The sequence below is a fragment of the Chromohalobacter sp. 48-RD10 genome (assembly GCF_029889785.1).
Classification (GTDB): Bacteria; Pseudomonadota; Gammaproteobacteria; order Pseudomonadales; family Halomonadaceae; genus Chromohalobacter.
In genome coordinates this window covers 56799-113618 of record NZ_JARANX010000005.1, presented here as the reverse complement: position 1 = coordinate 113618, position 56820 = coordinate 56799, and the positions used below count along the sequence as shown (strand labels likewise).

52 protein-coding genes and 3 tRNA genes (2 of these 55 running past the window's edge) are annotated in these 56820 nt (G+C 61.8%); 28 read left to right on the top strand and 27 right to left on the bottom strand.

Annotated features, from left to right (window positions below; genetic code table 11):
- Window positions 1-203: the end of a carboxylating nicotinate-nucleotide diphosphorylase gene (gene nadC / locus OP496_RS07880; protein WP_280563001.1), read on the top strand. The gene continues 652 nt to the left of window position 1, outside the view; the window shows 203 of its 855 coding nt (coding positions 653-855); the start codon falls outside the window, past its left edge; the stop codon is at window positions 201-203.
- Window positions 204-238: 35 nt separating this feature from the next.
- Here the strand turns inward: nadC and nadA are convergent, their stop codons facing one another.
- From nadA to OP496_RS07820, 12 genes are all read right to left on the bottom strand, one after another.
- Complete coding sequence (gene nadA / locus OP496_RS07875; protein ID WP_280563000.1) at window positions 239-1270, bottom strand: quinolinate synthase NadA; 1032 nt, start codon at window positions 1268-1270, stop codon at window positions 239-241.
- A 204-nt stretch (window positions 1271-1474) separates the two neighbouring features.
- Window positions 1475-1549, bottom strand: a tRNA-Lys gene (locus OP496_RS07870).
- Window positions 1550-1583: 34 nt separating this feature from the next.
- A tRNA-Lys gene (locus OP496_RS07865) sits at window positions 1584-1658 on the bottom strand.
- Window positions 1659-1713: 55 nt separating this feature from the next.
- Window positions 1714-1788 (bottom strand) — tRNA-Lys (locus OP496_RS07860).
- A 68-nt stretch (window positions 1789-1856) separates the two neighbouring features.
- Window positions 1857-2717 carry a 23S rRNA pseudouridine(2605) synthase RluB gene (rluB, locus tag OP496_RS07855; protein ID WP_280562998.1) on the bottom strand — a complete coding sequence of 287 codons (861 nt, stop codon included), beginning with the start codon at window positions 2715-2717 and terminating at the stop codon, window positions 1857-1859.
- The gene (gene scpB / locus OP496_RS07850; protein ID WP_280562997.1) at window positions 2714-3634 is read right to left on the bottom strand and encodes an SMC-Scp complex subunit ScpB; all 921 of its coding nucleotides are present in this window, start codon (window positions 3632-3634) and stop codon (window positions 2714-2716) included. Before scpB ends, rluB begins: the two co-directional genes overlap by 4 nt.
- A complete protein-coding gene (locus tag OP496_RS07845) occupies window positions 3634-4506 on the bottom strand; it encodes a ScpA family protein (RefSeq protein ID WP_280563133.1) in 873 nt (290 codons plus the stop codon). The genes scpB and OP496_RS07845 overlap by 1 nt, the downstream gene beginning before the upstream one ends.
- A gap of 153 nt (window positions 4507-4659) precedes the next feature.
- Window positions 4660-5769, bottom strand: coding sequence for a pyrroloquinoline quinone biosynthesis protein PqqE (gene pqqE, locus OP496_RS07840; protein ID WP_280562996.1), 1110 nt, complete (start codon window positions 5767-5769; stop codon window positions 4660-4662).
- Window positions 5769-6050: a pyrroloquinoline quinone biosynthesis peptide chaperone PqqD gene (pqqD, locus tag OP496_RS07835; RefSeq protein ID WP_280562995.1), complete on the bottom strand. Its 282-nt coding sequence runs from the start codon at window positions 6048-6050 to the stop codon at window positions 5769-5771. Before pqqD ends, pqqE begins: the two co-directional genes overlap by 1 nt.
- Before the next feature lie 18 nt (window positions 6051-6068).
- The gene (gene pqqC, locus OP496_RS07830; protein WP_280562994.1) at window positions 6069-6830 is read right to left on the bottom strand and encodes a pyrroloquinoline-quinone synthase PqqC; all 762 of its coding nucleotides are present in this window, start codon (window positions 6828-6830) and stop codon (window positions 6069-6071) included.
- Window positions 6830-7729, bottom strand: a complete 900-nt coding sequence (gene pqqB, locus OP496_RS07825; RefSeq protein ID WP_280562993.1) for a pyrroloquinoline quinone biosynthesis protein PqqB — start codon at window positions 7727-7729, stop codon at window positions 6830-6832. The genes pqqC and pqqB overlap by 1 nt, the downstream gene beginning before the upstream one ends.
- 180 nt (window positions 7730-7909) lie before the next feature.
- The gene (locus OP496_RS07820) at window positions 7910-9799 is read right to left on the bottom strand and encodes a DEAD/DEAH box helicase (RefSeq protein ID WP_280562992.1); all 1890 of its coding nucleotides are present in this window, start codon (window positions 9797-9799) and stop codon (window positions 7910-7912) included.
- A gap of 167 nt (window positions 9800-9966) precedes the next feature.
- On the opposite strand from OP496_RS07820, the gene OP496_RS07815 reads away from it, so the two are divergent.
- Complete coding sequence (locus OP496_RS07815) at window positions 9967-10176, top strand: transposase (RefSeq protein ID WP_247619524.1); 210 nt, start codon at window positions 9967-9969, stop codon at window positions 10174-10176.
- A gap of 48 nt (window positions 10177-10224) precedes the next feature.
- Entirely contained in the window at window positions 10225-10542 is a 318-nt protein-coding gene (locus tag OP496_RS07810; RefSeq protein ID WP_280562991.1) for a putative quinol monooxygenase, read from the top strand.
- Window positions 10543-10627: 85 nt separating this feature from the next.
- Here OP496_RS07810 and OP496_RS07805 read toward each other — a convergent pair whose 3' ends face one another.
- The 7 genes from OP496_RS07805 to purL all read right to left on the bottom strand — a co-directional run bounded on the left by OP496_RS07805 (window position 10628) and on the right by purL (window position 21144).
- Window positions 10628-11683, bottom strand: a complete 1056-nt coding sequence (locus tag OP496_RS07805; RefSeq protein WP_280562989.1) for a tartrate dehydrogenase — start codon at window positions 11681-11683, stop codon at window positions 10628-10630.
- Window positions 11684-11716: 33 nt separating this feature from the next.
- Window positions 11717-12880 (bottom strand): mandelate racemase/muconate lactonizing enzyme family protein, encoded by a 1164-nt coding sequence (locus OP496_RS07800; RefSeq protein WP_280562987.1) that lies wholly within the window; start codon window positions 12878-12880, stop codon window positions 11717-11719.
- A gap of 40 nt (window positions 12881-12920) precedes the next feature.
- A complete protein-coding gene (locus OP496_RS07795) occupies window positions 12921-13376 on the bottom strand; it encodes a tripartite tricarboxylate transporter TctB family protein (RefSeq protein ID WP_280562986.1) in 456 nt (151 codons plus the stop codon).
- Window positions 13373-14914: a tripartite tricarboxylate transporter permease gene (locus tag OP496_RS07790; RefSeq protein WP_280562984.1), complete on the bottom strand. Its 1542-nt coding sequence runs from the start codon at window positions 14912-14914 to the stop codon at window positions 13373-13375. The genes OP496_RS07795 and OP496_RS07790 overlap by 4 nt, the downstream gene beginning before the upstream one ends.
- A gap of 103 nt (window positions 14915-15017) precedes the next feature.
- Entirely contained in the window at window positions 15018-15977 is a 960-nt protein-coding gene (locus tag OP496_RS07785) for a tripartite tricarboxylate transporter substrate binding protein (protein WP_280562983.1), read from the bottom strand.
- A 320-nt stretch (window positions 15978-16297) separates the two neighbouring features.
- Window positions 16298-17044: a FadR/GntR family transcriptional regulator gene (locus tag OP496_RS07780; protein ID WP_280562982.1), complete on the bottom strand. Its 747-nt coding sequence runs from the start codon at window positions 17042-17044 to the stop codon at window positions 16298-16300.
- A 110-nt stretch (window positions 17045-17154) separates the two neighbouring features.
- Window positions 17155-21144: a phosphoribosylformylglycinamidine synthase gene (gene purL, locus OP496_RS07775; protein WP_280562981.1), complete on the bottom strand. Its 3990-nt coding sequence runs from the start codon at window positions 21142-21144 to the stop codon at window positions 17155-17157.
- A gap of 190 nt (window positions 21145-21334) precedes the next feature.
- Between purL and mltF the strand changes: the two genes are divergently transcribed.
- Entirely contained in the window at window positions 21335-22792 is a 1458-nt protein-coding gene (gene mltF / locus OP496_RS07770; protein WP_280562980.1) for a membrane-bound lytic murein transglycosylase MltF, read from the top strand.
- Between the two features lie 21 nt (window positions 22793-22813).
- Here mltF and tadA read toward each other — a convergent pair whose 3' ends face one another.
- Window positions 22814-23269, bottom strand: a complete 456-nt coding sequence (gene tadA, locus OP496_RS07765) for a tRNA adenosine(34) deaminase TadA (RefSeq protein ID WP_280562979.1) — start codon at window positions 23267-23269, stop codon at window positions 22814-22816.
- Between the two features lie 72 nt (window positions 23270-23341).
- On the opposite strand from tadA, the gene OP496_RS07760 reads away from it, so the two are divergent.
- Window positions 23342-24148, top strand: coding sequence for an acyl-CoA thioesterase II (locus OP496_RS07760; RefSeq protein WP_280562978.1), 807 nt, complete (start codon window positions 23342-23344; stop codon window positions 24146-24148).
- Between the two features lie 128 nt (window positions 24149-24276).
- On the opposite strand, the gene OP496_RS07755 is transcribed toward OP496_RS07760, so the two are convergent.
- Complete coding sequence (locus OP496_RS07755) at window positions 24277-25332, bottom strand: NAD(P)-dependent alcohol dehydrogenase (RefSeq protein ID WP_280562976.1); 1056 nt, start codon at window positions 25330-25332, stop codon at window positions 24277-24279.
- 229 nt (window positions 25333-25561) lie between these two features.
- Here OP496_RS07755 and OP496_RS07750 point away from each other — a divergent pair, with 229 nt between their 5' ends.
- On the top strand, window positions 25562-26491 hold the full coding sequence (locus OP496_RS07750) for an AraC family transcriptional regulator (protein ID WP_280562975.1): 930 nt from the start codon (window positions 25562-25564) through the stop codon (window positions 26489-26491).
- A gap of 18 nt (window positions 26492-26509) precedes the next feature.
- Here OP496_RS07750 and OP496_RS07745 read toward each other — a convergent pair whose 3' ends face one another.
- Both OP496_RS07745 and OP496_RS07740 read right to left on the bottom strand, forming a co-directional pair.
- Complete coding sequence (locus OP496_RS07745) at window positions 26510-27247, bottom strand: sulfite exporter TauE/SafE family protein (RefSeq protein WP_280562974.1); 738 nt, start codon at window positions 27245-27247, stop codon at window positions 26510-26512.
- A 55-nt stretch (window positions 27248-27302) separates the two neighbouring features.
- On the bottom strand, window positions 27303-28088 hold the full coding sequence (locus tag OP496_RS07740) for a DeoR/GlpR family DNA-binding transcription regulator (protein WP_280562973.1): 786 nt from the start codon (window positions 28086-28088) through the stop codon (window positions 27303-27305).
- Between the two features lie 244 nt (window positions 28089-28332).
- On the opposite strand from OP496_RS07740, the gene deoC reads away from it, so the two are divergent.
- The 5 genes from deoC (at window position 28333) to cdd (ending at window position 32915) form a co-directional block, all read left to right on the top strand.
- Window positions 28333-29106 (top strand): deoxyribose-phosphate aldolase, encoded by a 774-nt coding sequence (gene deoC / locus OP496_RS07735; RefSeq protein ID WP_280562971.1) that lies wholly within the window; start codon window positions 28333-28335, stop codon window positions 29104-29106.
- 94 nt (window positions 29107-29200) lie between these two features.
- Window positions 29201-30535 carry a thymidine phosphorylase gene (gene deoA / locus OP496_RS07730; RefSeq protein WP_280562970.1) on the top strand — a complete coding sequence of 445 codons (1335 nt, stop codon included), beginning with the start codon at window positions 29201-29203 and terminating at the stop codon, window positions 30533-30535.
- Window positions 30532-31755: a phosphopentomutase gene (locus OP496_RS07725; protein ID WP_280562968.1), complete on the top strand. Its 1224-nt coding sequence runs from the start codon at window positions 30532-30534 to the stop codon at window positions 31753-31755. Before deoA ends, OP496_RS07725 begins: the two co-directional genes overlap by 4 nt.
- Before the next feature lies 1 nt (window position 31756).
- Entirely contained in the window at window positions 31757-32488 is a 732-nt protein-coding gene (deoD, locus tag OP496_RS07720) for a purine-nucleoside phosphorylase (RefSeq protein WP_280562967.1), read from the top strand.
- Window positions 32481-32915, top strand: coding sequence for a cytidine deaminase (cdd, locus tag OP496_RS07715; protein ID WP_280562966.1), 435 nt, complete (start codon window positions 32481-32483; stop codon window positions 32913-32915). The genes deoD and cdd overlap by 8 nt, the downstream gene beginning before the upstream one ends.
- Window positions 32916-32972: 57 nt before the next feature.
- On the opposite strand, the gene OP496_RS07710 is transcribed toward cdd, so the two are convergent.
- On the bottom strand, window positions 32973-33968 hold the full coding sequence (locus OP496_RS07710; RefSeq protein ID WP_280562964.1) for a TRAP transporter substrate-binding protein: 996 nt from the start codon (window positions 33966-33968) through the stop codon (window positions 32973-32975).
- Between the two features lie 157 nt (window positions 33969-34125).
- On the opposite strand from OP496_RS07710, the gene OP496_RS07705 reads away from it, so the two are divergent.
- From OP496_RS07705 to OP496_RS07690, 4 genes are all read left to right on the top strand, one after another.
- Window positions 34126-34656 (top strand): TRAP transporter small permease, encoded by a 531-nt coding sequence (locus OP496_RS07705; RefSeq protein ID WP_280562963.1) that lies wholly within the window; start codon window positions 34126-34128, stop codon window positions 34654-34656.
- The gene (locus OP496_RS07700) at window positions 34647-35945 is read left to right on the top strand and encodes a TRAP transporter large permease (protein WP_280562962.1); all 1299 of its coding nucleotides are present in this window, start codon (window positions 34647-34649) and stop codon (window positions 35943-35945) included. Before OP496_RS07705 ends, OP496_RS07700 begins: the two co-directional genes overlap by 10 nt.
- Window positions 35946-35968: 23 nt before the next feature.
- Window positions 35969-38344, top strand: a complete 2376-nt coding sequence (locus OP496_RS07695) for a glycoside hydrolase family 31 protein (protein ID WP_280562961.1) — start codon at window positions 35969-35971, stop codon at window positions 38342-38344.
- A 961-nt stretch (window positions 38345-39305) separates the two neighbouring features.
- Window positions 39306-40901, top strand: coding sequence for a SulP family inorganic anion transporter (locus OP496_RS07690; RefSeq protein ID WP_280562960.1), 1596 nt, complete (start codon window positions 39306-39308; stop codon window positions 40899-40901).
- A 165-nt stretch (window positions 40902-41066) separates the two neighbouring features.
- Here OP496_RS07690 and OP496_RS07685 read toward each other — a convergent pair whose 3' ends face one another.
- Window positions 41067-41996, bottom strand: a complete 930-nt coding sequence (locus tag OP496_RS07685) for a LysR family transcriptional regulator (protein WP_280562958.1) — start codon at window positions 41994-41996, stop codon at window positions 41067-41069.
- Between the two features lie 85 nt (window positions 41997-42081).
- Here OP496_RS07685 and OP496_RS07680 point away from each other — a divergent pair, with 85 nt between their 5' ends.
- Both OP496_RS07680 and OP496_RS07675 read left to right on the top strand, forming a co-directional pair.
- Window positions 42082-42510, top strand: a complete 429-nt coding sequence (locus tag OP496_RS07680; protein WP_280562956.1) for a DMT family transporter — start codon at window positions 42082-42084, stop codon at window positions 42508-42510.
- 10 nt (window positions 42511-42520) lie between these two features.
- Complete coding sequence (locus tag OP496_RS07675; RefSeq protein WP_280562955.1) at window positions 42521-43006, top strand: DMT family transporter; 486 nt, start codon at window positions 42521-42523, stop codon at window positions 43004-43006.
- A gap of 3 nt (window positions 43007-43009) precedes the next feature.
- Here OP496_RS07675 and OP496_RS07670 read toward each other — a convergent pair whose 3' ends face one another.
- On the bottom strand, window positions 43010-43216 hold the full coding sequence (locus OP496_RS07670) for a DUF3820 family protein (RefSeq protein WP_280562954.1): 207 nt from the start codon (window positions 43214-43216) through the stop codon (window positions 43010-43012).
- A 203-nt stretch (window positions 43217-43419) separates the two neighbouring features.
- Here OP496_RS07670 and OP496_RS07665 point away from each other — a divergent pair, with 203 nt between their 5' ends.
- The 4 genes from OP496_RS07665 to OP496_RS07650 all read left to right on the top strand — a co-directional run bounded on the left by OP496_RS07665 (window position 43420) and on the right by OP496_RS07650 (window position 49469).
- Window positions 43420-44970 (top strand): BCCT family transporter, encoded by a 1551-nt coding sequence (locus OP496_RS07665; RefSeq protein WP_280562952.1) that lies wholly within the window; start codon window positions 43420-43422, stop codon window positions 44968-44970.
- Window positions 44967-47015, top strand: coding sequence for a CocE/NonD family hydrolase (locus OP496_RS07660; RefSeq protein WP_280562951.1), 2049 nt, complete (start codon window positions 44967-44969; stop codon window positions 47013-47015). Before OP496_RS07665 ends, OP496_RS07660 begins: the two co-directional genes overlap by 4 nt.
- A gap of 56 nt (window positions 47016-47071) precedes the next feature.
- Complete coding sequence (locus OP496_RS07655; protein WP_280562949.1) at window positions 47072-47983, top strand: LysR substrate-binding domain-containing protein; 912 nt, start codon at window positions 47072-47074, stop codon at window positions 47981-47983.
- Window positions 47984-48092: 109 nt separating this feature from the next.
- Window positions 48093-49469 carry a DEAD/DEAH box helicase gene (locus OP496_RS07650; RefSeq protein WP_280562947.1) on the top strand — a complete coding sequence of 459 codons (1377 nt, stop codon included), beginning with the start codon at window positions 48093-48095 and terminating at the stop codon, window positions 49467-49469.
- Between the two features lie 59 nt (window positions 49470-49528).
- On the opposite strand, the gene OP496_RS07645 is transcribed toward OP496_RS07650, so the two are convergent.
- Window positions 49529-50212 (bottom strand): FCD domain-containing protein, encoded by a 684-nt coding sequence (locus OP496_RS07645; protein ID WP_280562946.1) that lies wholly within the window; start codon window positions 50210-50212, stop codon window positions 49529-49531.
- A gap of 221 nt (window positions 50213-50433) precedes the next feature.
- On the opposite strand from OP496_RS07645, the gene OP496_RS07640 reads away from it, so the two are divergent.
- From OP496_RS07640 to OP496_RS07610, 7 genes are all read left to right on the top strand, one after another.
- Window positions 50434-52068 carry a gamma-glutamyltransferase family protein gene (locus tag OP496_RS07640; protein WP_280562945.1) on the top strand — a complete coding sequence of 545 codons (1635 nt, stop codon included), beginning with the start codon at window positions 50434-50436 and terminating at the stop codon, window positions 52066-52068.
- 2 nt (window positions 52069-52070) lie between these two features.
- On the top strand, window positions 52071-52637 hold the full coding sequence (locus OP496_RS07635; RefSeq protein ID WP_280562944.1) for a chromate transporter: 567 nt from the start codon (window positions 52071-52073) through the stop codon (window positions 52635-52637).
- Window positions 52634-53164 (top strand): chromate transporter, encoded by a 531-nt coding sequence (locus OP496_RS07630; RefSeq protein ID WP_280562942.1) that lies wholly within the window; start codon window positions 52634-52636, stop codon window positions 53162-53164. The genes OP496_RS07635 and OP496_RS07630 overlap by 4 nt, the downstream gene beginning before the upstream one ends.
- A gap of 120 nt (window positions 53165-53284) precedes the next feature.
- Window positions 53285-54304 (top strand): tripartite tricarboxylate transporter substrate binding protein, encoded by a 1020-nt coding sequence (locus OP496_RS07625; RefSeq protein ID WP_280562941.1) that lies wholly within the window; start codon window positions 53285-53287, stop codon window positions 54302-54304.
- The gene (locus OP496_RS07620) at window positions 54301-54846 is read left to right on the top strand and encodes a tripartite tricarboxylate transporter TctB family protein (RefSeq protein WP_280562940.1); all 546 of its coding nucleotides are present in this window, start codon (window positions 54301-54303) and stop codon (window positions 54844-54846) included. The genes OP496_RS07625 and OP496_RS07620 overlap by 4 nt, the downstream gene beginning before the upstream one ends.
- A gap of 50 nt (window positions 54847-54896) precedes the next feature.
- A complete protein-coding gene (locus tag OP496_RS07615) occupies window positions 54897-56399 on the top strand; it encodes a tripartite tricarboxylate transporter permease (RefSeq protein WP_280562938.1) in 1503 nt (500 codons plus the stop codon).
- 57 nt (window positions 56400-56456) lie between these two features.
- Window positions 56457-56820, top strand: the beginning of a protein-coding gene (locus OP496_RS07610; protein WP_280562937.1) for a transporter substrate-binding domain-containing protein. The gene runs 494 nt beyond the window's last position; only the first 364 of its 858 coding nucleotides appear in the window; the start codon lies at window positions 56457-56459; the stop codon falls past the right edge of the window.

Here is a 56820-nt window from a genome sequence, read left to right as displayed (position 1 = left end):
ACAACTTCGATCTCGAGACGCTGCGCGAGGCAGTCGCACGTACGGCTGGACGCAGCCGCCTGGAAGCCTCCGGCAATGTCAGCGAGGCCACCCTGCGTGATATCGCCGAAACCGGGGTCGACTGCATCTCCATCGGCGCGCTGACCAAGGACGTCAAAGCCGTCGACCTATCGATGCGCGTCGTGCGTACCGAAATGCTTTGACGGTCCTCATACGGCCGTTGATTGACCTGGCGGGCTCAGCGACCGAACGTCAGCATCCGCTCCAGGGGCTTGAGGGCCCGCTGGCGCAGCCCCGCCTCGATGTGAATCTCGCCACCGCCTTCACTAAGAGCGCGTTCGAGGCGATCCAGGTCATTCATCGCCATCCACGGGCAGTGCGCGCAACTCTGGCAGGTCGCGCCGTTGCCCGCCGTAGGCGCCTCGAAAAGCGTTTTGTCCGGGACCGCCTGCTGCATCTTGTAGAAGATGCCGCGGTCGGTGGCCACGATCAGGCGCTGTTGGTCGAGTTCGCGTGCAGCCTTGATCAGCTGCGAGGTCGAGCCCACTACGTCGGCCAGCTCGATCACCCCCATCGGCGACTCCGGATGCACCAGCAAGGCGGCGTCGGGGTAAACCTTCTTGAGATCCCGCACACCCTGGGCCTTGAACTCCTCGTGCACGATGCAGGCGCCATCCCAAAGCAGCATGTCGGCGCCGGTACGCTCGCGGATATAACGTCCCAGGTGCTTGTCCGGCGCCCACAGGATCTTTTCGCCGCAGGCCTGGAGATGCTCGATGACCTCGACCGCGATCGACGAGGTCACTACCCAATCCGCGCGCGCCTTGACCGCCGCCGAGGTATTGGCATAGACCACGACCGTACGGTCGGGATGCGCATCGCAGAACGCCGCGAACTCATCCGCCGGACAGCCGTCATCCAGCGAGCAGGTCGCTTCCAGCGTGGGCATCAGCACTGTTTTCTCGGGGGACAGGATCTTGGCGGTCTCACCCATGAAGCGGACGCCCGCCACCACCAGGGTCGTGGCCGAGTGCCGAGCGCCGAAGCGCGCCATCTCCAAGGAATCGGCCACACAGCCGCCGCTTTCCTCGGCCAACTGCTGAATGGCATCGTCGGTGTAGTAATGCGCCACCAGGGTGGCATTACGCTCGCGCAGCAAACGCTTTATCGTGTCGGTCTGCGCACGTGCCTGTGCACTCGGCGCGACCGGAGAATACGCCCGGACCAACGGCGACGCCGCTTCGGGCGCTTTCGGTGTCATGATCGTCATCGTGTCTACCACTGTGACTGGCAGGGGCTCCCCCTGCATAACGAGAAGCGTCGCGCCGCGATCTCTTCGCGGACACAGCGCACCCGACTTCATGATACTGCCCGTCGATGCCGGCTTGCCAGCCTTGTGCTCGCACGCATGTCATCATCGTCGCAGGCGCCCAGAACGCAAAAACCCCGCCTCATGCGAGGCGGGGTTGAATGCTGGTGGGTCGTGTAGGATTCGAACCTACGACCAATTGGTTAAAAGCCAACTGCTCTACCACTGAGCTAACGACCCATAACTTGCCCGTTCAGACAGTTGTCGGCGGCAATGGTGGGTCGTGTAGGATTCGAACCTACGACCAATTGGTTAAAAGCCAACTGCTCTACCACTGAGCTAACGACCCGCCGCCGGGTCTTCGAAACGTACCTTGCACCACGCCATTCAAGGACGCTTGCCAATGGTGGGTCGTGTAGGATTCGAACCTACGACCAATTGGTTAAAAGCCAACTGCTCTACCACTGAGCTAACGACCCGTCTCGATAGGGCGCACATAGTACTGATAATACTCGACATTGACAAGATTTTTTTGCTGAAAAGCCGCTCACCGCGAGCGCCGCGAGCTCTTCGGCTTGCGCATGGCATTGACCGGGCGACGCTTGTTCTTGTCGCGGCTCCAGCGATTCTTCTCGTCGGGTGTCAACGCGGGTACCTTGCGCGCCGACAGACCTGCCAATTGCGCCAGGTCGTCTACTTCTTCCTGGGACAGCTCGACCCACTCCCCCGCCTTGGCGCGTTTATCGAGAAAGATATTGCCGTAACGAACGCGTTTAAGGCGGCTCACCGTGAGCTCTTGCGACTCCCAGAGACGCCGCACCTCGCGATTGCGCCCCTCGAGAATCACCACGTGGAACCACGTATTGATGCCTTCGCCGCCGAACTCCTGAACATCGGTGAAACGCGCCGGACCATCTTCAAGCATCACTCCCTCGGTCATGGCGGTCACGTTCTCCGGACGAACGCCGCCCATCACGCGTACCGCGTATTCACGCTCGACCTGCGTGGAGGGATGCATCAAGCGGTTCGCGAGTTCGCCGTCAGTGGTAAATAACAACAAACCGCTGGTATTGATATCCAGGCGACCGATGGCGATCCAACGCTCTCCCTTGAGGCGCGGCAAACGATCGAAGACAGTCCGCCGTCCTTCGGGATCGCGGCGCGTGCACAACTCGCCCTCAGGCTTGTTGTACATGATGACGCGCCGCGGCACTTCCTCGGCATCGCGCAGATTGACGGAGCGCTCGTCGAGGGTGACCCGGTCACGCGTCTCGATGCGATCGCCCAGTGTCGCGACCTGACCATTGACCTTGACGCGGCCATCGCTGATGGCGGTTTCCATCTCACGGCGCGAGCCGAAGCCCGCACGGGCCAGTACCTTCTGCAATTTTTCGGTAGGCGTGTTCATGAATCGAACGTTGTCTCGTCTGTTGAATGTTCCGCGTCCGCCGCGTCCAAAGCGTTGTCGTCACCCTCGGTAGACGACGCCCCGGCTTCCTCTTCCCGTCGGCGGGCGCGTTCAGCCAGGCGAGCTTCGAGCTCAGCGAAGCTCACTCCCGACCGCTCGGACGCCGTCCCGGCGTGCTGATCGTCGGCCGTCCCGGCCGTCGTCGTATCTGTCGTCTCTATCGCGTCTGACTCGGTCTCGGATGGCGACGTTGCCTGCGACGCCCCCTCTACCGGTGACGTATTCTCGACGTTATCGGCGTGACTGTCACGCGCCGATGGATGATCCGCCTCATCCTGACCCAGCGTTTCCTTATCGTGCCCGAGAGCCTCCTCAAAACGCGTCTCGAATTCCTTGAGTTCGTGCATCGGCGGCAAGGCATCGAGGGTCTTGAGGCCGAAGTCGTCGAGAAAGGCACGCGTGGTGGCATAGACCGAGGGCCGCCCCGGCACGTCACGCTGTCCCACGACGCGGATCCATCCCCGCTCGGTCAAGGTACGCATGATCGAACTGCTCACCGAGACCCCGCGTACCTCCTCGATATCGCCACGGGTGACGGGTTGACGATAGGCGATCAGCGCCAAGGTCTCCAGCAGCGCACGCGAATAGCGTTGCGGCTTTTCATCCCACAGTCGCGATATCCACGGAGAAAAATGGGCACGAATACGCACTTGAAACCCAGATGCGGTCTCGATGAGTTCCAGAGCGCTATGCTCGAGGCGTTCGCCCAGGCGCGCCAAGGCATCGCGCAGCTCACCGCGCGATGGGCGCTCACGCTCGTAGAACAGACTCTCCAGGCGTTCGGCGGTCAGCGGTGCGCCAGCGGCCAGCAACGCCGCTTCGCAGACTTCGTCGAGAGACGTCGGCGCCTCGTTCATCAGGGGTCCTCTTCGGCATCGGCGAAGGCGCTTTCTCCGCCATCGCCATCATCCGTCGCAGCGGTGTCGTCAACCGCCTCGGCCACTAGCCGGGCTCGCACATGAATCGGCGACAGCGGCGCGTTCTGCGCGATCTCGATCATCGCCTCCTTGGCCAGCTCGAGAATCGCCATGAAGGTCACCACCACGCCCGCACGCCCTTCCTCAAGCGTGAACAACGCCTCAAACGGGGTATAACGTTGGCCGTCCAACTGCTCCATGACACGTAACATGCGCTCGCGGGTGGATAGCACCTCGCGGCTGATCTGGTGAGACTGCTGAAACTCGGCCCGCTTGAGCAATCCCGACAGGGCATGCAGAAGCTCATCCAGCTCGACCTTGGGATGAACCACTCGGGTCTCGAGCGTGGGCAGCGCAGCCTGCGCCGCTACCCAATCACGCCCTTCGCGCGGCAATTCACCCAGCCCCTCGGCGGCCAGCTTCAACTGCTCGTACTCCTGCAGGCGGCGGATAAGCTCGGCGCGCGGATCTTCGGCATCCTCGTCCTCGCCCTTGGGCGGACGCGGCAACAACGTGCGCGACTTGATCTCCGCCAGCATCGCCGCCATCAGCAAATACTCGCCGGCCAGATCGATCTCCAACGCACGCATCAGCTCGACGTATTCGATGTACTGATGCGTGATGGCCGCTACGTCGATGCCCAGGATGTCGAGGTTCTGACGCCGAATCAGGTACAGCAATAAATCCAGCGGCCCTTCGAAGGTTTCGAGAAAGACGCGCAACGCCTCGGGCGGAATGTAGAGATCTTCCGGCAGCTCGGTGATGGGCTGATCGTGCAGGCGCGCCAACACCGCTGCTTGGGACGCGGCCAAGGTGGTATCGGCACTGACAGGCTCGGCGGTATCACTCACGCGTAACGCTCTCCTCGACTGCGCCTCACGGCGCGACCTTCGACAAACACGCAGTGTAGCAAGGCCACCGGGAGGCGAACACGCCCGCGGCACGCAAGACGTGCCAGTGGACCGTCAGGCGCCCTGGGTCGTTCGCGCAAAGCGCCGATAGGTAAAGTCGGCATCCCCTGCGGCATCGAGCACCGCCAAGGTCTGGACCTCGTCGTGATAAGGCGATTTTTCGCACACTGGGTCCATCTGCGCCGCATCGCCGGTAAGCATCAGCGCCTGACAACGGCAGCCGCCCCAATCGATTTCCTTGCGCTCGCAGCTCTGGCACGTTTCGGGCATCCAGTCGGTACCGCGATAGGCGTTGAAGGCAGGGCTGTCGTACCAGATTTCTCTCAGCCCATGATCCGCAACATTCCAGAACTCCAGATGCGGGATCGTTTCCGCCGCATGGCACGGCAGCACTTTACCCGATGGCGTCACATTAAGTGACTGGCGTCCCCAGCCATTCATGCAGGGCTTAGGAAACCGCGCATGGTAATCCGGCACCACGGCGTCGATGACGAGACGTCCTTGCAGGCGCTCACGCGCCGCCTCGACGCGTTCGACGGCCGCCATGACCTGCTCGCGACTTGGCATCAAAGCCGCGCGATTGACGAGCGCCCAGCCATAATACTGGGCGTGGGCAATCTCAAGGCGTCGCGCGCCGAGCTCTAGCGCCAGCTCGACGAAGTCATCGATCTGATGCAGGTTGGCTCGATGAATCACCGCGTTAAGCGTCAACGGCAGCCCGATATCCGTCACCTCGGCGGCGAAGGCGCGCTTGCGTGCATGCGCGCCGGCCATGTTGGCGATATGATCCGTTACCTCAGGCGTGGCGCCTTGTACCGACAATTGCACGTGGTCCAGGCCCGCATCCGCCAGCGTCTCCAACCGGGCACGGTTGATGTTGACGCCCGCAGTAATCAAATTGGAATACAAGCCCGCGTCCGCGCAGGCCTGTACCAATTCAGGTAAGTCCGGGCGCAGGGCCGGCTCGCCTCCCGAAAGATGAACCTGCAATACGCCAAGTTCAGCCGCATCGGCAAAGACCCGCTGCCAGGTCGCGGTATCAAGCTCTTGGCGGCGGCGCTCCAGCGCCACCGGGTTGGAGCAATACGGACACTGCAGCGGACAGCGATGTGTCAACTCCGCCAGCATGCCCATGGGCGGCTGGGGAACCTCGGGCGACGCCATTACATAACCTCCAGCACACGCTTTTCGACCAGCCCCGCGAACATGCTCGTCACGTCCTCGGCAATACGCTCGCGCGGCGCTTGATAAGTGTCGCACAGCCTATCGATGATCGTGCCGACACTACGCTCGCCGTCCACTTCGCTGACCACCGTTTGCGCGATACCATCGAGCTGGAAGACGCGCTCAGGGGCCAACAGTACCCAACCGCCCCGCTGTTTGTCTTCTCGTAGCCTGACACCACGCGGCAGGCGCACGATATCGCTTTCCTGAATCGCTGTCATAACGTCTTCTTCATATCTCTATCGGTCACCGGCCGTGTCGCCCCATGCGCCGGGGGGCACATGACCGGGGGCAACATAGGCATGATGAAGGGCATCCAATTGGGTCCACAGCACATTGCACTTGAAGATCAACGCATCGAGCACCGCCTGCTGCTGGTCGAGTCGCCGCGCGTGGCGCTTGACGTAATCGAGCGCCATATCAGCATCCCGCGGGGCCTGGCTCAGGCGCGGCTCGAAATAGGCCAGGGTCTCGGCGGAGACAAAATCGTAGTGCTCGAGCATGCCGCTGACGCGCTGACCGATCACCTTCGGGGAAAACAACTCGGTCAGTGAAGACGCGATGGCTTCCAACACGCTGCGCTCGCGCACGAAATGGAGGTAGGCATCCACCGCGAAACGCGTGGCCGGCAATATGTGCCGCGTCGAGACGACCATGTCGCGGTCGAGGCCTAGCCCATCGGTGAGCATCAACCAGCGGGCGATACCGCCTTCACCTTCGGCTTCGCCATCATGATCCACCAGACGCGAGCGCCATTCGCGGCGCAGCGCCGGATCGTCAAGGCGCGCGATCAGCGATGCATCCTTGTGCGGGATCATGGCTTGGTAGTAATAGCGATTGAGCGCCCAGGCCTGCACCTGACGGCGATCAAGCTCGCCGTTCTGCAACATCAACTGAAAGGGATGCCGGTGGTGGTAACGCTGCTCACCAATGCTGCGCAGACGAGCTTCCAGGGCCTCTGCGCTCAATGGTTCTCGCAGCGGCGCGTCGATATCGTTCATCAGCACTCCAGTTCCATGCCGTCATGGGCGATTTCCCATCCCATCCGCGCCGCTTCCCGGCGCTCGGGTGAGTCATCGATCAATACCGGATTGGTATTGTTAATATGCAGGAAGACACGCCGGCCAAGCGAGGTCGACGACAATGTCGCCATACTACCCGTTTCGCCGGACATCGCCATGTGCCCCATGCGCTGCCCTGTCTTGTGGCCGACCCCAGCGCGGATCATCTCGTCGTCACGCCACAAGGTGCCATCGAACAGCAGTACATCGGCCCCTTCGAGACGCGCCGCCAACGCGGGCGTCATCGCCGCGCAGCCGGGAATGTAATACGTACGACGACCTGCGGCGCGAAACTCGATGCCCACGGTCGCTTCGCCCTCGGCGCCAATGTCTACCTGATCACCTTCCAGGTACAACGCCGTCTTGCCCGGCACCGCAAACATGCGTGCCTCCAGCCCTTCGGCAAGCATCAGAGGCTGCTCCAACGCCACCGACACACGCTCGACGTAATCCGGATTGAGCACATTGAAAATCGGACTGTCACGCAACACGGCCTGGATTTCCGCCGTGGCATACAACCGGTAGGGAGAGCTTTCACGCAGACTCAACAAGCCGCCGACATGATCCACATCGGCATTGGTCAGCAGGATCGACGCAATGGGCGTGTGGCGACTTCCCTGTTGGGGAAAGAGCGCCGGCGTCCGGCGTATCTGTGTCAGCACCTCGGGCGCGCAATTGATCAAGGCCCACGAGCGACCATCGGCACTGACGGCAATGGAGGATTGTGTTCGCGATGTGACGCGTGGATCGCCCGACCACGCCAACCGACATACTTCACAGCGGCAATTCCATTGGGGCAGACCGCCACCGGCGGCCGCCCCGAGTACACGAATATACAAAGCCGCCTCAGAATTCGGCGGGCATGTAATCGTTGATTTCCAGCGCGATGCAGATCTCTTTGACTGTCGGAGTGGTCCAAGTCATGTCATTTCTCCACTAGTGAGTTTGCCCTTTCATCATAACCCCTTGATAGCACTATCGCATTAGCAACTACCAAGAATGCGTATATTGAGGGCGCATCATCCATCGGCCTTGCGATAGCGTCCTTTATAGTCGAAGAGCTTGTCGCGGATCTGCCAGTAACGACCGACCTTGCGTCCCACGACGAAGTCCGGAGCCTTGAGCCGCTGCTCGTCGGCGATGACCTCATCCGCCGAGCGTGGCTGCCAGTCGCTGCCCGGCGCGCGCAGGTGGTAACGCAAGAACGCCAGCGTGAAGGCGCGACGCTGCTCGGGTGTCTCCAGTGCGAACCATTCGTCGAGCGTAGCGCCGTCCTCATCGTGATAGGTCACCTTCAAGCGCGGCATCCCCCGCCCGTTGAGCACCGCTTGCAGCTGCATGCCCGACACGCGCAGCACCTTGGCTTCCTTGAGTCGCAGGGCTGCCTTGAGCTTATCATCGGGATCGACCATGCGCTCGCCGCATTGATGGCAAGCCCGCGCGGCGATGTCGTTTTCCGCGCCGCACTGATCGCATACCTTGAAGCGAAAGCGAAACGCGCATTGCTCCATCACCGATGCGTCAGGGTTCGGTTCTGAGTCATTCGCGCGGGGTCGGGCGCGATGATTTGAGTCGTTCGCGTGGTGGCGGGCGCGATGAGAAAAAACCAGACCTTGGCAGCGGCGGCCGTGATGCTCGATGACCAGATCGCCATCGCGCTTGCCCCAGAACAGGTTGGCATGACCACACTCAGGGCATTCCACCTGGACCGGTTCAGCGTCTGAATCCGGGCGCGGTTCGCCGACTTCCGGCGCGTATAGATCCCAGGGGTTGCCAGCGTAATCGAGGATCAGACAGTCTTCCTTGCCAGGGGACAAGCGCAACCCACGCCCGACGATCTGCTGATACAGACTGACGGATTCCGTGGGCCGCAGGATGGCGATCAAATCCACGTGTGGCGCGTCGAATCCGGTCGTGAGCACCGCCACGTTGACGAGATACTTAATTTCGCGCGCCTTGAAGGACGCAAGCAAGCGCTCGCGTTCCTTCGTGGGCGTCGAGCCGACGATCAACGCCGCCTGCTCGGCCGGTAGGTAACCGACGATTTCCTCGGCATGAGCCACAGTGGCCGCGAAGATCATCACGCCACACCGCTCGCGCGCCTGCTCGACAACCTCGGCGATGATACCCGGCGTCGCCCGATGCCCCTGAACGACGCGATTCAACTCGGCTTCCTCGAAGCCGCCATCGCGTCCTGGTACCAGGCGCGAGAAATCGTAACGGGTCTGCCGACCATCCTCGGCATAGAGCGCCGCATCCACGCGCTTGGGCGCGACCAGGTAGCCCTGCTTGACCATCAGCCGCAGCGGCTGCTCAAACACACAATCCTGAAAGAAACTCTCGGCGTCACCACGCACCATGCCATGATGATGGCGGTGATAGATGAAGCCTTGCCCTAGGCGATACGGCGTCGCGGTCAGCCCCAGCACCTTGAGACGCGGATTGTGCTTGCGCAGATGCGCGATCACGCGATGATAGCTCGACGACGCCTTGCTGTGGCGGGCATCGTCGCTGGCTGGCGGAGGAATGCGGTGGCATTCGTCGATGACCAGCAGGGTGAACGCGCCCCACTCGTCGTGCGCCTCGAAACGCGCCAGGCTATTGACCACGGACTGCACCGAGCCGAAGACCACCTGACGTTCGCTCTCTTTACGCCCTAAGCCAGCACTGAATAAATCCGCCTCCAGACCGTAAGCCAGGTACTTGGCATGGTTCTGCTCGACCAGCTCGCGCACGTGGGCCAGCACCAGTACCCGCCCTCGCGCCAGACGCGCCAGCTCGGCAATCACCAGTGACTTGCCACTACCGGTCGGCAGCACCACCACGGCCGGATCATCGCTCGCGCGAAAGTGCTCGACGACCCGGGACACGGCCTGTTGCTGGTAAGGACGAAGCGAGGGCGCGCTCATGGCAGACTTCCAATCGAATCAAAAGGCGCATCCTACCACCGGCGACAAGATCGGCCAGATGGCAAAACAGACCTTGATCTCGCTCCTCCGCGCCCCGACCTCATTAAAAAGGCGCGGATGACAACGATCACCCCGTATCGTATTAACGTTTCCAGCCAGGAGGCCCCATGCAAGCACCAAGCAGTCCCGATTGTCCTGAATGCGGTAGTCGCGCCAAGCGCTTCCCTCCCGGTCGCGAGGGCCAATATCATGTCTTTTGTAAAAAATGCGACCATGATTTCGGGCGTTATGACCGCCTCGTCGCCGACTACCGTCATCTTCTCGACGACCTGGAAGCCCATCTCGGAACCTCGGACAACGCGCCACGAGACATCTGAGACTGTTATCGGCACTCTTCACTGACATCCGTTATTCGGAGATCCTTCATGTCCTCGACTCAATCCCATTTCGTGGTGCTTGCCGAATTCCATCTCAAGGAAGGCCAGATCCCCGCGTTTCTCGCCTTGGCGCACAACGACGCCAACGAATCCCTGGCCAACGAGGAAGGCTGCCTGGCCTTCGACGTGCTCACGCCGGAAGGCAGCGACAATGTCGTCGTACTGCACGAAGTCTATCGCGACCGCGACGCCTTCGAACATCACATGCAGATGCCCCACTACGCGCCCTTCAAGGAAGGCAGCGCGCCGCTACTCGATGGCGAGCCAAACGTGCGCTTCTTCTATACGGCCATCCGTCCCGAATGAGCGATGATTTCAGTTGAGGCGTCACGCAAGACCGCAGCGCCGATGTTTACTCGGGCTGCGGTCTTGTCGCTATTTTGGCGGAGCATCAACTCAATTCATTCAATACCGCCTGGGTTATCTCATGTGTCGTTGAAGCACCACCCACATCCCGGGAATGGACACCGGAGCGCGTCAAGCGCTCGATAGCCGCCATCAGTCGCTCGGCGGCCGTGGTTTCTCCCAAGTGCTCGAGCATCATGACTGCCGTCCAAAAGGCGCCCACGGGGTTGGCGATGCCTTGGCCAGCGATATCGAAGGCCGAGCCGTGGATCGGCTCGAACATGGAGGGAAAGCGGCGCTCGGGATTCAGGTTCGCGGTCGGTGCAATGCCCAGGCTTCCCGTCAGCGCCGCCGCCAGGTCGGAAATGATATCGGCGTGCAGGTTGGTCGCCACCACGGTATCCAGCGTGTCCGGCTTGAGCACCATGCGCGTGGTCACGGCATCGACGAGCTCACGGTCGATCTTGACGTCGGGGTAATCCTCGGCCACCTCAAAGAACACCTCATCCCACAGCACCATACCGTGCCGCTGAGCATTGGATTTGGTCACCAGGGTCAACATCTTGCGCGGCCGACTTCGGGCCATCTCGAAGGCAAAGCGATGGATGCGCTCCACCCCCTTGCGCGAGAAGATCGACACCTCGGTGCCGATTTCTTCCGGCAGGCCGCGATGTACCCGTCCTCCATTACCGGAATACTCGCCTTCGCTGTTCTCGCGGATGATCACCCAGTCGATCTTGTCGGCGTCCTGCAACCGGCTACCGATCCCCGACAATAACCGAGCGGGACGCACGTTGGCATACTGATCGAATCCCTGGCAGATCGCTAGACGCAAATCCCACAACGAGACATGGTCCGGCACACGCTGACTGCCCACCGCGCCGAAATAGATGGCATCGAAAGTGGCCAGTTCTTCCAGGCCACCCTCGGGAATATAGCGGCCATGCTCCAGATAATAGTCGGAGCTCCACGGGAAATCGCTAAAGGCGAAGCTCAACTCGCCGCTTTTCTCCGCCAGGGCCTGCAGGACCTGCTTGCCCGCCTCGATGACCTCGACGCCGATGCCGTCTCCAGGAATCACGGCGATCTTGTGATGACGCATGGTGAATATCCTCTGCTGCAATTGACCCAAGACTTATAGATGGGTGTGGAAGACCTTCATCAACTCGGCCTTGTCCTCGAAACCAATGCCCGGCATGGCCGGCATGGCCACATAGCCGTTCTCGACCGGCGTGGAATCGGCGAAACCGCCGAAGGGCGCAAAGACTCGAGGATAGGATTCGTTGCCACCCAACTTGAGGCCGGCAGCGATATTGAGGGCAAACTGATGCCCTCCGTGGGGAATGCATTGACGAGTCGACCAGCCGCGAATATGCAACTCGTCCAGCATGCGCAGGTATTCCACTAGTCCATACGACAGCACCGGATCCATCTGCAGAATGTCGCGATCGGGACGCATCCCTCCATGGCGCAGCAGGTTGCGTACATCCTGATGAGAGAACAGGTTCTCCCCCGTCGCGGTCGGACCGGCATAGTGTTCGCATAGCTGGCGCTGCAGGGCGTAGTCGAGCGGGTCGCCGGCTTCCTCGTACCAGCGCACCCCATAGGGGGCCAAGCCATCGGCGAAGTCCAGCGTATTCTGCAGGTCGAAGCGGCCATTGGCATCCACCGCCAGACGCGACGCGTCCCCCACCACCTCGAGCGCCGCCTCGACACGTGCCAAATCCTCTTTCAGCGGCACACCGCCGATTTTCATTTTGGTGGCCACGTAGCCCATTTCCAGGTAATCGCGCATCTCCTCCTGAAGCCCCTGGATTTCCTTGCCAGGATGGTAATAACCGCCAGCAGCGTAGACTGAGACACCGCTATCCACCTCGCCGTCACCGAAGCGTTCGGCCAATAGCTGCGCCAGCGGCTTGTTCTCGACCTTGGCCACGATGTCCCAGATCGCCATGTCGATGATGCCCACCGCTACCGAGCGCTCGCCGTGACCGCCCGGTTTCTCGTTGGCCATAAGCGTCGCCCAGACCTTGAATGGATCGAGGTTGTGGCCACTGTCATCGAGCAATGACGCGGGGTCCGCCTCCTCCAGGCGGGGCAGGAAACGCTCTCTCAGCAAGCCACTCTGGGCATAGCGCCCGTTCGAATTGAAGCCATACCCCACGACCTGCCGGCCATCGACCTTGGTGTCGGTGTAGATTGCCAGGATGGACACATCCATCTTGGCGAATGAAATGTAGGCATTGGCGATATCGGACGCGATCGAGACCCGCGCTTCCTTGATGTCGGTGATTCGCATGTTCTCTCCTTGTCTTGAGGCCACCATTGTTCTTGAGCGATTACGACCAGATACCGGACGGTAGCCTGACGCTCAGGACTTCCGTAAAGGCCAGATAGAATGCCCCGATCAGCACCGCAACGATCGGTGCCCATTGGGCCAGGCGACGCACGGGGACCGGCCCCTCGATATGCGCCAGGTACCAGGTCAGGCCGAAGAAAACGATGGCCGTCGCCACCAAGAAGCCCAGCACACCAATCGCGTACCACCAGGCAAACAACACGAAGATCATGATCACCAGACGTCGTGGATCACCTTCGATTTCCACCTGACGCGCCGCCGGTTTGATAAACGCCTTGACGATCAGCGCCAGTGACAACGCGACCATGATCACCAGGATGGCGCGGGGAAAGATGATGCTCAGCCGGCCCATGCCCTCACGCGGAAACCACAGGATGGCGGCGAACAGTAAGCCAAAGAGTCCCGCGGCGAAATCGGTATTGAGACGCAGGGTCATGATGGCTTCTCCTCGTCCGGATCGACCTTGGCCATGCGCCCGCTACGCTCCAGCCAACCCGGCAACAAGGTGGTCGCGACACTCAACGCCACCAGACAGGCCAGCACGATCGATAGCGGGTTGGCGAACAGCCGCAGCCAGGGTACCGGATCGACAACGGCCGTCAGCATTGTCTGCACATAGCCTTTCTCGGCGATGACGCCCAAGATCATGCCCAAGACGATGGGCGCCGCCTGGATGCCGATCAGGCGCAGGAAATATCCCACCGAGCCCAACAGCAGCATGATGAAGACGTCGGTCATACTGTTGCGCAGCGCATAGGTCCCCAGGATAGTGACCATGGCGATGCTCGGCAGCAGGAAGTAGAACGGCGTCTTGACCACGACACGATGAATCAACCGACCACCCAGCAGGCCGACCGGCAGCAGGAACATGGACGCAAACCCCATCGAGAGGATGAAGCCATTGGTCAGCACCCCGGTTTCGGTGAACAGATCCAGCCCCGGGCGCAGGCCATGCATGAGCAGCACGCCAAGGATGATGGCATCCGGTGGCGCACCGGGAATGCCCAGAGTCAGCAACGGCACCATACTGCCGGCCACCATGACATTGTTGCTCGACTCCGAGGCGATCACGCCATCGACGTTGCCCTTACCGAACGACGACGGATCCTTGGAGAAACGGCGGGCCTCGTTATAGGCCACCAGGCTAGTGACGTTGCCCCCCGCGCCCGGAATGATGGCGATGAGCTGGCCGATGATGCAGGAACGGATTAGATTGACGGGCTTGCCGAAGATATGCCGACCCATGCGCATAATGGCCGAGCCCGCACCGCCCTGAAGCTTGCCGCTTTCCGGCAAGGCGCCTCGCCCCTGGGCCGCCATCGAGATCAGTTCGGGGATCACGAACAGGCCGATCAGAGCGACGATCAATTCGATTCCACCCTGTAGCGCCGGTATACCGAAGATGAAGCGGGTTTCGCCACCGATCGGCGAGACGCCGACGGTGCTCAACAGCATGCCAATACACCCCCCAAGCAACCCCTTGAGCAGCGACCCGCTCGATAGGCTGGCCACCAGGGTCAGGCCCAGCAGCGCCACCCAGAACATCTCGGCCGGTCCGAACACCACGGCAAGCCTCGCTAGGGGCGGCGCCAGCAAGAGCAGGAACGTCACCCCAATGATGCCGCCGACCACCGAGGCAATGGTCGCAGCAGCCAGGGCTTCGTAGGCACGCCCTTGTCGCGCCATGGGATAGCCGTCGAACGTCGTGGCGATGGACGACGGCGTTCCAGGAGTATTGATCAGAATGGCAGTAAAGGCGCCGCCATAGATGGCGCCCATATAAACTGCTCCCAGCGCTATCAGGCCTTGCAAGGGCGACATCGTGAAGGTGAACGGCAACAACACCGCCAACGCCATGGTCGCCGTCAACCCTGGCAAGGCGCCGATGAATAACCCCGCCGTCACCCCGCACAGAATGGTAACGAGCCCTTTGAGCGTCAGGATCGAGAATAAAGCTTCCAGTAACATGTCCATGAGCCAACTCCACTAAGTGCAGGATGGGTCGCTTCAGATGAACGGCCAGCACCCACTCCTGCGACCATGAGGATCGCAGAGGCGGGTGACGCATCACGTCGCTTTATTGGTTGGCTTTGGCTTCTTCGAGGATCGGCTGATAGGCCGTCTTGAGTTGCTGTATGACCTCATCCACTTCGCCATCGGTGATGTCGGTCATGACGAAGCCGAGTGGCTCCTGCTTTTCGGCGATGCGCTCATTGGTTTCGGCGAACGCCTCTTCCAGCGTATTGACGATCTCATCCGGCGTCCCTTTGGGGACTGCGACGCCGCGATAGGCACCGCCGACGATGTCGTAACCCAGTTCCTTGAAGGTCGGCACGTCCGGTAGCGCGGGCACCCGTTCTTCCGAGGCCACGGCCAAGACACGTGCGTTGTCCTGCATCTGCACACCAAGCATCGAATAGTTGAAGATGCCCGACACGTGCCCGCCCTGTATCGCCGCTGGCAACGGCCCCGTGCCGGTGAAAGGAATGTAAGTCACATCGATATCCGCTTCACGCTCCAGACGCAAGGCGCCCAGGTGGTTGGCACTGAACGTCCCACTTCCGCCCAGCGTTACCGCCTGGGGATTTTCCTTGGCGTACTGGACCAATTCATCGAGCGTCTCGAACTGGCTATCCTTGGGGACGATCAAGGCATTGGGCGTGGTATGGAAAAAGGTCACGATCTTCCAGTTATCAGTCTCGTAACCGGCATCCTCACGCATGATGGGCTGGGCGATGATGTGTGGAATATTGACGCCAATCATCTCGTAACCCGTGGGCTCGGCATTATTCTGGAACTCGCTCCAGCCGACGGCACCACCACCACCTGGGCGGTGATTGACGTTGACATCGACCCCCAGGATTTCTTCCAGGTGAGGCTCCTGGAAGCGTGCGGTGACGTCGGACTCACCACCCGGATCGAACGGAATCGTATAAGTAATGGGTTGTTCGGGATACTCGGCGAAGGCGACCCCGGGCATGCCCAAGGCAGCCATCAGGGTTAGCGAGCCTACCCAGCGTGTCGTGGCGAGTGTCATTGGCGTACTCCTTGGTCTTCTTGTGGTCTGACGACGTTCTCCGCTCGATTGTTCTTGTCACCGTCATGGCGGAGCGAATGAAACGTCATACGCATTTCGTGTCGGGGGAAATGCATACCGCACCTTTGAAGCTAGCCAACTTGTAAAATCTGTCCACTCACAAAAGGTAGACCTTAGTCGGGTAAAGCAGGTAAAACACGTCCCCACACAAAAAACCCAACTAAATATAATTTAAAAACAATATCTTACGTACAATACGCTCTTGTGAAAAAAGCAAGCGCACACCGGTCGAGTTGTTTTAAATGAACATGTGGATCTTGCTAACCCTCGAACACGCGAAGGCGTGAGTTACCGATGTGCTCGCGCATCCGCTGGCAGGCCAGCTCGGCATCGCCTGCTCTAATGGCCTCGAAGATTCGCACATGCTCTTCCTGAACTTCCGGCAAGTGCTGCCCAGGACGGCGTAGACCAAGATTGCGCGCCAGGTTCTGGCCGAAATTGATCTGTGCCTTGAGCGACAGGAGGGTATCGGTGAAAAATCGATTGTTGGTGGCATTGGCAACCGCGAGATGAAAGCCGAAGTCCGCATCCACCCCGAGTTCACCCACTTGGATACACATTTCCAAGCGCTGTAGCGCCTTCTCGATCTCCTTGAGCGCCGACGTCGAGGCATATTGAGTGGCTGCACGTGCCGACTCCCCCTCGAGCGCCGCTCGAAACTCGAAACAACGCTGCATGTCCGCCAGACTGTCCAGTGGGGCAAAATCCAGCATGGCACGGTCTGGGCGGCGCATGACGTAACTACCCGCCCCCCGCTGCGACCTCACCAAGCCGTCTTCCCTGAGCCGTGATAACGCCTGACGCACGATGGGCCGAGAGACTTGGTTCATTTCGGCCAGTTTGGCCTCGGAAGGTAGCCGATGACCTTCGTCGTACTCCCCCTGAAGAATACGCTCGACGATAACGCCATAGACCTTGTCACTGAGCCTCGCAGGACGCGCGCGCGAGTCCGCGACCTCCGTGTGATAAAAGCCTCCGCGCCGTTCGGAGTTAGAATCATGTGTCATTGACGGGGCCCATGGAGAAGACATACCCGCTCAACCTAACGCATTTCGAGGCGCCTGTGGATCATGCAAGGCCCCCACAGGCGCCATCGCTGATCACGCCTGCCCGAACATCAATCCATCCACGCGCGCGCATTGCGGAAAAGGCGCATCCAGGCGCCATCTTCCTGCCATTCGGCGGGACACCAGGAGTTGGTCACCGCTCGCGCTACGCGCTCGGGGTGCGGCATCATGATCGTCACGCGGCCATCCGGTGTGGTCAGCCCCGTGATGCCCGAGGAAGAGCCATTGGGATTGGCGGGATAGCGCGTCGTCACCTGGCCGTAGTTGTCCACATAGCGCATGGCGATCTGATCGCTGGTCTGCATGCCGCGCAAGTGGCCGCTGTCACGGAATTCGGCGCGCCCCTCGCCGTGCGCCACGGCGATCGGCAGCCGCGAGCCTTCCATCCCGGCGAGCAGGATCGAGGGACTCTTCTCGACCTGCACCATGCTCACGCGTGCCTCGAACTGCTCGGACTCGTTGCGTACGAAGCGCGGCCAGTCCTCGGCACCGGGAATCAGCGATTTAAGCTGTGAGAGCATCTGGCAACCGTTGCACACACCCAGCGAGAAGCTGTCCTCACGCTGGAAGAAGCCCTCGAAGGCATCACGAGCGCGGCTATTGAAGAGCACCGACTTGGCCCAGCCGCCGCCGGCACCGAGCACGTCACCGTATGAGAAACCGCCACAGGCGATCAGTCCTTTCATGGTTTCCAGATCGACGTGGCCCTCGAGGATGTCGCTCATATGCACGTCGATGGCCGCGAAGCCAGCGCGGTCGAAGGCCGCCGCCATCTCGACATGACCATTGACGCCCTGCTCGCGCAGAACCGCCACGCGTGGCTTCTCACCACGCCCGACATAGGGCGCGGTAATGTCCTCATCGACATCGAAGCTGGGCTGCGCCGAAAGGCCCGGATCACGCAGGTCGAGCAAGGCATCGAATTCGGACTTCGCGCAGTCCGGATTGTCACGCAGCGCTTGCATGCGATAGCTGGTCTCAGTCCAGGAACGCTGCGCGATGGCCCGCGTGGTTTCCAGAAGCGGCTCCTCGAAGAGCGTGACACGCACCTGATCGTCGTAGCGAGGCCGGGCGACCACGCCGCTGGTTTCGAGTCCTGCGGCAGCGAGCTGGGCGAGCACGAACTCGGTATCGCGGCGGTTGACCTGAATCACCGCACCTAGCTCTTCGGCGAACAAGGCATCAAAGGCTTCATAAGCGTCGTCGATCAACCAGTCGAGCTTGATTTCCAGCCCACCGCGTGCGGCGAAGGCCATCTCCAGCAACGTCACCAGCATGCCGCCGTCGCTGCGGTCGTGATAAGCGAGCAGCTTGCCATCGGCGTTGAGGCCCTGAATAACGGCGAAGAAGGCCTTGAGGTCCTCAGCGTCTTCGAGATCAGGACACACATCGCCGACCTGGCCATACACCTGCGCCAATGCCGATCCACCGAGACGATTCTGACCGCGCCCCAGGTCGATCAGGATCAGATCGCTTTCGTCCTGATCCAGGCGCAGCTGCGGGGTCAGGGTACGCCGGGCATCGGTGACCGGTGCGAAACCGGTGATATCGAGCGTCAGCGGCGCGGTAACGCTTTTCTCCTCATCATCGGATTGCCAGGCGGTACGCATGGACATCGAATCCTTGCCCACCGGAATGGCGATACCGAGCGCCGGACAGAGCTCCATGCCCACGGCATGCACGGCATCGAACAATGCCTGATTCTCACCGACATGCTCGGCGGCACTCATCCAGTTGGCGGAGAGCTTGACGTCGGAAAGCTTGGCAATCGGCGCTGCAGCCAGATTGGTGATAGCCTCGGCCACCGCCAGGCGGGCGCTGGCCGCCGGGTCGACCAGGGCCACCGGCGGACGCTCGCCGAGCGCCATGGCCTCGCCCGCATGCGTGTCGAAACTGGCCGTGGTCACCGCGCAGTCGGCCACCGGTACCTGCCAGGGGCCGACCATCTGATCACGCGCCACCATTCCCGTGATCGAGCGGTCGCCTATGGTGATCAAGAAGCTCTTGGAGGCTACCGTCGGCAGGCGTAGTACACGATCCAGCGCCTCGCGCAGGTCGAGATTGTCCAGCCCCAGCCCCGGCATGACCAGTGAATGGCGCTCGAAGGAGCGCGTCATCTTGGGCGGCTTACCGAACAGCACGCTCATCGGGAGGTCAACGGGACGCGTGTCGAAATGTCCATCACGGACGTCCAGATGGTGCGCCTCGGTGGCCTCGCCGACCACCGCATAAAGGCAGCGTTCACGCGCGCACAGCGCATCGAATGCCTCTAGATCGTCCGGCGCCACCGCCAACACATAGCGTTCCTGAGCTTCGCTGCACCAGATGGCCAACGGGCTCATGCCGGGCTCGGCATTGGGCACGTCACGCAACTCGAAGCGTCCGCCGCGACCGCCATCCTTGACCAATTCCGGCAAGGCGTTGGAAAGCCCGCCGGCGCCCACGTCGTGGATGAAACACAGCGGATTGTCATCGCCCAATGCCCAGCAGCGGTCGATGACCTCCTGGGCACGGCGTTCCATTTCCGGGTTGTCACGCTGCACGGAGGCGAAGTCGAGATCCTCACTAGAAGCCCCCGAGGCCATGCTCGACGCTGCGCCACCGCCAAGGCCGATCAGCATCGCCGGGCCACCCATCACGATCAGCTTGGCACCGACCGGAATCTCGCCCTTGGCGACATGGCCCTCGCGAATGTTGCCGTAACCGCCGGCCAGCATCACCGGCTTGTGGTAGCCGCGCCGTTCGATGCCGCCGGCCCCCACTGCGTCCTGCTCGAAAGTGCGGAAGAAGCCAGCCAGGTTGGGGCGGCCGAATTCGTTGTTGAACGAAGCGCCGCCGATGGGCGCTTTCAGCATGATTTCCAGCGCCGACTGAATGCGCGCAGGCTTGCCGTAATCGAAGGCTTCCCAGGGCTGCACGAACTCGGGAATACGCAGGTTGGAGACCGCAAACCCGGACATTCCCGCCTTGGGCTTGCCGCCGATACCCGTCGCACCTTCGTCACGAATCTCGCCGCCGGCACCGGTCGCTGCACCGGGATGCGGCGCGATGGCCGTCGGGTGGTTGTGAGTTTCCACCTTCATCAGGATGTGAATCGGCTCCTGATGAGCCGCGTAGCTGGCCCGCGTCGCTTCGGGCGCGTTGATGTTCGCCGTTCGCGCGGCTTCGGGCGCATTAAGCAGTCGCGCGGTTTCGGGCGCGTTAAGCAGCGGCGCGGCGAAGAAGCGTCCGGCTTCAGTGCCACGTATCACGGCGGCGTTATCGCTATAAGCGGAAAGGATCCCGTCGCTGGAGCACGCATGCGTGTTCTTGATCATCTTGAACAGCGAGTACGGCTGCGCTTCGCCGTCGACATGCCAATCGGCATTGAAGATCTTATGTCGGCAGTGCTCGGAATTGGCCTGCGCGAACATCATCAATTCGACATCAGTGGGATTGCGATCGAGCCCCTGGAAGGCATCGAGCAGGTAGTCGATCTCATCGTCGGCCAGCGCCAGTCCCAAGGCGTCATTGGCCTCCGCCAACGCGGCACGCCCACCGCTGAGCACATCAACACGCCCCAGCGGCGCCGGCTCGTGGCGCTCGAAGAGCTTGGCCGCGTCGCTCGCATTGGAAAGTACCGTTTCCGTCATCGGATCGTGAAGCGCCGCTACCAGGCTGGCGAAGGCCGCCTCGTCGAACGAACCTTTGAGCGTCACACGGTAGGCGATGCCGCGCTCGATCCGGCGAACTTGCGTCAAACCACAGTTGTGGGCGATATCGGTGGCCTTCGATGACCACGGCGATAGCGTGCCCAGGCGTGGCACGACCAACAACAGATGCCCTGCGTCATCGGCGTCTCCACCGTCACGGACGGGACCGTAGCTCAGCAGCTGCGCCAGCATCTCTTGCGCCGCGTCATCGAGCGCATCCTGGTGATCGACGAAATGAACGTAATCGGCATGCAGCGCCTCGACCTCGGGCACGGCATCACGCAACGCAGCTAGCAGCTTGGCATGACGGAAGGCGGAAAGGGCGGGCGCTCCTCGCAGTTCGAGCATGTCGAATGGGCCTCTGGGACAACAAGTAGACGATGCCGCGGGCGGCGGCCAATGAGCGATCATGATACTGGAAAAGGCCCCGACGGGCGAAGACACCTTCATGTCCTGGCCATTGCGTGGAATCGCTGCCAGGTGACACAAGGCGCAACGCCCGCTAAGGTGGCCTTTCTCATCGCTGACTCGAACTGGCATGCTCGATGCTCTCTTACGCTACATGCGGCCAGCCGCGGCCACACTCGTCGCCCTGCTGGCGCTGCTGATTCCCGACGGCCGGACGCTCCCCAATCGGGACGCCGCGTTGTCGGACGTTTTCTCGCGTGATTTCATCCAGGTATTCACCCGCAATACGCCGTCGACCTATTACGAAGGTCGCCACGGTCCGACGGGGTTCGAATACGAGTTGGCACGGCAATTCGCCGAGTCGCTGGACGTCAGCCTATCGATCGATAGCCAGGGCAGCATCGGCGAGGTACTCAATGCCGTGCGCGATGGTCGCGCCGACATCGGTGCCGCCACTCTGGCGCTCGACCCCGCCGAACCCGGAGTGAATTACACCCGCCCGATCATGTCGATGCAGCCCATCGTCATCTATCACCACGGCATTACCCCTCCCAAGGCACCGGGAGACCTCCTGGGGCTGGATATCGCCGCACTGCGTGGCTCGGGAACCGGCCATGCGCTTCGCGATCTGCAGGAATCTCTCCCCAAGTTGACGTGGCGAGAAACCGACGAGCTGGAAGTCACCGATCTCATCGAAATGGTCGAGAATGGCGAACTCGATGCCGCCGTCGTCTATGCCCATCAGTTCAAGCTCAATCGGTTGTTCTTTCCCGACGTCGAGAGCGGCTTTCCTCTGGGCGAGCCACAAAGTCTGGTGTGGGCGCTCCCCAAGCACAGCGGCGTGGCACTTTTGCAAGCCGCCAACCAGTTTATCGCGCGTCTTAGAGACCACGGTGACTTGGCGGACTTGATCACACGCTACTTCGGTCATGACAGCTACCTCGAATACGTGGGTGCGAGCCTTTTCATCCGTCATGCCCAAAATCGCCTACCCCGCTATGAAGACGCTTTCAAGCAAGCGGCGCGCGATTCCGGCTTCGACTGGAAACTGTTGGCTGCACTGGGCTACCAGGAATCGCACTGGAAACCGCGCGCGACCTCGCCGACCGGCGTTCGCGGCCTGATGATGCTGACCAACGCCACCGCCGCCGAGGTCGGCGTAAGCAACCGGCTCGACCCCGAGCAGAGTATCGAGGGAGGCGCCATCTATCTCGGTAATGTGAAGGGTCGTCTGCAGGAAGAGATCACCGAGCCGGACCGTACGTGGATGGCGCTTGCCGCCTACAATGTCGGCCTAGGGCATCTCTACGATGCCCAGGACATCGCCAAGATGCGGGGAGGCGATCCTTACCAGTGGAAGGACGTGCGCAAGGCGCTACCCCTACTGCAGAAGCAACAGTGGTATAGCAAGGTCCATCACGGCTACGCGCGTGGCGGCGAGCCGGTGATTTACGTGCGCAATATTCGTCGCTATTACGAAATTCTCAACTACGTGGATCGCAGTCGACGCCAGTTTCACCAGCTCGGCGAACGCGACGATTCGATGCTACAGGGAACGCCTTTCGACACCGTTCCACCCGTGCTTTAGCGTTCTCCCCCATGCCTCAGATCAGTCGCGCCGCGCGGCGAAGAAGGTTTGCAGGAGTCGCGTCGCACGCGTGGCCAGCAGCCCGCCTTCTACCTGGACACGATGATTGAACCAAGGCTGAACAAACAAGTTTGCCCGTGACTCGACCATACCGCTCTTGGGTTCGGCGGCGCCGTACACGACCCGGGCCAACCGCGCATGGATGATCGCCCCGGCGCACATCATGCAAGGCTCCAAGGTGACGAAGAGCGTACAGCTATCCAGCCGATAATTGCCCAGATGCGCGGCGGCATCACGCAAGGCGCGCACCTCGGCATGCCCACTCGGGTCATGGCACGACACCGGCGCATTGAAACTCGCCCCCACGACCTCGCCACTGGGCTCGACCACCACCGCGCCCACCGGCACTTCGCCTGCCTCCAGTCCCATGCGCGCTTGATCCAGCGCACGGTGCATGTAGAAGGTATCGCTGCGCATCACAGGGGCGCTCCGGTATGCTGGTAGAATTGAGACAATCGTATGAACATGAGTCATCAGAAGGATGCCGGCATGACGCAACCACTCGCCACCCTCGTCGAACTACTAGGCCTGGAATCCTTGGAAGAGGATCTGTTTCGCGGTCGTAGCCAGGATCTCGGCCTTCCTCAGTTGTTTGGCGGCCAGGTACTCGGCCAAGCGCTTTCCGCCGCCACCCGCACGGTCGATGCAGCACGCCGCGCCCACTCGTTGCACGGCTACTTTCTGCGTCCCGGTGACGCCAAACGCCCGGTAGTGTATCAGGTCGATCGCGTACGCGACGGCGGGAGCTTCACCACACGGCGCGTCAGCGCCATCCAGAACGGCAAGACCATTTTCTTCTGCAGCGCCTCATTCCAGGGCGAAGAACCGGGCTTCGGCCATCAGCGCGAGATGCCCGACCTCGCGTCACCCCAATCGCTGCTCGAAGCCGGCGCCGAGGTACAGCGCTTCGACGGTCATCCCATCGAGTTCCTGCATTTCCCGGATACCACCACCGACATGCCGCGCAAGCGCCTATGGTTCCGCCTCGCGGGTGAACTGCCCGAGGATGGCTCACTGCATCGCTACCTACTTGCCTATAGCTCCGATTTTAATCTCTTGACCACCAGCCTCGTCTCGCACGACACCTTTTTCGGCGATTCTCGGCTGCAGATCGCGAGTCTCGATCATGCCCTGTGGTTCCACGACGACGTGACCATCAACGACTGGCTGCTATATGACATGGAAAGCCCGTGGGCCGGTGGGGCACGCGGATTCTCGCGCGGCAGCGTCTACGACCAGACCGGACGGCTGGTCGCGTCGGTCGCTCAGGAAGGTCTGACACGTTTGCGGAATTGAGCCACGCGCTGGCGTGACACATGCGTTCGCCGCGGCGCATCCATACAAATCAGGACGAAGCATCCATCAAAAAGGCGCGGGCATGGCCCGCGCCTGACACGATCACTTAGTAAGCCGTCACGGATTGCTCAGCCGTTCTTCATCGATGCCATGTCGATGACGAAGCGATAACGTACGTCGCCTTTCTGCATACGATCCCAGGCCTCATTGATGTTCTGGATATCGATCATCTCGACATCGCAGGTAATGCCCTTCTCGGCGCAGAAATCCAGAAACTCTTGGGTCTCGGGCATACCGCCGATCAACGAGCCCGCCAGCACACGACGCCGGAAGATAAGGTTGCCACCTGCCACGCCGGGCTCCAGTGGTTGCATCTGGCCGACCAAGATGTGCGTACCATCGTACTTCAGGGCCTCCAGGTACGGATTCAGGTCGTGCTCGTTGGGCACGGTATCGAGCATAAAGTCGAAGGTCTCGGTGACCGCCTCCATCTGCTCCTCATCGGTGGAAACCACCACATGATCGGCGCCGTTGGACTTAGCTTCGGCGATCTTGCTCTCGGAGCGCGTGAACAGCGTAACCTCGGCACCCAATGCCTGGGCCAGCTTGACACCCATGTGACCAAGCCCGCCCATACCGATGACGCCGACCTTATGACCCGGCTTGACGCCGTAATGCTTGAGCGGCGAATAGGTAGTGATACCGGCGCACAGCAGTGGCGCAGCGGATTTCAAATCAATGCCTTCAGGCATGCGCACTACGAAGCGCTCGCTGACCGTGACCCGGTCGGAATAGCCACCCTGAGTGAGGCTATCATCGTGACGATCGGGGCTGCCGTAGGTCATGGTGAACCCTTCGGCACAATACTGCTCCAGCCCATCGTCGCAAGCCTGGCAATGGCGGCAGGAATCGACCATGCACCCCACACCGACAACGTCACCTTCCTTGAAATTGGCGACATCGCTACCGACGGATGTCACGCGCCCGACGATCTCATGGCCCGGCACGACCGGATACTGCGCTATTCCCCAGTCGTCGCGCGCGAAGTGCAGATCGCTGTGGCAAACGCCGCAGTAGAGAATCTCGATGGCGACATCATCGGGGCGCGGCGTGCGGCGCTCGAAGGCATATGGTTCGAGTGCCGACTCCGCAGAATGCATTGCATAGCCTGTAGCTTGTGGCATAGCGAATATCCTATCACTGATGAGTGCAACCGCGTACCGGCTCGGCGAATCGCCCAACCTGGGTCGCGAACACGCCTAGTGTGAGCGTCGTCGACGATTTCCTCCATGCCCGATTCTGTGTGATATTTGCCCAGAGCTCTTGCATCGCCCTCTCAACCGCCTGATAGACGGTATTTTTCATGCACGATATTATCTTTATCTGTATTCGCCATTGTCGAGGAACTGCCCCATGACTCACCCATTGCCCCCGCACTTGACGGCCGTCGGGGCCAGTGCTGAACCTTCCTCGGAGACTCGGTTGGCGACGCGCTTGGCAGCGCTGACTACCGGAGATGGCTTCACGTCCACTACGCTGCCCGGCGTACAACTGATTACCTCGCATTGTGGTCACCCGCGCACGCCCCTCATGTACGAGCCCAGCCTGGTGATCATCGTCCAAGGCAACAAGACAGGCTATCTCGGCGAACGCATCATTCACTACGGCGCCGGCCACTATTTGATCCAGGCCATGCCGCTGCCGTTCGAGTGCGAAACTCACGCTTCCGACTCCAGGCCTTTGCTGGGCTTGTCGGTGAGCCTCGACATGGCCATGCTCAGCGACCTCGTGGCGCGCCTGCCATCGACGACCTGTGCACGCATGCCCGCCCCCATGGCCGCTGTATCCATGGATCCCGACATGGAAGAGAATGTGTCACGGCTCATCGATTGTCTCGATGACCCCGAGCAAGCCGCAGCGCTAGGCGATGGGCGCATCCGTGAAGTCCTGTTCACCGCGCTGCGCGGGCCGCAGGGCGCCTCGTTGCGTCAGCTGGTTGCCTACCATGGCCAATACTCGCGCATCGCCGAGGCGCTGACTTTCCTGCATCATCACTATACTAGGACCCTGAACGTTGACGCGCTCGCGCAACGCGTCAATATGAGCGCCTCGCATTTTCACCATCACTTCAAGCGCACCACGCAACTCGCGCCGATGCAGTACCTCAAGCGCCTGCGCCTGCTCAAGGCGCGCGCCCTACTCACCCAGCAGGGGCATCAGGTCGCGCAGGCCGCCACCCAAGTGGGCTATCAAAGTGCATCGCAGTTCAGCCGCGATTACAAACGCTATTTCGGACGAAGCCCGTTGGAGGATCGACAACGCGTCACCCACGCCGCGTCGTGATACCTCAAGTGGCGACACTCAAATAAGCCCCATCACGCCTCGCACGGCGTAGTAACCGCCCACCAGGGTGACCAACCAGCGCGTCCAGCCACGGAAGCTCGCATCGGTGAGCCGCTTCAGGATGGCGTTTCCCGAACGCGTCCCCAGGAAACTCAAGGGGATCGCCAGGGCGATCCAACCCCACTGTCCCCGCTCCAGTGCCAGCACCGCCTGGACATAAAACACCACCTTGATGGTATGCGCGATGACTTGAATCGCCGCCTTGGAGGCCACGACCGTGCGCCGGTCGAGCCGCGTGCGTACGAAGCCGATATCGATGGTCGGCCCGGACACCCCCGCGGCGATCGTCAAGCCACCGGCGACCAGGCCGCACAGAATGGCATCGACACGACGCGAGACATCGAACCGGAACCAGCGACGAGGCAGCCACACCAGAATCGGCATGACCCCGATCAAAAGCAGCACCACATGCTCGTCGGGGGTATAGCGCATGCTGGCCAGCAAAGCCGCCGCGATAATCACGCCCAGTACGATCCACGCCACGATGCGCCAATCGATGTAACGCCTTGAGAGCCAGGCACGCGAGGCGTTGGAGCCCATTTGGATGATGCCGTGCACAGCGATGGCCGTGGTAGCCGGCATCCACGCCAGCAGAAACCCCATCAGGATCAAGCCGCCCGCCATGCCAAAGACGCCGGATAGCGCCGAGGCAAAAAACACCACGCCGAGAAACACCAAAGAAAGAGGAAACGTCATGCCTGTCCCAAACCGCCTCCGTATCGCCTATTAATCAGCACACATTCACGCACGCTCACAGCACCTTGAGCGTCGGCCAAGCGTGTCTCGGCCGCGCCACCAGGGTGTCACTCAATGCCTCACCCGCCGCCCCGCTGGTCAGCATCACATCGAAGCTTTCGAGGTCGGCGAAAAACGCCGGACGCACCCGGTCGAGTTTACTCTCGTCGGCGACGAGGATGCGTTGCACAGCGGTCTCCAGCGCCACCTGCTTGGGTACCACCTCATGGAAATGGAAGCAGCTCACCCCCTTGTCGGCATGCACGCCGGCGGCGGATATAAAGGCCTTGTTGATACCCAAGCGACGAATCGCAGTGACCAGTTCCTCACCTCCGAAGGACTGCGACACGGGATAATAGAGACCACCCAGCAACACCAGACGCACATGGGGCAATGCCATTTGCTCGATGGCATTGGCAACGTTTAGCGCGTACGTCACCACCGTCAGCGGCATGTCGGGATCGAGCCGGTCGAACAACGGAATCAGCGTCGTGCCACAATCCACGAAGATCGTGTCATCGGCCTCGATCATGCGTGCCGCCTCATCGCACATACGCTGCTTGGCCTGTGCGAAGCTATCCTGCTGGGTGGCGAAGTCGTATCCGGCGGACACCTGCGGATGCTCGGCCAGCAGCAAGCGCCCGCCCAGCGAGACGATGGTGTCCTGGCTGGCGGCTATGTCGCGGCGTATGGTCATCTCCGACACCTGGCAGCGTTGGGCGGCCTCGGCAATCGGCAGCATGCCTTCCGAGCGCAAGGTGTCCTGTAGCCATTGAAGGCGTGCCGCACTGCGGCTGTTCATTGCAAATATCTCCGTCGACACGCCGGTCAACGAGCCTAGCTCGCCCTCCCCCGGCACATTTTGTTAGCTTAGCCACAATTTTTCTGTTAGAAAAATAACAAAAGCGGTCCAACAATAAAGACAAGGACATTACCATGCCAACGTCTTCCTGCGCGTCTTCCGGCACATTCGTCGTCCGCGCGACCGACTCATCGACCCATGCATACGCGTCTGGCGCATGCATATCACTCGGGGACTCACATATATGACCGACCTCCAACCCATCGCTCGTCAGGCGCTCGGCCTGATGGATCTGACCTCACTCAACGACGATGACGACAGCACCCGCATCCAGGCACTATGCCGCCGTGCCGACACGCCCGACGGTCGTCCTGCCGCGCTGTGCCTGTATCCAGCCTTCATCGAGGACGCCCAGCGCGAACTCGACGCCCTCGGCCTGACCCGGCGCGTGCACATTGCCACGGTAACCAATTTTCCCGACGGCGCCCCCAACGCAGAGCGCGCCGCGCGCGAGACACGTCTCGCCGTGGCCGCCGGCGCCGACGAAGTCGACGTGGTCTTTCCCTATCGCGCCCTGCTCGACGGCGCGCCCGATGTCGGCCGCCTGCTCGTCGAGGCTTGCCGTGAAGCCTGCGGCGGCGCAACCTTGAAGGTTATCCTCGAGAGCGGCGAACTCAAGGATCCCACTCTTATCCGCCAGGCTGCGGAAATCGCCATAACGGCAGGTGCCGACTTCATCAAGACGTCTACCGGCAAGGTCGCCGTCAACGCCACCCTCGAATCCGCCGAGATAATGCTCGAGACGATTCGTGACAGCGGCCGCGACGTCGGCTTCAAAGCCGCCGGCGGCATTCGCACCACCGAGGATGCCAAGGCCTATCTCGAGCTGGCTGCGCGGATCATGGGCGAGGACTGGATTAGTCCCGCACACTTCCGTTTTGGCGCCTCGGGGTTGCTCGATGCACTGCTCGCCACTCTGGAAGTCGGTGAAACCCAGGCGCCCCAGGACGGTTACTAGTCACTGCCCGAAAAGTATCTGCGTTCATCGGCAGATATCGACACTCAACGGCAGACACTGACATTCAACGACAAACAACAACGCGGATATCGCCATGCTGATTCAAGACATCCTCCGCCGTAAGCGTGACGCCGAGGCTCTCGACGCCGACGCCATCCACACCTTCATGCGTGGCGTCGCCGACGGCAGCGTAGGCGACGCCCAGATCGGCGCCTTCGCCATGGCAGTCGTGCTCAACGGCATGAACCGTGATGAGGCCATCGCGCTGACCGAGGCCACGCGTGATTCCGGCCAGGTCCTGCGCTGGAAAGATCTGCACCTCGACGGCCCGGTGCTCGACAAGCATTCCACCGGCGGCGTGGGCGATCTCGTGTCGCTGGTGCTGGGACCGTGGATTGCCGCCTGCGGCGGCCACGTGCCCATGATCTCGGGGCGTGGACTCGGCCACACCGGCGGCACGCTGGACAAGCTCGAAGCGATCCCCGGCTATGATGTCACCCCCAGCGACGCGCGCTTCCGCCAATTGGTCAAAGACGTCGGTGTGGCGATCATCGGCCAGACCGGCACCCTCGCCCCCGCCGACAAGCGCTTGTACGGCGTACGCGACGTGACCGCCACGGTGGAATCGATGCCGCTGATCGTGGCCTCGATCCTGGGCAAGAAACTGGCCTGCGGGCTCGATACCCTGGTGATGGACGTCAAGGTCGGCAGCGGCGCTTTCATGCCCACTGCCGAGGCCTCCCGAGAATTGGCCGAGGCCATCGTCGCCATCGGCAGCGGCGCCGGCACGCCCACCAGCGTGCTGTTGACCGACATGAACCAACCGCTCGCCGACTGCGCCGGCAATGCGCTGGAAGTCCACGAGGCGCTGCGGCTGCTTGGCGGTAATGGTAAAGAGAGCCGCCTCTATCAAGTGACGCGGTCGTTGGCCCAAGAAATGCTGCTCCAGTCGGGATTAGCAAGCAACGCAGAAGACGCCGAAACTCGCCTGGATCGGGCCCTCGATTCCGGCGAGGCACTGGAGCGCTTCTCGCGCATGGTGCATGGCCTCGGCGGCCCGAGCGACCTCGCCGAACGTCCCGAGCACTATTTAGCGCCCGCACCCTTCACGACCGATGTCGTCGCGCCTCGAACCGGCACCGTCAACGCCATCGACACGCGCGCGCTGGGGCTCGGCGTGGTCGAATTGGGCGGCGGGCGTCGCAACGCCGGGGATACCATCGATCATCGCGTCGGCCTCTCGCAGATCGCCGCGTTGGGTCAGCGCGTCGATGCCGGCCAACCACTATTGCGCCTCCACGCCGCCAGCCAGGCCAACGCGGAGGCCATCCAACGCCAATTGGAGGCGGCCTTCACACTCGGCGAGGAAAGTAGCGTCGCGCCGGCGTCGCCGATCCACGCCACTCTGCGCCAGGAGGATCTATCATGAAACGCGCCATTCTGCTGGTACTCGACTCCTTCGGTATCGGCAACGCCCCGGATGCCGCCGCCTTCGACGATGCCGGGGCCGATACACTGGGCCATATCGCCCGTCATCGCGCCGCTGCCGGCCGGCCGCTTGCGTTGCCCAATCTGGCAAGTTTGGGGCTCTATCACGCGCATCACCTTGCCACCGGCGAGTGGGCAGCAGGCGTCACCCTGCCCGAGCGCGTCGACGGCGCCTACGCGGCGGCGGCCGAGATTTCCTCAGGCAAGGACACGCCCTCCGGGCACTGGGAAATCGCCGGTGTGCCGGCGCTGTTCGAGTGGGGTTACTTTCTCGACAAGACGCAGAGCTTCCCATCCGAACTGCTCCAAGCATTGATCGAGCGCGCCGAGCTGCCAGGCGTGCTGGGCAACTGCCATGCTTCCGGCGTGCCGGTGCTTCAGAAGCTGGGCGAAGAACATATCGCCACCGGCAAGCCCATCGTCTATACCTCGGCGGACTCGGTATTCCAGATCGCCGCCCACGAGACCCATTTCGGACTGGACCGCTTGTACGCGCTGTGCGAAATCGCCCGCGAGCTGCTGATGCCCTACAACATCGGTCGCGTCATCGCTCGCCCCTTCGTCGGCGAGACATCGGCCACCTTCGAGCGCACCGGCAACCGCCGCGACTACGCCATCGAACCGCCCACGCCCACCGTGTTGCAGAAACTGCATGATGGCGGCGGTACGGTGCTCGGTGTGGGCAAGATCGGCGATATCTACGCTCACTGCGGCGTTTCGAAAGTGCTCAAGGCGCACGGCCATGACGCGCTGTTCGATGCCACGCTCAAAGCCATCGATGAAGCGGGCGACCGAACGCTGGTGATGACCAATTTCGTCGACTTCGACACGCTCTACGGCCACCGCCGCGATCCGGATGGCTACGCCGAGGCGCTGGAAGCTTTCGACCGGCGCTTGCCGGAAGTGCTCGCCAAGCTGCGTCCCGAGGATTTGCTCATCCTCACCGCCGATCACGGCAACGACCCGACCTGGCGCGGCACCGATCACACTCGCGAACAGGTCCCGATTCTGATCACCGGTGATGCCCTCACTCCCGGCAATTACGGCCGCCGCGAGACCTACGCCGACATCGGTCAGACGCTCGCTGAACATTTTGGCCTGAGCGCGATGGAACACGGACGAACGATGTTGAACGAAAGCCCCAAGAACGGAGACGAATGAGATGGCTACGCCGCATATCGATGCCCCCGCAGGCGCGTTCGCCGACACCGTGCTCATGCCCGGCGATCCACTCCGCGCGCAATTCATCGCCGAGACCTTTCTGGACGACGTGGAATGCGTCAATCAGGTACGCAACATGCTTGGCTTCACCGGCACCTACCAGGGCCAGCGTATCTCGGTGATGGGCAGCGGCATGGGTATCCCCTCGATCTCGATCTATGCCAAGGAGCTGATCACCGAGTACGACGTCAAGCGCCTGGTGCGTGTGGGCTCCTGCGGCGCGGTGCGCGACGATGTCGCGGTCAATGACATCGTCGTCGGCATGGGCGCGTGTACCGACTCCGGGGTCAATCGCACCCGCTTCAAGGGCCACGATTTCGCCGCCATCGCCGACTTCGACCTGACCCGGCACGCCGCCGACGCTGCCCGCGCCCGCAGCACTCCCGTCAAGGTCGGCAATCTGTTCTCGGCGGACCTATTCTACTCGCCCGACGACGCCATGTTCGAACTCATGAAGCGCCACGGCGTACTCGGCGTCGAGATGGAAGCCGCCGGCCTTTACGGCGTTGCCGCCGAGTTCGGCGCCCGCGCATTGACCGTATGCACGGTTTCCGATCATATCCTGAAAGGCGAAGCCCTCGATGCGCACACCCGACAGACCGGCTTTCACGAGATGATGGCGATCACTCTCGATGCCCTGCTCCGTGACGCGGGAGAAACGACCCATGGCTGAGACATTCTCCGCACCGCTTTGCGATGCATCGCGCCAAGCCTTGATCGCGGTGCGCGACAGCGCCTACGCGCCCTACTCCCGGCACCCAGTCGGGGCCCTGCTGATCGCCGAGAGCGGCCAGCATTACCTTGGCTGCAACGTGGAAAGTGCCAACTACAAGGGGCTCTGCGCAGAGGCCGGTGCCATCAGTGCGATGATCGCCCAGGGTGAGCGCGAGATCGCCACGCTCTACGTCATCGGGCCCGGTGAACATCTGTGCACACCCTGCGGCGACTGCCGCCAGCGTATCCGCGAATTCGCCACGCCGGACACCTATATCGTCGTCCTCGACGGTGAAGGCACTCCGCTCAAGCAATACACCATGGAACAGTTACTGCCCGACTCCTTCGGCCCGGAAAATCTGCAAAAAAACTCGAGAATGGGCTGATCATCGGAGCACGACAAACTGGCGCATCGCTGTGAAAAACCACTGCCATTCCCGGCTTCAGGCCTGCGCCTCGATCTCTTCGATCCACTGTCGGGCGCGTGGGGACTGTGCGGCGACACGGTCGCGAATCGGGCGGGTACGTTCGGCAAAGGCGCGTTTGTCGACCTCAATGAACTCCACTCCCATCTCATTCTTGGCCGTGGCGACCGCATCCTCGCTGGCACGCTGCCACGCCGCCTTTTGAGTCGAGGTCGACTCAGCAGCGGCACGCGTCAAGGCGTCCTGGTGCGCCTCGGAGAGACCCTGCCAGCTCGCCTCGGAGATCACCAGCATGTCGGGAATCCGCGTGTGTTCGTCGAGGGTGAAGTACTTGGCGACTTCACCATGACGGGCGGTGACCAGCGCCGTTGGATTGTTCTCCGCGCCGTCGACGACGCCCTGCTGCAGTGCAGTGTAAAGATCGCCGAAGGCCAGCGGCGTGGGACTCGCACCCATGAGCTCGACCATCTCGATGGCGGTGGGGCTCGGCTGCACGCGTATCTTGGCGTTTCTCAGATCCGTCGGCGATTCGATGGGTCGCGTGGCGTAAAAGCTGCGCGCGCCGGAATCGTAGTAGGTCACCCCGCGAAAGCCTCGCCCCGCCGACGCGGCCAGGATATCGCGGCCGATCTCGCCTTCGAGTATGCGGTCGTAATGTTCATCGCTCTCGAAGAGATAGGGCACGTTGAGCAGCGAGAAGACCGGATCGAACGCCTCGAGTTCGCTGGCGTTGGTCTTGGCCATGTCGAGAATGCCCGCCTGCACCAGCTCGACGGATTCGCGCTGGTTGCCGAGCTGGGCGTTAGGATAGATCTCGATCTTCAACGTATCGTCGGTGAGCGCGAGGACACGCTCCGCCATTTGCTGCATGGCCCGGTGGACCGGATGCGCCGTGGTCAGGTTATGGCTGAGCCGCAGCGTCCGGGTGTCCGCAGCGACGGCGCCACGAATCCCCAATCCCGCCAGCAAGAGCGACCCAGCCCCCCAGGCACACAGTTCTCGCCGTGTCGTCATCGCTCGCCCCTCGTCACCGGAAGACGCAACAGAGCAACAGCTTCGCTCGTCGACGTCAAACCGACCTTGGTCGATATTGTCAGCCGGCCGCGAGGCTGAGACGCTGCGCCTTTAGCCCGAATGTCATATGTCAGACAAGCTATGAGGCGGTGAGACAATGGCAAGCACTCAGCAAAGTCACAGCCTGATCGAACGGTCGCGAAATGTGGCCAATCGCGTACTGGCGGTTCTGCTACTGACCATTTTCGCGCTTCTCGTAGCAGTGGTCGCACTGCAGGTCTCGAGCCGCTACTTCACCGGCTCCCCGACGATCGTCACCGATGAGATGGCCCGCTTTCTCCTGATCTGGCTCGGCCTACTGGGAGCGGCCTATGCGTCCGGCGCCTCGCATCATCTAGCGATCGACTTTCTGCCCGAGCATCTCCCACCTAGGATACGTCGCTGGCTCAAGATCGCCCTTCAACTGATCATCCTTGTCTTCGCCGGCTACGTGATGCTGTACGGCGGTGCCGAGCTGGCCGGCCAGACCTTTGCCAGCGGCCAAACCACGCCGATGCTCGGCGTCAGCATGGGCTGGATCTATCTGGCGCTACCGCTGGCCGGCGTGTTCATCGCCCTCTTCTCCCTGCTCGACATCGCCACGCTCGCACGCACGCCCCAGCCGGCGGGAGACGACGCATGCCCCTAATCGATAGCGCCATTCTGTTCGGCACCTTCTTCATACTTCTCGCCCTGGGCCTACCGATCATCTTCGCCATCGGTGTCGCCTCACTCGTATCGATCTCCACCAGCTTTGCCCTGCACGACGCCGCGCTCATCGTCTCCCAGCGCATGCTGAGCGGGCTCGACAGCTTCACACTGCTGGCGATCGCATTCTTCATACTCGCGGGCGCCCTGATGAACCGCGGCGGTATCGCCATCCGCCTGATCGATCTAGCCCGACTGCTAGTCGGTCGCCTGCCGGGTAGCCTCGCCCACTGCAACGTGGTGGCGAACATGATGTTCGGCGCCATCTCCGGCTCCGCCGTCGCCTCCTGCGCGGCGGTGGGTAGCGTGATGAATCCGCTACAGAAACAGGAAGGCTACGATCCCGGCTACGCTGCCGCGGTCAATATCGCCTCGAGCCCGGCAGGGCTTCTGATTCCGCCGAGTTCGACCTTCATCGTCTACTCGCTGGTCTCCGGCGGCACCTCCATAGCCGCACTGTTTCTCGCCGGCTACCTGCCGGGTCTGATAATGGGCCTCGGACTGATGCTGGTCGCCGGCGTCATCGCCAAGCGTAGGGGCTACCGGGCGGACGTCGCCGAGCGGGCACCGATCCTTCCCACCCTGCTCCACGCTCTACCCTCGATTCTGCTGATGGTGATCGTCATCGGCGGTATCGTCGCCGGTGTCTTCACCGCCACCGAGGCCTCGGCAATCGCGGTGATCTATACCTTGATTCTCACCATGGCGATCTATCGCACCATCAGCTTCAGGACGCTGCCGGCGATCGTGCTGGAAGCGGCGATGACCACCGCCATCGTACTGCCGCTGATCTCCGTCTCCGGGGCGATGTCGTGGGCAATGTCGCTGGAGAGCATTCCGCAGCAGATCTCGGATGCGCTGCTGTCGCTCTCCGACAACCCGCTGGTCATCCTGCTGCTGATCAACCTGATCCTGCTCGCCATCGGGATGTTCATGGACATCACCCCGGCGCTTTTGATCTTCACGCCGATCTTTCTGCCCATCGTCTCGAAGTTCGGCATGGACCCGGTTCACTTCGGCGTGCTGATAGCGTTCAATCTCTGTATCGGCATCTGTACGCCGCCAGTGGGCAGCGCGCTCTTCGTCGGTAGCTCCATCGCCGGCGTTTCGATCGGGCGGGTCGTGGTGCCGCTGGTGCCGATGTTCGTCGCGCTTTTCGCGATGCTGATGGCGATCACCTATCTGCCCCAGATCAGTCTCTTTCTCCCCAACCTGCTGCTGGGCGGCTAAGTCACCCGATAACCGAGGTCTGCATGCGTTTTCTCACCGACTGGTCGCTCAACGCGGTCGACAGCGACCGAATCGTGCTCGACGCAGGCGACCGCCAGGTCGTCATCTTTATCTTCGGCGAGTCGCTCTTTCGCGTTTTCGTGCATCGGCCCGACGCTCCGCGTCCCGGGCGCACCTGGTCGATCGATCCCGACGGCACGCTCCCCTGGGAGGGACGCGAGCGCCTCTCCGGCGAAGGTTTCATCCCGCCGGCCTGGACGTTAACCGAACACGAAGACGGCGTCAGCGTGGAAACTACACGGCTCAAACTGCACGTCGCCCACCCGTTCAAGCTGACCTGGTCCGCGCGCGCCGAGGGCGACGACGCCTGGACCGCCCTCGCCGAGGACCGCGCCACCGGCGGCGTGGCAGTGGCGCGCCGCGGCCAGGGTGTCGAACACTATCTGCGGCGCTTCGATGACGAGCGCTACTACGGCCTCGGCGAGAAGAGCGGCAACCTGGAGCGCTCGGGGCGACGCTACGAGATGCGCACGCTCGACGCCATGGGCTATCGCGCCGAGTCCACCGACCCGCTCTACAAGCATGTGCCGTTCACTATCACGCGGCGCGACGACGGTTTCGCCTACGGCCTCTTCTACGACAACCTCGCCACCTCGCGGATCGATCTCGGCAACGAGCTCGACAACTACCACGCGCCCTATCGCGCGTTTCGCGCCGAGGATGGCGATCTCGATCTCTGGTTCCTCCTCGGCGAGCGGGTGCTCGACGTGGTCAAGTCGTTCACCGGTCTCACTGGCGGCGTCGCCTTCGGCCCGAAGTGGTCATTCGGCTACTCCGGCTCGACGATGCACTACACCGATGCCCCCAACGCTCAGGAGCGGCTCGGCGAATTCGTCGCTCTCTGTCGCGAGCACGACATCCCCTGCGACTCATTCCAGCTCTCCTCGGGCTACTCCTCCATCGGTGACAAGCGCTACGTCTTCACCTGGAACCGCGACAAGGTGCCGGACCCGGCGGCGATGGTGAAGACGTTCCGCGATGCCGGCATGCACCTGATCGCTAACATTAAGCCATGTCTGCTGGCCGATCATCCGACCTACGCCAAGGCTAACGAGAACCGGCTGTTCGTCACGGATTCCGACAGCGGTGAGGCGGAGACCTCGCCGTTCTGGGATGCCGCCGGCTCGCACCTGGACTTCACGCGTCAGGCGACGGTCGACTGGTGGAAACACAACGTCGACGACAAGCTGCTGTCGCTGGGGATCGACAGCACCTGGAACGACAACAACGAGTTCGAGATCGTCGATCGCGAGGCACGTCTCGACGGCTTCGGTGAGCCGCTGCCCGCCTCGGTAGCCAAGCCGGTGCTTTCGCTGTTGATGGTGCGCGCCTCCCAAGAGGCCCAGCTCGCGCATGCCCCCACACGGCGCCCGTTTTTGATCACCCGCTCCGGCGGACCGGGGCTGCAGCGCTACGCCCAAACCTGGTCCGGGGACAACCGCACCGAATGGCCAACGCTGCGCTACAACCAGCGCATGGGCCTGGGGCTTGCGCTGAGCGGCATTTCCAACGTCGGCCACGACGTCGGCGGTTTCGCCGGCCCGCGCCCCGATCCGGAGCTGTTCCTACGCTGGGTGCAGAACGGCGTGATGCACCCGCGCTTCACCATCCACTCCTGGAACGACGATGGCACCGTCAACGAGCCGTGGATGTATCCCGAAGTGCTTGATGGCGTGCGCGAGGCGATCCACCTGCGCTATCGGCTGCTGCCCTACCTCTACAGCGTGGCGTGGCGCGCGCATGTCGAACTCGAGCCGATGATCCGTCCCACCTTCCTCGACCACGAGAACGATCCGGCGACCTTCGCCGAGAACGACGAATTCCTGCTCGGCGAAGAGCTTCTGGTGGCAACGGTAATGGAGCCGGGCGCTCGCACCCGGCGGCTGCATCTACCGGATAACGGCTGCGGCTGGTATACCTTCGAGGGCGGCGCCTGCCTGGAAGGTGGACGCGAGTTCGTTGTCGATGCCCCGCTCACACATCTGCCGCTGTTCGTGCGCGCCGGCGGGATCGTCGCCACCGCCGACCGCCTCGCTCATGTCAATGCGACCAGGGACGATATCCGCGCGCTGCGCGTCTATCCGTTCGACGCGAGCGGAACGCGTACCGTCACACTCTTCGACGACGACGGCGAGAGCATCCTCGGCGAAGGCGCGGGCACCCTCGTAACTCACGTGACCCTGACCTGCGACGCCGAATCGATTCGTCTCGACTGGCGTCACGAGGGAAGCTATCGCCCCGCTTACGACGGCTTTCGCGTCGAACTGCCCACCGGGGATAGCCGACCGCTTTACGTCAACGGTGAGCGCACCGCTCCGGGGGAGTCTCGTCCGCTGTAGCTCGCCAGCCGTCCTGAGTAACACGCAACGTTGGAAAGGGATTAGAGGTGCCTATGCCGTTATCCATCAGCAGCGGCCTCATCGTGAACGGCGCTCGCTCACTAACGTGTGGCAAAAGATATCGGCAGCCTGCGGATTGTTGATCCCGCCTCTTATTTACGCCGCTCCACAATTCGCTGATTCGGACTACTCTCTTGTCCATATCATTGGCAGCGAGTCTAGGATTTTGCATCGGTATTTAATACCCCACACGACTAATATACAAGCAACAATCTACCGCAGCAAAAGCGATATTTATCGAAAATATTATTTATTGTAATTTTATGAAAAGAATATTAACTCACTGAACTCATTGAATTTAAAATTGTCTGGCTATACGAGGACATGACTTGCGTTTAATATAATCGTCGTAGATTATTTGACGTGCATGACGCTTCATCCTCCAAGATCATACGAGGACTTCTAACCATGCAGTTTGATGAACGCGCTTTCCTCGAGAATCAGGCCTGGGTCGACTCAATGCTAAGCTGGGATTCCAACTACTGTGATCGGCTACAAGCCAATCACTCCCCCGAAGTGTTCTGGGTCGGCTGTTCCGGTAGTCGGGTTCCGGCCGAACAACTGTGCAACGCCTCACCGGGCGATCTGTTCGTGCATCGCAACGTCGGCCATCGAGGACCCAACGTTTCTGAGCGCGCTGGAATACGCCATTTCAGCTCTGGGGGTACGCTATATCATTGTCTGTGGCCATGAAGGCTGAATGGATGCCGCCTGCTCGGGCGAGCCGACCGGCCTGGCATATATCGATGCCTCTCTGAAGCCTGTCGTGGCGCACTACGAGATGATAGAGAACGAGCGAGTCAAGGCGCCCGACGGCGCCAGCCGAGCCGCCCAATGCCCCGCTAACGAATTTTCAAAGTTCCGGCGCCTGGTTCTGCCAAGCGCCCTAACGAGTTTTTTCATGTCCAGCAACGCTTCGTTTTTCAATACCCGGTACCTGGGGCGCGATATACGCGCCGGCGTGGTCGTATTCTTTGTCGCCATACCACTGTGTCTAGGCATCGCCATTGCCTCGGGCGCACCACCGCTGGCAGGCCTGATCACCGGCATGGTCGGGGGGCTTATCGTCGCCCTCGCCAGCGGCTCGCCGCTATCCGTGTCGGGGCCTGCCGCCGGCCTGACAGCCATCGTGCTCGGTATAATCGAGCAATACGGCTATGGTGGCCTACTTTATGCGACCGTACTCGCCGGCCTGATTCAGATCGGCCTCGGTTTTGCCCGCATGGGCATCATCGGCGCTTTCGTGCCTTCGGGCGTAATCAAGGGCATGCTGGCCGGTATTGGCCTGATCCTAATCGGCACCCAAGTACCGCTAGCCATCGGCCACGGGGCCGATACCGAGGCCGGCATCACCACGCCAGGACTGCTCGCCGATGGCTTCTCGCCAATAGCGCTAACCATCACGCTCGTCTGTCTGACGATTCTGGCGTTCTTCGAGACACCGCTGGCCAAGCGCTACCCGAAGCTAGCGATCATACCACCGCCACTGTTGGCGGTAATCGTCGGTGTGCTTATGAGCTTGGCCGTGCAGGCGTCTGGGACCGGATTCGCGTTGTCGCCCGAGCAGTACGTCAGCCTGCCCGATCTGGAAGGACCGGCCTCGCTGCTGGCTTCGCTGGAATCCCCGGATTTGAGCTATTGGCTGGCGCCGGGCATCTACCTATCGGCCATCACCATTGCACTGGTAGCCAGCCTCGAGACGCTGCTCAGCGTCGAGGCCGTCGACGAAATGGACCCGATGGGCCGCAAGTCATCGACGCATCGCGAGCTGTGTGCTCAGGGCATGGGCAATACGCTCTGTGGTCTGATCGGCGGCCTACCGATGACGGCGGTGGTCGTACGTAGCTCGGCCAACGTCCAGGCCGGCGGTCGGACCCCTCTGGCCAGCTTCGTGCACGGCCTACTGCTGCTGGTGTCGGTGGCGTTTCTAGCCTTCGCGCTGGAGACGATACCGCTGTCCGCACTGGCCGCGATCCTACTGTTCACCGGCTATAAACTGACCAAGCCGGCGCTGATCGCCGCGCAATATCGCGCGGGTTGGCAACGGTTCATTCCGTTCGTCGTGACTATCGTCGCGATCCTGGCCACCGATCTATTGATCGGCGTGCTGATGGGCATCGTGGTGGCGCTGTACTTCCTGATCCGGGCGCACTATCGCTCGGCCATGTCGATGACGACGCAGGGCGATTTCGCGCTGCTGCGTTTCAACAGCGAGGTCTCGTTCCTCAATCGCCAATCGCTGCGCCACTTCCTGTCGCGGGTACCGGACGACGGTCATCTCGTGATCGACGCCTCGGCCACTCAATTCATCGATCCAGACATCCGGGAGGATCTCACACATTTCATCGGTGGAGCCCCCAAGCGCGGCATCACGGTGGAACTGCGCGGCCTGGATCGTCATACGGCGACTTATACAGAGGCCCACAAGCGTCGAGCGGCCGAGCCCATATCGGCCCAAGATACCCACTGGGATGGCCATCAGGCCGAACCGAACTGATCACCGCGCTACCGGGGCCCTTGACGTGATGATCGCTCAGGGCTAGCGCGAAAGCGCCAAACTGTCTGGCAGCGGCTCCGGCGAACGCCCGACAGCGTGGCGCAACTATTGCCTGGTGTCTGCGGACCAGAGATACCGCCTTCCGTGTGAGGTGGACAACGGACATCAGGCATCCCAATACGGCGGCTCGCCTATCGCACCTTGCAACGTCTCTAGGAAAGCCGCCACCTTGGAGGAGCGCAGGCGGTTTTCCGGGAAGATGGCGTGGATGCCTTGAGGCGCCGGCTCACCGGACGCTTCCCACGCCGACAGAATCGGCACCAATCGCCCGACACTGAGTTCCTCGTGAATCAACCAGGTCGGAAACAGCACGATGCCCTGCCCCTGCAAGGCCGCTTCAAGCAGGCTTTCCGCGTTGTTGCTGCGCAAGTTGCCACGTACTTCCCTAATACGGTATTTACGCGCCCCCGAATCGCGGAAATACCACGGTTGCTTGCCGCGCGTGCCCTTGTAGATCAAACAGTTGTGCTCCGACAGTGCGTCTGGTGTCGCCGGCACTCCCCAGTGTTCGAGGTATTCCGGCGAGGCGCACACGACAAAATGCTGATTCGCCAGCCGCCGCGCGACAAGACTGGAGTCGTTAAGAGCGCCCACCCGCACCACGACATCGACACCTTCCTGCACCGGGTCGATGAAGGCATCGCTGAGTGTCAACTCTGTCTCGATATTGGGATACGCACGCTGGAAGTTCGCCAGTTGCGGCGCGATATGCCGCCGCCCGAACGCCACCGGCGCATTGATGCGTAGCAACCCTTGGGGGTGCGTCGCCTCACCCGCCGCCTGTTCCGTAGCGATATCCAGCGTATCCAGTATCTCTCGCACTTGTTGGTAATACCGCTCACCCACCTCCGTGAGCCGCACCGCGCGCGTGTGCCTATACAACAGCCGCTGGCCCAGCGCTTTCTCGAGCGCCGCGATATGCCGCGACACCGACGACGCCGGCAGCCCCTGCTGGCGCGCCGCCGTCGCGAAACTCTCCGTCGCTGCCACGCGTACGAACAAGCGCAATGCTACCAATGAAATCGAGTTGCTCATATTGCAATTCACTTATGCCAAATATCCCCATTGTAGCGATAAAAGCAACTCTTTATCGTCACCAGCCGTTCAAGGAGATCCGACCATGAAAACTATCGTTATATTATTAGCCGTACTGCTAGGTGGTATGGGCTTATCCATGGAAGCTGGCTTGCTCGGCCCCTTAGGAGAGGAAGTCGGTCACTTCTCGGCAACCCTGTCGATTTTTCTCGTCGGCGGGCTGTTATTGACTCTGGCATTGATTTTCAGCCGGTCCCGAATCGGCCAGCTCTTCCAGCAACCCCGTTGGCTACTGACCGGCGGCATTCTCGGTCCGGTGTACGTTGTCGTACTCACCATCGCTACGCCCATCGTGGGGGTCGGCACTACCATGATCGGCATTCTCAGCGGGCAGGTCGCTGCCAGCCTGGTCATCGATCATTTTGGCCTGCTGGGTAGCGAGCGCCGTGCCGTCGACGGGTACCGCATCCTCGCCCTGGCGTTGATCATCGCCGCTCTCTGGCTCATGCATTAAGGAGATTCCCATGCTACTGATAATCGTCTTTCTCGTGCTTCTCGTCGGCGGCGCGGCCCTCGCCGCGCAATCATCAATCAACGGGCGTCTCGGCGCCAATATCGGCGTGTTGGAAAGCGCCTGGCTGACTTTCGTCTCGGGAGCGCTGGTGACGTTCCTGCTGATGTTCTTCTTTGAGCCCGCACATAGCGAGACCCTGTTCACGGTACCCAAATGGCAATTGATGGGTGCTCTGTTCGGGGTGGTTTATATGCTCATCATCGTCTTCGCCGTTCCCCGCGTTGGCACCGCAGCCGCCACCGTCGCGACGATTTCCGGTCAGTTGCTGATGAGCGTGCTGATCGACAACTTCGGCTGGCTGGGCAACACCGCCATGCCGCTGGATGCCTCTCGGTATACGGCTCTGGCCATGCTCGCCGGCGCCCTGGTGCTGATTTATCTGAGCAATACGCGGCGGCGGCAGGTGACGGCTTCGACGGCGCCGGCCACAGAATGACACTCAGCGCAGCGGCTCAAGTAGCGCGTTGAGACCGTTGTGGTCGACCTCGTGCATCAGGGCGAGCAGCCGCCCGATTTCCCCCTGCGGGAAACCTTGTCGGGCAAACCAGGCCAGGTAGGGACCCGGAAGGTCGGCGATCAGCTGGCCTTCGTATTTGCCGAAAGGCATCTTGCGGGTAGTGAGCTGTTGCAGGTCTTCGGGATTCATGTCGGGGCTTCTCGCGTAACGTCTCTAAGGAGTCATGCTAACGGACGCGGCAGTACACGTCGCCATGACGCGCATGCCATGCGTTTCATGCATACCCCCATTACCAAGTAGCGTTTGAGTGTTGCGCCCCGTGTGTAGGTAGAGTGGCAAGTCATGATATTGGCGCATGACGCCACACGATAACGACAAACGGAGACTGGGTGATGCAAACATCGCTACGACCCTTGGTTTTCTGGCCAACCTTCCTGGTGCTGCTTGCGGCGGTAATCGCCAGCTACGTCAATCTCGATGCCTTCCTGGCGACCACCAGCGCGCTCAACGATGCCATTCTGGATAACTTTGCGTGGCTCTTCAGCCTGGGCAGCCTGTACCTGCTGGTGTTGGCCGTCGTCGTTTATTTCTCGCCGCTGGGTAAATTGCGTATCGGCGGCGAGCAGGCAACGCCCATGCTGTCACGGCTGCGCTGGTTCTCGATCACCTTGTGCACCACTCTCGCCGTGGGCGTGTTGTTCTGGACCACCGCCGAGCCGCTTTATCACTTCATGGGGCCCCCCGAGTCGCTAGGTCTGGAAGCTGGCTCCAGCGATGCCATGCTGTTCGCGATGTCGACCATGTTTCTGCACTGGTCGTTCACGCCTTATGCCATTTATGCCGTGCCGGCACTGATCTTCGCGCTGGCGTTCTACAATCTGCGCCTGCGTTTCTCGATCTCGAGCATGCTGGAGCCCGTCTTCGGACCCAAGGTCAAGCGCTTCGGCGGCTTGATCGACGCCGTCTCGCTCTACGCACTGGTGGCCGGCATGGCCTCGTCGCTGGGCACCGGCGCGCTGACGCTGGCCGGCGGCGCGGGACAATATCTGGGCGGCGACGCCAGTCCGCTGCGCCTGGGCGTGGTCATCGCTCTGATCGTGGTGACGTTCGTGATCTCGGCGGCTAGCGGCTTGCAGAAAGGCATTGCGCGCCTCTCGTCGCTGAATGCCGTATTGCTCGCGATTCTCGGTATTTTCATCTTCGTGATAGGCCCGACGAGTTTCATGCTCTCGCTGGGCGTGGAGTCCTTCGGCGTCTATCTCGACGGCTTCTTCACCAAGAGCCTATTCACCGGGGCCGCCGGCGAGGATCAGTGGCCACAGTGGTGGTCGATCTTCTATTGGGCGGTATGGTTCGCCTGGGCACCCATGGCGGCCCTGTTCCTGGGCAAGATTTCACGCGGCTATACAGTGCGCGAGTTCCTCAGGGTCAACCTGTTCTATCCGGCCCTTTTCGCCTCCGTCTGGGTGATCATCTTCTCCGGCGCGGCGCTCTATTATCAGGCGCATACCGGCATCGACCTGCATGCCATTCTCAACGATCGCGGCGTGGAGAACGTGCTGTACGAGCTCTTCCGGCAAATGCCTTTCGCCGGCATCTGGATTCCCTTGCTGCTGTTCATCGCCTACATCTCTTACGTCACAGCGGCGGACTCGCAGACCGATGCCATCGGCAATCTGTGCACACGCGGCCTGACCGCCGACTCGGATCTCAATACCGGCGTGTCGATGAAAATCCTGTGGGGCGTCATCGTCGGCATCGTGTCCTGGGTCATGGTCAGTTTCGTGGGGATCGACGGCATCAAGATGCTCTCCAATCTCGGTGGCCTGCCCGCGCTGATCGTCGTACTGCTCGCCACGGGCTCGCTATGGCGCTGGTTGAAACATCCTGAGCGCCTCGCGACACCGCCTCACTCTTCTCACGCTTCCAAGGACGACACATGAACATCAAGCTCGACTTTCCACACCGCGTGCGCGAGATCGAGAATCAATGGATCGTGCTGGCCGATGGGACTCGGCTGGCAGCCCGCATCTGGCTGCCTGAGGACGCCGAATCGAAGCCCGTACCGGCGATCCTCGAGTACCTGCCCTACCGCAAACGCGACGGTACGGCGGTGCGCGACGAGCTAACCCATCCCTACTTCGCCGGTCACGGCTATGCCAGCATTCGCGTGGATATGCGCGGCAACGGTGAATCCGACGGCCTGATGGAGGATGAGTACGCCCCACAGGAGCAACGTGATGCGTTGGAAGTCATCGAATGGATCGCCGCGCAGCCCTGGTGCGATGGCAAGCTCGGCATGATGGGCATCTCCTGGGGTGGCTTCAATAGCCTGCAACTCGCCGCGCTGCGCCCCGAGCCACTCAAGGCGATCATCACGCTGTGCTCCACCGACGACCGCTACGCCGACGACATCCACTACAAGGGCGGCAACATGCTGCTGGAGAATCTCGGCTGGGCGGCGACCATGCTGAGCTTCTCCGCCGCCGTGCCAGATCCAGCGCTGGTCGGCGATCGGTGGCGCGAGATGTGGAAGCACCGCCTCGACAACATGCCGCTGCTGGCGGAAACCTGGCTCGAGCATCAGCATCGCGACGACTACTGGAAACACGGTTCGATCTGCGAGGGCTATCACAAGGACTCCGCCGATATCGAAGCGGCTGTCTATATGGTCAGCGGCTGGGCCGATTCCTACATCGATACCATTCCGCGCATGATGGAGCACCTTTCCTGCCCTCGGAAGGCGCTGATCGGGCCCTGGATGCACAAGTATCCGCACTTTGCGATTCCCGATCCGGCGATCGGCTTTTTGCAGGAGGCGCTGCGCTGGTGGGATTACTGGCTCAAGGACATCGACACCGGAATCATGGCCGAGCCACCCTGCACCTTTTACTTGCAGGACGGCGTGCCGCCGGCGCCCAAGTATCTCGAGCGCCCTGGGAAGTGGGTGCGCACCTCAGCCTGGCCAGCGCCCAGCGACGAGATCGAGACGCAGCCCCTGGTGCTCGGCGATCACGGTCTCGGAACCAAAGGCCGATTGAGCAACGAGCGGCAAATCGCTTCGCCGCTGACCGCAGGCTCGCTGCAGGGCGAATACATTCCGCTGTGGTTCGGCGCCGACTTCCCAACCGATCAGCGCCGCGATGACGGCCTGTCGTTGACCTTCGACTCCGCGCCTTACATAGAAGGGCTCGATATCCTCGGCCAGCCGACGCTCGCGGTGTCGGTCACCAGCACTGAGGCGTGCGGCCAACTGCACGTGCGCCTGTGCGATGTGGCTCCCAGCGGTGAAAGCGCGTTGATCACTTACGGCACGCTCAACCTCAACCTGCGTGACGATCCCGGCAAGATCACGCCGCCGGTGCCGGGCGAGCCAATGGACGTTCGCGTGCCGCTGGACCTGATCGGCTATCGTCTGCCCTCGGGACACCGCCTGCGCGTGGCGCTCTCCAGCGCCAGCTTCCCGCTGGTATGGTCGCCCCAAAAGCGCGCCGATCTGACCCTCCAATCGGGCATGCCGACGCTCGAGCTGCCATGTTCAAAAGCGGCTTACATCCCGATGCCGTTCGAAGCGCCTGAAAGTGCCGCGCCGTGTCGCGTCGAGACGCTACGCTCAGGGCAGCCCAAGCGTACCATCAGCGAGGACGTCGGCAGCGGTGAGGTCACCGTGACCGTCGAGGACGACATGGGCGACATTCGCTTCGAAGATCACGGTCTACGCGTCGAGCAGAAAGCCAAGGAGGTCTATACCAGCCACCCGACCGATGCCACACAGACGCGTGCCGATATCGAATGGGTCTACCGTGCCAGCCGGGGCGAGGGCCAGAACGTCAACAACGATCAATTCGCGGTCGAGGTGGTGAGCCGTTATCACCTGCATTGCGACGCGCAGACCTTCTACCTCAACGCCGAGCAGATAGCCCATGAGGGCGAGACGTTGATCAGCGATAAACGATGGGAACGGAAGATTCCACGCACGGCCCTCTGACCGCCGGCGTGCATGTTATGCTCCGGGACCGAGAGAACTCGGTCCCGGATGCTTTCATGCCCACTCGCGATGCGCTTCCCCCTTTGGCTTGCCTGCGTGCCTTCGAGGCCGCCGCGCGACATGCCAGCTTCACGCAAGCCGGCAACGAACTCAGTCTGACCCAGAGCGCCGTCAGCCGTCAGATCAAACGGCTCGAGGACGACCTGGGCCGGCCGCTGTTCGAACGTCATTACGAAGGCTTGCGCCTGACGCCCGCTGGCGAGCATTACTTTCGCGTGGTGCAGCGCCTTCTTCGTGATCTACGCGACGAAACGGCGCGCCTGCGTCGTCGTGGCGATGACCGTCAGTTGACGTTGGCGTCCAGCCCCACCATCGCCTCGATCTGGCTGGCGCGGCAGCTTCCCGACTTCCAGCGCGCCCATCCGCATATCGAAATCCGCATCCTGACCGTCGAAGACCCGCATCGCCTGGACCTTGCCGAGTTCGATATGGGGATCTATTACCATGTTCCGCATGAAGTCGATCCACCCGGCCTCGGCGCCGAAGCGATCTTTTCCTACGAAGAGGTCGCGGCCGTATGCAGCCCGGCCTACCTGGCCCGTCATGGTGACATCCGCGATGCCGACGATCTGCTCGCTCGCCACACGCTGATGGTCGTCGAGGACCACTACCACGACTGGTTGACCTGGGAAGGCTGGTACCAGGCGCTGGGACTGCGCTGGCACGCCCCGGAACACAGCCTGCGTGCCAACAGCTTCCAATTGCTGATGAATGCCACCCTGGCCGGACAAGGCGTCACTCTGGGCTGGAAACGCCTGCTCGAGGCGGATCTGGCGCAGCGCAACCTGGTCCAGGTACTACCCCATACGCTGCCCAGCCGGGGATGTCTGTCACTGCTCACCCCGCAACATCGTCACCTGACCGAGCCCATGCGCGCATTTCGGGCCTGGGTCCTGAACACCGCTTGAGCAGTGCCTGCGCTATACGCCTAAAGTGGCAAGCCCGGATCATATCCGGTAAGCTGCACGCCCGCTGCCCGCCTACTCTGGCCCACTTCGCAGCCACCGAGACGATTTCATGAGCTTTACCTCCTTGGGGCTTTCCGCTCCGATTCTGGATGCCGTGGCCGAGCAAGGCTACGAGACACCCTCACCGATTCAAGCCAAGGCGATCCCCGCCGTTCTCGAGGGACGCGACGTGATGGCGGCCGCCCAGACAGGCACCGGCAAGACCGCCGGCTTCACGCTGCCGATCCTCCAACGCCTCTCTTCCGGCACGCGCGCGCCCGCCAAGCAGGTACGCACGCTGATTCTCACGCCGACCCGCGAACTGGCCGCCCAGATCGGCGCCAATATCGAGGCATACGGCAAGCACCTGCCGCTACGCAGCGCAGTGGTCTTCGGCGGCGTGAAGGTCAATCCGCAAATCGCCAAGCTACGCGGCGGAGTCGATATCCTGGTGGCAACACCGGGTCGACTGCTGGATCTATATAGCCAGAAGGCCGTCAGCTTCGAGGCGCTGGAAGTATTGGTCATGGACGAAGCCGACCGCATGCTCGACATGGGCTTCATTCACGATATCCGTCGGATCCTCAAGACCTTGCCCGCCAAACGTCAGAACCTGATGTTCTCGGCGACCTTCTCGCAGGAGATCCGTAGCCTCGCCAAAGGCATGGTCAACGACCCGGTGGAAATCTCGGTCACACCGCGCAACACCACCGCCGAGACGGTCACGCAGTGGATCCACCCGGTCGACAAGACCCGCAAACCGGCGCTACTCACGCACCTGATCCACGAGAATCAGTGGCAACAAGTGCTGGTCTTCATGCGTACCAAGCATGGCGCCAACCGCCTGAGTCGCCAGCTCGAAGACGCCGGCATCGAGGCCGCCGCCATTCACGGCAACAAGAGCCAGAACGCACGCACCAAGGCTCTCGACGGCTTCAAGAGCGGCGAGATTCGTGTCCTGGTGGCCACCGATATCGCCGCGCGCGGCCTCGACATCGACCAGCTCCCGCAGGTGGTCAACTTCGAGCTGCCCAATGTCGCCGAGGATTACGTCCACCGTATCGGACGTACCGGACGTGCCGGCGCCAGCGGCCACGCGGTGTCGCTGGTCAGCCCCGAGGAAGGCAAGGAACTCGCGGGCATCGAGCGACTGATTCGCCAGACGCTGGAACGCCAGACCATCGCCGGCTTCGAGCCCAGCGAAGCACTGGTCAGCGGCAAGGGCACCAGCCCACGCAGCGGCAATAGCAGCGGCGGGCAGCGCAACGGTAACGAACGCGGCAATGGTCAACGTCGCGGTGGCGGCAACTCAAGCGGTAACGACTCACGCAACAGCAACGCACGCAACGACAGTGCCTCACGCAATCGCAATGATGGCGGCGAAAACCGCCCACGCCGCCGTCGTGGCGGACGGGGTCGCGGTAACGGCACCCAAGGCAAGGCATGAGTCACGTTGGGTGTTGACACCATGAGTCGTTGAGCCGTGGCGAGAACACTCCCAACGCCTCACGTCGCGTCGTCGGATGCCGGTGACTCGCAACAACCGCGCGCAACGCTGTGAGACATGCGGATGTGATCATCGAGCAACGCTCGCGCAGCGCGAATGTCTCGACTCAGCGCCAGTTCGACCAGTTCGCCGTGCTGGCGATCGAGCGCCTTGCGCACCGCCGGATTGGGCGGCGCCAGGCGTCGGTAGCGGTCGAACTGGTCGTGTAGCTGTTCGATGAAGCGCAACAACCAGTGCGAGCCACACGACGCTAGCAGCGCCCGGTGAAAGCGCAAGTGTGCCTGCTCCCACTCCTCCACTCGCTCAGGATGCTCGTCGGCTCGGCGCAATCGATGGTGCGCCGCCAGTACCTGTGACTCCCATTCTGAATCGCCCGCCTGAAACGCCTGCGTCAGCGCCATGCACTCAAGCTGAGCGCGCAGCCCTGCGATGTCATCGAGCTCCTCGAGGTGCATCGCCGGCACCCGAAAGCCACGCTGGTTGACCTGCTCGAGCAGGCCATAGGCCGCCAGCCGGTTGAGCGCCTCGCGCAGGGGGCTGAGCCCGACCTGATAGTGATCCTTCAAGGCACTGATGGCGAGCTTCTCGCCGGCCGCGAAACGTCCGCGAATCAAGTCCTGCTTGAGCGTCTCGAAGATTCGGCTCGAGGCCATGTCGCGGCTGACGGATGGCGATGCGGTCATGGCGTGGTTCTCTTATCAAGTTCAAAGATAATGGCTTATCCAGTTCAAAGGTAAGGGCCGGCGATGTGCCCTGATGACTAGCGACAGGTTCTTCCTCAGCGCAACAAGCCCTTTGCCCAATTCCATATTGACGTTAATCAAAGCACACGCCATAGTCATCTCAACAAAATCGATTTTTTTACTCAAAACGATTTATAACATAACAATCGATCGGAGACGGCATGTTGACGCCCTTTTCCCAGGCAACGCCCTACGCGTCCCAGCGCAGCGCTACCTACGCCAAACACGGCATGGTCGCTGCCTCCCAGCCCCAGGCCAGCCAGATCGGCCGTGACATCCTCGCTCAGGGCGGCAACGCCGTGGACGCTGCCATCGCCACCGCCGCAGCGCTCACCGTGGTCGAGCCCACCGGTTGCGGGATCGGCGGCGATGCCTTCGCGCTGGTCTGGATCGCCGACGACAATGCAGGCAAAGGCGAGCTTCACGGCCTCAACGCCAGCGGCACCGCCCCCGCCGCGCTGATCCCACAGGCAGTCGCCGAGGCCGGCTTCGAGGACATGCCCCTTTACGGATGGACGCCGGTGACTGTGCCCGGAATTCCCGCCGCCTGGGCCGAACTGTCGCGGCGTTTCGGCAAGCTCGATTTCCAGACGCTACTCGCTCCGGCGATCCGCCTGGCACGCGAGGGCTTTCCGGTTTCGCCGATCATCGCCAGCCTCTGGCAACGCGCCGAGTCGACCTTCCGCGAACATCTGACGGGTGCCGCCACCGCCAGCTGGTTCGAGACCTTCACACCGACTGGCCGCGCCCCACGCGCCGGCGAGTGGCATCACTGCGAGGATCAGGCACAAACGCTGGAGGCGATCGCCGCAAGCCACAGCGAGAGCTTTTATCGCGGCGAGCTAGCCGAACGCATCGACGCTTTCTCACGGGAAACCGGCGGCTATCTGCGCGCGGCGGATCTTGCCGGTTATCAGCCGGAATGGGTCGAGCCGATCGCGGCAGACTACCGCGGCCATAAAGTCTGGGAGATTCCACCCAACGGCCAGGGGCTAGTCGCGCTGATGGCACTGCGCATGCTCGAGGGCTTTCAGGCCGACAGCCGCGACAATCCCGAGGTACTGCACCGCCAGCTCGAGGCCATGAAGCTGGCGTTCAGCGACGGTCAGACCCATATCACCCAGCCCGAGCACATGACCCACAGCGTCGAGGCACTACTCAGCGAAACCTATACCCGCGAGCGCCGCGCACTGATCAGCGAATCGGCACTCGACCCGAGGCCGGGCACTCCTCAGGCCGGCGGCACCGTCTACCTCGCGACCGCCGATGACGACGGCAATATGGTGTCGTTCATCCAGAGCAATTATCACGGCTTCGGCTCCGGCGTGGTGGTCCCGGGCACCGGCATCGCGATGCAGAATCGCGGCCACAACTTCAGCCTCGACCCGACCCACGACAACGTGCTCGCGCCGGGCAAGAAGACCTTCCATACCATCATTCCCGGTTTTCTGACACGCGACGACGGCACACCGCTTGGGCCATTCGGCGTGATGGGCGGCTTCATGCAGCCCCAGGGCCACGTCCAGGTGGTGATGAACCTGATCGACTTCGGCCTCAACCCCCAGGCCGCGCTGGACGCCCCGCGCTGGCAGTGGATGGGCGGCAAGCGCATCGGCATCGAACACGGCTACCCGGCCCCGCTGATACGAGCGATGGCTGAGCGCGGTCACGTCATGCAAATCGATCACGATCCACGCGGCTTCGGTCGTGGGCAGGTGATCATCCGAGATCCCGGCAGCGGGATCTACTGTGGCGGCACCGAGCCGCGTACCGACGCCAGCATCGCGGTGCTATGACCATGCTGCAGACACAAGCCCAGTTGTTCATGGCCTTCCTGCGTATCGGTCTGTTCGGTTTCGGTGGCGGCCCGTCGATGATTCCGCTCGTTCATCAAGAGGTGGTCAAACGCCACGCCTGGATGGACGACGAGGCATTCGCCGACGTGCTGGCGATCGGCAACACCCTACCCGGCCCGATCGCTACCAAGATGGCCGGCTATATCGGCTACCGGGTCGGCGGCACATGGGGGGCATTGAGTGCTGTCATCGCAGTAATCGGGCCCATCATCGTCGCAATGATCGCGTTGCTCAGCCTCTACGCGCGTCACGGTGACCAGCGCTGGGTGCAGGGCATGGGCCAGGGCGTGGTGCCCGTAGTCATGGTCATGATGGCCAAGCTGACCTGGGATTTCTTCACCAAGTCGCGGGCCAGCCTCGGGTGGCTCGTGACGCTGGTCATGGGCGCCGTCGCCGGTGGGCTGATCTACTGGCTCGACGTGCATCCGGGGCTGGTGATCGGCGCGATCCTGATCGCCGCGCTGCTACGCCCCGAACCGAAGCACACGACCAGCGAGACGGACAAATGATCTATTGGCACCTGTTCCTGGCGTTCTTCATTCCCAACATCGTCGGTTACGGCGGCGGCCCGGCGATCATCCCGCTGATCGAGAACGAGGTGGTCGGCCGCTATGGGTGGATGAGCTCACAAGCCTTCGCCGAGACCCTGGCGCTGGGTAACGCCCTGCCCAGCCCGATCGCTACCAAGATGGCCGGCTACATCGGCTACGACGTCGCCGGTATCGCCGGTGCGCTGATCGCCACCTTCGCCACCGTCGCGCCGTCGCTACTACTCATGCTGATCGCGCTGGGCACACTGTACCGCTACCGCGACTCGATCAAGGTCAAATCAATGAGCCAGTGGGTCCGCCCGGTGGTGATGACGCTGATGGCCTATCTGGCCTGGAGCTTTCTCGACGAAGGGTTGACGACCGCTGGCGCCGTGCACACCGCGATCATCGGTGGCGTGGCCGGCGTATTACTCCTGGCGACCCGGGTACACCCGGCGTTCGTCGTGTGTTTCGGGCTCGTCTACGGCGCCCTGCTACTCGGGTAGTGAGCGGCGAGATCTGCCCGTTCTCGGATTCGGCGGTATACCGAGCGAATCCAACAAGGCTCTTACGAGCCGACAACTACGCAATGCATGAACACGATGACCAACAAGGACAATACAGCCATGTCATTTACTTCTCAGCAGTACGACACTATCCAAGATCGGTCCCAAGCAAGCCGCTCCTTCCGCTTCAAGCTAATCATCGGGGGGCTAATGCTGGGTACTGCACTCGGCGTCAGCGCCACGGCGCTAGCCCAGTCAGAAGACTACCCTAGCAAGCCGGTGGAATTCATCGTGCCTTGGTCACCGGGCGGTGGCAGCGACACCCTGATGCGAGTGATCTCCAATCATGTCGAACCCTATCTGGGCCAGCAAATGCCCATCATCAATATGCCCGGCGTCAGCGGCACTACTGGCCTCAAGGAGCTCGCCAAACGTGATCCCGACGGCTACACGGTAGGCCAGATCCACGAGGGCCTGCTAGTCGCCAACCATACCCAGTTGACCCAGCTCAACTGGGATGACTTCACTCCGGTCGCCGCCATGACCGCCTCACCGCAATACCTCACGGTCAACGCCGACAGCCCCTGGGAAACATTCGACGAATTCGTCGACTACGCGCAGGACAACCCTGGCGAGGTCCGTGTCGGCGTGACTCTCGGCGGTATCCCCCACGTCCACGCAGCAATGCTTGAAGACGCCGCCAACCTATCGTTCCACTACGTCGGCTTCGAAGGCACCGGCGCGCGCATCCGTTCGCTGGTCGGCGGGCACATCGACGCAGCGATCGGCGATATCGCTTCGAGTGGCGAGTTCGTCAAGAACGGGGACTTGCGTTTTCTGGCAGTCGGCAGCGCAGAACGCCTAGAGGAGACTCCTGACGTGCCGACCTTCAAGGAACTCGGCTACGACTCGCTCAGCCTCAATATCGTACGCGGCCTGATCGCTCCCAAGGACACTCCCGAGGATAAGGTCGCGGTACTCGCCGACGCCATGCAGGAACTCGCCCAGGATGAGCAATTCATTCAGGCGGTGAACAACGCCGGCGCACAGGTACATTTCGAAGGCCCAGAGGCGTTCGCCAACTACCTCGAGACTACTGACGAGACCATCGAGCAGCTATCAGGGAAGCTGGCCAAATGAATGCGCAGGCTCATTCGCAGCAGACTCGGTCGTCGGACCGGGTCGTCGACCCCGACACTCGTCGCGCCAATGCACTCGCCCACCTGGTGCTGAATGGCTCGCTGGTAGTGCTATTCGCCGCGTTGTTCGTGCATGCCGGGGCGCTGCCCTCGTCGATGTGGGAGCCGTTGGGATCGGGCAGCTTTCCACGCCTGGTACTGGCCGTCCTGATAGTGATCAACCTGGGCATCATGGTCCAGGAATGGCGACACTACCGTGACGCACCCAGGGCCACACCGGGGCTGATCAGGCGCTGGCTATGGCGCCACCGGCTAGCGTTCGGCGTACTCTCGCTTTTCGCCCTGTACATCGTGGGCGTACCGGCGCTGGGGTTTCGCCTGACCTCGCTGCTCTTCCTGATCCTGGTACAGCTCACACTCGGTGTGCGCCGCCCGCGTAGCCTGGCGATCGCCGCGGTTATCGCCGTGACGTTCTCGTTTGGCATCGACTGGCTGTTCCGGGATGTCTTTATCATCAGCCTTCCCCGCGGCCCTTTCAGTTGATCGCTGGCTGATTCCCTGGCTTCGCGGCTGCCCTCGAGAGGAGAAGCAACATGACGGAAGCGCTTTTCGCCGGTATGGACCAGCTATTCACGCTGTCGACGATGGCCACCATGCTGCTCGGCGTGGTCGCTGGCGTTATCGCCTCGGCGATTCCTGGCTTCACCATCACCATGGCGATCGTGCTGACCCTACCACTGACCTTCACCATGGACCCGCTGCAGGGCATTGCAACCATGCTCGCGGTCTATGTCGGCGGCTATTCGGGCGGTCTGATCAGCGCCGCCCTACTAGGCATTCCCGGCACGCCGTCGTCGGTGGCTACAACTTTCGATGCCTTCCCGATGGCGCGCAGCGGCCAGCCCGGTCGTGCCCTGGCGCTGGGTATTTGGTCATCGTTTTTCGGCGCCCTGGTCAGCGCGATCGTGCTGATCATCGCCGCCCCGCCGCTGGCAATGATTGCCGTCAAGCTGGGCGCCTGGGAGTATTTCTCGCTGATCATCTTTGCCATGACAGTGGTCGCCAGCTTGGTCGGCAAATCGATGCTCAAGGGGCTGATGACCGGCCTGCTTGGATTATTCATCGCGACGGTGGGCACCGATCCAATGATGGGTGAGGCACGCTTCACTTTTGATCTCGATTTGCTCGCAAACGGCTTTCCCTTCCTGGTGGTATTGATCGGCATCTTCGCCGTCAGCCAATTGCTTCAGGAGGTCGAAGACGCCGAACAAATAAAACACGGCAAGCAGCTGATTTCCGCCGATGTGACCTTCAACCCGCTGGATGCGCTCCGCGAGACGTTGATCTATCCCATCAACTTGATCCGTTCATCTCTGGTCGGGGTATTCATCGGCGCAGTACCCGGGGCCGGCGGCAGTATTGCCAACTTATTGGCCTACGACCAAGCCAAACGTGCCTCCAGAACACCCGAGAAGTTTGGCACCGGCACGCCCGAGGGCGTAGTCGCCTCGGAGTCTGGCAACTCGGCGACGTCCGGCGGCGGGTTGATTCCCATGATCGCACTCGGCATTCCCGGCAGCGCCGTCGACGCAGTGCTGCTGGCCTCGCTGATGGTCCATGGCATTGGTATTGGTCCACGCCTGATCCTCGATCACGGCGACTTGGTCTACGGCATGTTCATGGCCATGTTGCTCGCCGCGTTCATGGTCTTGGTAGTGTGCCTATTCAGTATGCGCTTCTTCCTGCGCGTTACTGACGTGCCGCGCTCGGTCATCGTGCCGGTGGTGCTGGTTTGCTGTGTCGTCGGTGCTTTCGCCCTCAACAATCGCGTCACTGATATCTATCTGCTGCTTGGGGTGGGGATTTTCGGCTATATCCTCAGCAAGCTGGATTACCCACTGGCACCGCTAGTGCTTGGCGTCATCCTCGGCCCGATTGCCGAGACCAACCTGCGACGCGCGCTGATGACCGACGAAAACTGGACCCTGTTCTTCACCCGACCGATCTCGCTGACACTGTTGATCCTTGCCGTGGTATCGGTGGCTTTTGCGATTCGTCATCGTATGCGCCAGCGAAACAGCGAAAAGACCGCCTGACCCGGTCCCTTCGGGGACCACTTCGACGCCCCAACGATGGCAACAAGGAAACCGCTCATGTCGCCTTCACGCTTTCTAGACTTTCAGCCAACCTTGACCGCGCCTCTCAAGCTGGCAATCGCCTTTCTGCTCGTGGGCTTCAGCCTGACCGGTGCTGCTTCCGCCCTGGCCAACGACTCGCCCAACGACGACAGACAACAAGTACGCATTGCCGTCGACGTGCCTTATCCGCCGTTCGAATACCGCACCGCCGATGGCGAACTCGCGGGTTTCGAGATCGACCTGGGTAACGCACTCTGTCAGCGTGCCAAACTGGATTGCGAATGGGTGGTCCAAGGCTGGGATGGCATCATCCCCGGGCTGCTTTCGCGCAAGTACGACGCCATCCTGTCGTCGATGCGCATCACCCCGGCCCGAGAAA

What these genes read in the sequence shown, in the direction of transcription:
- nadA (WP_280563000.1), bottom strand. Translation starts at nt 1,270, where the DNA reads ATGACGATCATGACACCGAAAGCGCCCGAAGCGGCGTCGCCGTTGGTC.
- rluB (WP_280562998.1), bottom strand. Translation starts at nt 2,717, where the DNA reads ATGAACACGCCTACCGAAAAATTGCAGAAGGTACTGGCCCGTGCGGGC.
- scpB (WP_280562997.1), bottom strand. Translation starts at nt 3,634, where the DNA reads ATGAACGAGGCGCCGACGTCTCTCGACGAAGTCTGCGAAGCGGCGTTG.
- pqqE (WP_280562996.1), bottom strand. Translation starts at nt 5,769, where the DNA reads ATGGCGTCGCCCGAGGTTCCCCAGCCGCCCATGGGCATGCTGGCGGAG.
- pqqD (WP_280562995.1), bottom strand. Translation starts at nt 6,050, where the DNA reads ATGACAGCGATTCAGGAAAGCGATATCGTGCGCCTGCCGCGTGGTGTC.
- pqqC (WP_280562994.1), bottom strand. Translation starts at nt 6,830, where the DNA reads ATGAACGATATCGACGCGCCGCTGCGAGAACCATTGAGCGCAGAGGCC.
- OP496_RS07820 (WP_280562992.1), bottom strand. Translation starts at nt 9,799, where the DNA reads ATGAGCGCGCCCTCGCTTCGTCCTTACCAGCAACAGGCCGTGTCCCGG.
- OP496_RS07815 (WP_247619524.1), top strand. Translation starts at nt 9,967, where the DNA reads ATGCAAGCACCAAGCAGTCCCGATTGTCCTGAATGCGGTAGTCGCGCC.
- OP496_RS07810 (WP_280562991.1), top strand. Translation starts at nt 10,225, where the DNA reads ATGTCCTCGACTCAATCCCATTTCGTGGTGCTTGCCGAATTCCATCTC.
- OP496_RS07805 (WP_280562989.1), bottom strand. Translation starts at nt 11,683, where the DNA reads ATGCGTCATCACAAGATCGCCGTGATTCCTGGAGACGGCATCGGCGTC.
- OP496_RS07800 (WP_280562987.1), bottom strand. Translation starts at nt 12,880, where the DNA reads ATGCGAATCACCGACATCAAGGAAGCGCGGGTCTCGATCGCGTCCGAT.
- OP496_RS07795 (WP_280562986.1), bottom strand. Translation starts at nt 13,376, where the DNA reads ATGACCCTGCGTCTCAATACCGATTTCGCCGCGGGACTCTTTGGCTTA.
- OP496_RS07790 (WP_280562984.1), bottom strand. Translation starts at nt 14,914, where the DNA reads ATGGACATGTTACTGGAAGCTTTATTCTCGATCCTGACGCTCAAAGGG.
- OP496_RS07785 (WP_280562983.1), bottom strand. Translation starts at nt 15,977, where the DNA reads ATGACACTCGCCACGACACGCTGGGTAGGCTCGCTAACCCTGATGGCT.
- OP496_RS07780 (WP_280562982.1), bottom strand. Translation starts at nt 17,044, where the DNA reads ATGACACATGATTCTAACTCCGAACGGCGCGGAGGCTTTTATCACACG.
- purL (WP_280562981.1), bottom strand. Translation starts at nt 21,144, where the DNA reads ATGCTCGAACTGCGAGGAGCGCCCGCCCTTTCCGCCTTCCGTCATGCC.
- mltF (WP_280562980.1), top strand. Translation starts at nt 21,335, where the DNA reads ATGCTCGATGCTCTCTTACGCTACATGCGGCCAGCCGCGGCCACACTC.
- tadA (WP_280562979.1), bottom strand. Translation starts at nt 23,269, where the DNA reads ATGCGCAGCGATACCTTCTACATGCACCGTGCGCTGGATCAAGCGCGC.
- OP496_RS07760 (WP_280562978.1), top strand. Translation starts at nt 23,342, where the DNA reads ATGACGCAACCACTCGCCACCCTCGTCGAACTACTAGGCCTGGAATCC.
- OP496_RS07755 (WP_280562976.1), bottom strand. Translation starts at nt 25,332, where the DNA reads ATGCCACAAGCTACAGGCTATGCAATGCATTCTGCGGAGTCGGCACTC.
- OP496_RS07750 (WP_280562975.1), top strand. Translation starts at nt 25,562, where the DNA reads ATGACTCACCCATTGCCCCCGCACTTGACGGCCGTCGGGGCCAGTGCT.
- OP496_RS07745 (WP_280562974.1), bottom strand. Translation starts at nt 27,247, where the DNA reads ATGACGTTTCCTCTTTCTTTGGTGTTTCTCGGCGTGGTGTTTTTTGCC.
- OP496_RS07740 (WP_280562973.1), bottom strand. Translation starts at nt 28,088, where the DNA reads ATGAACAGCCGCAGTGCGGCACGCCTTCAATGGCTACAGGACACCTTG.
- deoC (WP_280562971.1), top strand. Translation starts at nt 28,333, where the DNA reads ATGACCGACCTCCAACCCATCGCTCGTCAGGCGCTCGGCCTGATGGAT.
- deoA (WP_280562970.1), top strand. Translation starts at nt 29,201, where the DNA reads ATGCTGATTCAAGACATCCTCCGCCGTAAGCGTGACGCCGAGGCTCTC.
- OP496_RS07725 (WP_280562968.1), top strand. Translation starts at nt 30,532, where the DNA reads ATGAAACGCGCCATTCTGCTGGTACTCGACTCCTTCGGTATCGGCAAC.
- deoD (WP_280562967.1), top strand. Translation starts at nt 31,757, where the DNA reads ATGGCTACGCCGCATATCGATGCCCCCGCAGGCGCGTTCGCCGACACC.
- cdd (WP_280562966.1), top strand. Translation starts at nt 32,481, where the DNA reads ATGGCTGAGACATTCTCCGCACCGCTTTGCGATGCATCGCGCCAAGCC.
- OP496_RS07710 (WP_280562964.1), bottom strand. Translation starts at nt 33,968, where the DNA reads ATGACGACACGGCGAGAACTGTGTGCCTGGGGGGCTGGGTCGCTCTTG.
- OP496_RS07705 (WP_280562963.1), top strand. Translation starts at nt 34,126, where the DNA reads ATGGCAAGCACTCAGCAAAGTCACAGCCTGATCGAACGGTCGCGAAAT.
- OP496_RS07700 (WP_280562962.1), top strand. Translation starts at nt 34,647, where the DNA reads ATGCCCCTAATCGATAGCGCCATTCTGTTCGGCACCTTCTTCATACTT.
- OP496_RS07695 (WP_280562961.1), top strand. Translation starts at nt 35,969, where the DNA reads ATGCGTTTTCTCACCGACTGGTCGCTCAACGCGGTCGACAGCGACCGA.
- OP496_RS07690 (WP_280562960.1), top strand. Translation starts at nt 39,306, where the DNA reads ATGTCCAGCAACGCTTCGTTTTTCAATACCCGGTACCTGGGGCGCGAT.
- OP496_RS07685 (WP_280562958.1), bottom strand. Translation starts at nt 41,996, where the DNA reads ATGAGCAACTCGATTTCATTGGTAGCATTGCGCTTGTTCGTACGCGTG.
- OP496_RS07680 (WP_280562956.1), top strand. Translation starts at nt 42,082, where the DNA reads ATGAAAACTATCGTTATATTATTAGCCGTACTGCTAGGTGGTATGGGC.
- OP496_RS07675 (WP_280562955.1), top strand. Translation starts at nt 42,521, where the DNA reads ATGCTACTGATAATCGTCTTTCTCGTGCTTCTCGTCGGCGGCGCGGCC.
- OP496_RS07670 (WP_280562954.1), bottom strand. Translation starts at nt 43,216, where the DNA reads ATGAATCCCGAAGACCTGCAACAGCTCACTACCCGCAAGATGCCTTTC.
- OP496_RS07665 (WP_280562952.1), top strand. Translation starts at nt 43,420, where the DNA reads ATGCAAACATCGCTACGACCCTTGGTTTTCTGGCCAACCTTCCTGGTG.
- OP496_RS07660 (WP_280562951.1), top strand. Translation starts at nt 44,967, where the DNA reads ATGAACATCAAGCTCGACTTTCCACACCGCGTGCGCGAGATCGAGAAT.
- OP496_RS07655 (WP_280562949.1), top strand. Translation starts at nt 47,072, where the DNA reads ATGCCCACTCGCGATGCGCTTCCCCCTTTGGCTTGCCTGCGTGCCTTC.
- OP496_RS07650 (WP_280562947.1), top strand. Translation starts at nt 48,093, where the DNA reads ATGAGCTTTACCTCCTTGGGGCTTTCCGCTCCGATTCTGGATGCCGTG.
- OP496_RS07645 (WP_280562946.1), bottom strand. Translation starts at nt 50,212, where the DNA reads ATGACCGCATCGCCATCCGTCAGCCGCGACATGGCCTCGAGCCGAATC.
- OP496_RS07640 (WP_280562945.1), top strand. Translation starts at nt 50,434, where the DNA reads ATGTTGACGCCCTTTTCCCAGGCAACGCCCTACGCGTCCCAGCGCAGC.
- OP496_RS07635 (WP_280562944.1), top strand. Translation starts at nt 52,071, where the DNA reads ATGCTGCAGACACAAGCCCAGTTGTTCATGGCCTTCCTGCGTATCGGT.
- OP496_RS07630 (WP_280562942.1), top strand. Translation starts at nt 52,634, where the DNA reads ATGATCTATTGGCACCTGTTCCTGGCGTTCTTCATTCCCAACATCGTC.
- OP496_RS07625 (WP_280562941.1), top strand. Translation starts at nt 53,285, where the DNA reads ATGTCATTTACTTCTCAGCAGTACGACACTATCCAAGATCGGTCCCAA.
- OP496_RS07620 (WP_280562940.1), top strand. Translation starts at nt 54,301, where the DNA reads ATGAATGCGCAGGCTCATTCGCAGCAGACTCGGTCGTCGGACCGGGTC.
- OP496_RS07615 (WP_280562938.1), top strand. Translation starts at nt 54,897, where the DNA reads ATGACGGAAGCGCTTTTCGCCGGTATGGACCAGCTATTCACGCTGTCG.